Annotated in this window: 43 protein-coding genes (2 of these 43 running past the window's edge); 7 read left to right on the top strand and 36 right to left on the bottom strand. The window is 36.3% G+C overall.

Annotation, left to right across the window (positions count from 1 at the left end):
- The 7 genes from HBB17_RS01885 to HBB17_RS01855 form a co-directional block, all read right to left on the bottom strand.
- On the bottom strand, nucleotides 1-674 hold the 5' portion of the coding sequence (locus HBB17_RS01885; protein ID WP_167955267.1) for an FMN-binding protein. It extends 10 nt beyond the left edge of the window; the window shows 674 of its 684 coding nt (coding positions 1-674); it begins with the start codon at nucleotides 672-674; the stop codon falls past the left edge of the window.
- A 28-nt stretch (nucleotides 675-702) separates the two neighbouring features.
- Nucleotides 703-1,422, bottom strand: a complete 720-nt coding sequence (locus HBB17_RS01880; RefSeq protein WP_167955265.1) for a flavodoxin domain-containing protein — start codon at nucleotides 1,420-1,422, stop codon at nucleotides 703-705.
- Between the two features lie 34 nt (nucleotides 1,423-1,456).
- Entirely contained in the window at nucleotides 1,457-2,089 is a 633-nt protein-coding gene (locus HBB17_RS01875; RefSeq protein ID WP_167955263.1) for a TetR/AcrR family transcriptional regulator, read from the bottom strand.
- A 348-nt stretch (nucleotides 2,090-2,437) separates the two neighbouring features.
- Nucleotides 2,438-3,718: a phosphoribosylamine--glycine ligase gene (gene purD / locus HBB17_RS01870; protein ID WP_167955261.1), complete on the bottom strand. Its 1,281-nt coding sequence runs from the start codon at nucleotides 3,716-3,718 to the stop codon at nucleotides 2,438-2,440.
- Between the two features lie 163 nt (nucleotides 3,719-3,881).
- Nucleotides 3,882-4,508, bottom strand: coding sequence for a phosphoribosylglycinamide formyltransferase (gene purN / locus HBB17_RS01865; RefSeq protein WP_167955259.1), 627 nt, complete (start codon nucleotides 4,506-4,508; stop codon nucleotides 3,882-3,884).
- Between the two features lie 64 nt (nucleotides 4,509-4,572).
- Nucleotides 4,573-5,598 (bottom strand): phosphoribosylformylglycinamidine cyclo-ligase, encoded by a 1,026-nt coding sequence (purM, locus tag HBB17_RS01860; RefSeq protein ID WP_167955257.1) that lies wholly within the window; start codon nucleotides 5,596-5,598, stop codon nucleotides 4,573-4,575.
- A 271-nt stretch (nucleotides 5,599-5,869) separates the two neighbouring features.
- A complete protein-coding gene (locus HBB17_RS01855) occupies nucleotides 5,870-6,727 on the bottom strand; it encodes an AraC family transcriptional regulator (protein WP_167955255.1) in 858 nt (285 codons plus the stop codon).
- 362 nt (nucleotides 6,728-7,089) lie between these two features.
- Here HBB17_RS01855 and HBB17_RS01850 point away from each other — a divergent pair, with 362 nt between their 5' ends.
- Nucleotides 7,090-8,379: a glycoside hydrolase family 27 protein gene (locus tag HBB17_RS01850; RefSeq protein WP_167955253.1), complete on the top strand. Its 1,290-nt coding sequence runs from the start codon at nucleotides 7,090-7,092 to the stop codon at nucleotides 8,377-8,379.
- A gap of 376 nt (nucleotides 8,380-8,755) precedes the next feature.
- Nucleotides 8,756-9,496: a LytR/AlgR family response regulator transcription factor gene (locus HBB17_RS01845; protein WP_167955251.1), complete on the top strand. Its 741-nt coding sequence runs from the start codon at nucleotides 8,756-8,758 to the stop codon at nucleotides 9,494-9,496.
- Between the two features lie 62 nt (nucleotides 9,497-9,558).
- Here the strand turns inward: HBB17_RS01845 and HBB17_RS01840 are convergent, their stop codons facing one another.
- From HBB17_RS01840 to HBB17_RS01780, 13 genes are all read right to left on the bottom strand, one after another.
- Nucleotides 9,559-10,314: an alpha/beta hydrolase family protein gene (locus tag HBB17_RS01840; protein WP_167955249.1), complete on the bottom strand. Its 756-nt coding sequence runs from the start codon at nucleotides 10,312-10,314 to the stop codon at nucleotides 9,559-9,561.
- Nucleotides 10,315-10,464: 150 nt separating this feature from the next.
- Nucleotides 10,465-15,570: a DUF5057 domain-containing protein gene (locus HBB17_RS01835; RefSeq protein ID WP_167955247.1), complete on the bottom strand. Its 5,106-nt coding sequence runs from the start codon at nucleotides 15,568-15,570 to the stop codon at nucleotides 10,465-10,467.
- A gap of 42 nt (nucleotides 15,571-15,612) precedes the next feature.
- Nucleotides 15,613-16,239 (bottom strand): PilW family protein, encoded by a 627-nt coding sequence (locus tag HBB17_RS01830; protein WP_167955245.1) that lies wholly within the window; start codon nucleotides 16,237-16,239, stop codon nucleotides 15,613-15,615.
- A complete protein-coding gene (locus HBB17_RS01825; RefSeq protein WP_167955243.1) occupies nucleotides 16,239-16,733 on the bottom strand; it encodes a pilus assembly FimT family protein in 495 nt (164 codons plus the stop codon). Before HBB17_RS01825 ends, HBB17_RS01830 begins: the two co-directional genes overlap by 1 nt.
- Before the next feature lie 12 nt (nucleotides 16,734-16,745).
- The gene (locus tag HBB17_RS01820) at nucleotides 16,746-18,956 is read right to left on the bottom strand and encodes a hypothetical protein (protein WP_167955242.1); all 2,211 of its coding nucleotides are present in this window, start codon (nucleotides 18,954-18,956) and stop codon (nucleotides 16,746-16,748) included.
- Complete coding sequence (locus HBB17_RS01815; RefSeq protein ID WP_167955240.1) at nucleotides 18,956-20,071, bottom strand: type IV pilus modification PilV family protein; 1,116 nt, start codon at nucleotides 20,069-20,071, stop codon at nucleotides 18,956-18,958. The genes HBB17_RS01820 and HBB17_RS01815 overlap by 1 nt, the downstream gene beginning before the upstream one ends.
- A gap of 88 nt (nucleotides 20,072-20,159) precedes the next feature.
- Complete coding sequence (locus HBB17_RS01810) at nucleotides 20,160-20,939, bottom strand: hypothetical protein (protein ID WP_167955238.1); 780 nt, start codon at nucleotides 20,937-20,939, stop codon at nucleotides 20,160-20,162.
- Nucleotides 20,940-20,959: 20 nt separating this feature from the next.
- Nucleotides 20,960-22,600 carry a pilus assembly protein PilM gene (gene pilM / locus HBB17_RS01805; RefSeq protein WP_167955236.1) on the bottom strand — a complete coding sequence of 547 codons (1,641 nt, stop codon included), beginning with the start codon at nucleotides 22,598-22,600 and terminating at the stop codon, nucleotides 20,960-20,962.
- Nucleotides 22,601-22,680: 80 nt separating this feature from the next.
- Complete coding sequence (locus HBB17_RS01800; protein ID WP_167955234.1) at nucleotides 22,681-23,373, bottom strand: prepilin peptidase; 693 nt, start codon at nucleotides 23,371-23,373, stop codon at nucleotides 22,681-22,683.
- 33 nt (nucleotides 23,374-23,406) lie between these two features.
- Nucleotides 23,407-23,919 carry a prepilin-type N-terminal cleavage/methylation domain-containing protein gene (locus HBB17_RS01795; protein ID WP_238483651.1) on the bottom strand — a complete coding sequence of 171 codons (513 nt, stop codon included), beginning with the start codon at nucleotides 23,917-23,919 and terminating at the stop codon, nucleotides 23,407-23,409.
- A 73-nt stretch (nucleotides 23,920-23,992) separates the two neighbouring features.
- Nucleotides 23,993-25,207, bottom strand: coding sequence for a type II secretion system F family protein (locus HBB17_RS01790; RefSeq protein WP_167955232.1), 1,215 nt, complete (start codon nucleotides 25,205-25,207; stop codon nucleotides 23,993-23,995).
- A 30-nt stretch (nucleotides 25,208-25,237) separates the two neighbouring features.
- On the bottom strand, nucleotides 25,238-26,293 hold the full coding sequence (locus HBB17_RS01785; protein ID WP_167955230.1) for a type IV pilus twitching motility protein PilT: 1,056 nt from the start codon (nucleotides 26,291-26,293) through the stop codon (nucleotides 25,238-25,240).
- Between the two features lie 156 nt (nucleotides 26,294-26,449).
- On the bottom strand, nucleotides 26,450-28,150 hold the full coding sequence (locus HBB17_RS01780) for a GspE/PulE family protein (protein WP_167955228.1): 1,701 nt from the start codon (nucleotides 28,148-28,150) through the stop codon (nucleotides 26,450-26,452).
- A 484-nt stretch (nucleotides 28,151-28,634) separates the two neighbouring features.
- Here HBB17_RS01780 and HBB17_RS01775 point away from each other — a divergent pair, with 484 nt between their 5' ends.
- The gene (locus HBB17_RS01775; protein WP_167955226.1) at nucleotides 28,635-29,816 is read left to right on the top strand and encodes a restriction endonuclease FokI recognition domain-containing protein; all 1,182 of its coding nucleotides are present in this window, start codon (nucleotides 28,635-28,637) and stop codon (nucleotides 29,814-29,816) included.
- 197 nt (nucleotides 29,817-30,013) lie between these two features.
- Here the strand turns inward: HBB17_RS01775 and purE are convergent, their stop codons facing one another.
- Together purE and HBB17_RS01765 are read right to left on the bottom strand one after the other, a co-directional pair.
- Nucleotides 30,014-30,523 carry a 5-(carboxyamino)imidazole ribonucleotide mutase gene (gene purE / locus HBB17_RS01770; protein WP_167955224.1) on the bottom strand — a complete coding sequence of 170 codons (510 nt, stop codon included), beginning with the start codon at nucleotides 30,521-30,523 and terminating at the stop codon, nucleotides 30,014-30,016.
- 85 nt (nucleotides 30,524-30,608) lie between these two features.
- Nucleotides 30,609-31,739: a 5-(carboxyamino)imidazole ribonucleotide synthase gene (locus HBB17_RS01765; protein ID WP_167955222.1), complete on the bottom strand. Its 1,131-nt coding sequence runs from the start codon at nucleotides 31,737-31,739 to the stop codon at nucleotides 30,609-30,611.
- 269 nt (nucleotides 31,740-32,008) lie between these two features.
- Here HBB17_RS01765 and HBB17_RS01760 point away from each other — a divergent pair, with 269 nt between their 5' ends.
- The gene (locus tag HBB17_RS01760) at nucleotides 32,009-33,805 is read left to right on the top strand and encodes a sensor histidine kinase (RefSeq protein ID WP_167955220.1); all 1,797 of its coding nucleotides are present in this window, start codon (nucleotides 32,009-32,011) and stop codon (nucleotides 33,803-33,805) included.
- Nucleotide 33,806: 1 nt separating this feature from the next.
- Complete coding sequence (locus tag HBB17_RS01755; RefSeq protein ID WP_167955218.1) at nucleotides 33,807-35,390, top strand: response regulator transcription factor; 1,584 nt, start codon at nucleotides 33,807-33,809, stop codon at nucleotides 35,388-35,390.
- Between the two features lie 139 nt (nucleotides 35,391-35,529).
- On the opposite strand, the gene HBB17_RS01750 is transcribed toward HBB17_RS01755, so the two are convergent.
- The 5 genes from HBB17_RS01750 to HBB17_RS01730 form a co-directional block, all read right to left on the bottom strand.
- Entirely contained in the window at nucleotides 35,530-36,996 is a 1,467-nt protein-coding gene (locus HBB17_RS01750) for an alpha-L-fucosidase (protein ID WP_167955217.1), read from the bottom strand.
- A 138-nt stretch (nucleotides 36,997-37,134) separates the two neighbouring features.
- The gene (locus HBB17_RS01745) at nucleotides 37,135-39,366 is read right to left on the bottom strand and encodes a methyl-accepting chemotaxis protein (RefSeq protein ID WP_167955215.1); all 2,232 of its coding nucleotides are present in this window, start codon (nucleotides 39,364-39,366) and stop codon (nucleotides 37,135-37,137) included.
- Nucleotides 39,367-39,828: 462 nt separating this feature from the next.
- The gene (locus HBB17_RS01740; RefSeq protein WP_167955214.1) at nucleotides 39,829-41,646 is read right to left on the bottom strand and encodes an extracellular solute-binding protein; all 1,818 of its coding nucleotides are present in this window, start codon (nucleotides 41,644-41,646) and stop codon (nucleotides 39,829-39,831) included.
- Nucleotides 41,647-41,768: 122 nt separating this feature from the next.
- Entirely contained in the window at nucleotides 41,769-42,695 is a 927-nt protein-coding gene (locus HBB17_RS01735) for a carbohydrate ABC transporter permease (protein WP_167955212.1), read from the bottom strand.
- 18 nt (nucleotides 42,696-42,713) lie between these two features.
- Nucleotides 42,714-43,670 (bottom strand): ABC transporter permease, encoded by a 957-nt coding sequence (locus HBB17_RS01730; protein ID WP_167955210.1) that lies wholly within the window; start codon nucleotides 43,668-43,670, stop codon nucleotides 42,714-42,716.
- A gap of 451 nt (nucleotides 43,671-44,121) precedes the next feature.
- Here HBB17_RS01730 and HBB17_RS01725 point away from each other — a divergent pair, with 451 nt between their 5' ends.
- Nucleotides 44,122-44,799, top strand: a complete 678-nt coding sequence (locus HBB17_RS01725; protein ID WP_167955208.1) for a YesL family protein — start codon at nucleotides 44,122-44,124, stop codon at nucleotides 44,797-44,799.
- 111 nt (nucleotides 44,800-44,910) lie between these two features.
- On the opposite strand, the gene HBB17_RS01720 is transcribed toward HBB17_RS01725, so the two are convergent.
- The 6 genes from HBB17_RS01720 to aspS all read right to left on the bottom strand — a co-directional run bounded on the left by HBB17_RS01720 (nucleotide 44,911) and on the right by aspS (nucleotide 52,601).
- On the bottom strand, nucleotides 44,911-46,941 hold the full coding sequence (locus HBB17_RS01720; protein WP_167955206.1) for an aminopeptidase: 2,031 nt from the start codon (nucleotides 46,939-46,941) through the stop codon (nucleotides 44,911-44,913).
- A gap of 80 nt (nucleotides 46,942-47,021) precedes the next feature.
- A complete protein-coding gene (locus HBB17_RS01715; RefSeq protein WP_167955204.1) occupies nucleotides 47,022-47,606 on the bottom strand; it encodes an HD domain-containing protein in 585 nt (194 codons plus the stop codon).
- A gap of 226 nt (nucleotides 47,607-47,832) precedes the next feature.
- Nucleotides 47,833-49,263 carry an Asp-tRNA(Asn)/Glu-tRNA(Gln) amidotransferase subunit GatB gene (gene gatB, locus HBB17_RS01710; RefSeq protein ID WP_167955202.1) on the bottom strand — a complete coding sequence of 477 codons (1,431 nt, stop codon included), beginning with the start codon at nucleotides 49,261-49,263 and terminating at the stop codon, nucleotides 47,833-47,835.
- Between the two features lie 14 nt (nucleotides 49,264-49,277).
- Nucleotides 49,278-50,738 (bottom strand): Asp-tRNA(Asn)/Glu-tRNA(Gln) amidotransferase subunit GatA, encoded by a 1,461-nt coding sequence (gene gatA / locus HBB17_RS01705; RefSeq protein ID WP_238483650.1) that lies wholly within the window; start codon nucleotides 50,736-50,738, stop codon nucleotides 49,278-49,280.
- A gap of 16 nt (nucleotides 50,739-50,754) precedes the next feature.
- Nucleotides 50,755-51,042 carry an Asp-tRNA(Asn)/Glu-tRNA(Gln) amidotransferase subunit GatC gene (gene gatC / locus HBB17_RS01700; protein ID WP_167955198.1) on the bottom strand — a complete coding sequence of 96 codons (288 nt, stop codon included), beginning with the start codon at nucleotides 51,040-51,042 and terminating at the stop codon, nucleotides 50,755-50,757.
- A gap of 155 nt (nucleotides 51,043-51,197) precedes the next feature.
- The gene (aspS, locus tag HBB17_RS01695) at nucleotides 51,198-52,601 is read right to left on the bottom strand and encodes an aspartate--tRNA(Asn) ligase (protein WP_167955196.1); all 1,404 of its coding nucleotides are present in this window, start codon (nucleotides 52,599-52,601) and stop codon (nucleotides 51,198-51,200) included.
- A gap of 947 nt (nucleotides 52,602-53,548) precedes the next feature.
- Between aspS and HBB17_RS01690 the strand changes: the two genes are divergently transcribed.
- Entirely contained in the window at nucleotides 53,549-54,430 is an 882-nt protein-coding gene (locus HBB17_RS01690) for a PhzF family phenazine biosynthesis protein (protein WP_167955194.1), read from the top strand.
- Between the two features lie 121 nt (nucleotides 54,431-54,551).
- On the opposite strand, the gene HBB17_RS01685 is transcribed toward HBB17_RS01690, so the two are convergent.
- The 3 genes from HBB17_RS01685 to HBB17_RS01675 form a co-directional block, all read right to left on the bottom strand.
- Entirely contained in the window at nucleotides 54,552-55,112 is a 561-nt protein-coding gene (locus HBB17_RS01685; protein WP_167955192.1) for a GNAT family N-acetyltransferase, read from the bottom strand.
- A gap of 275 nt (nucleotides 55,113-55,387) precedes the next feature.
- Nucleotides 55,388-56,602: an LL-diaminopimelate aminotransferase gene (locus HBB17_RS01680; protein ID WP_167955190.1), complete on the bottom strand. Its 1,215-nt coding sequence runs from the start codon at nucleotides 56,600-56,602 to the stop codon at nucleotides 55,388-55,390.
- 130 nt (nucleotides 56,603-56,732) lie between these two features.
- Nucleotides 56,733-57,671 carry the 3' portion of a methyl-accepting chemotaxis protein gene (locus HBB17_RS01675; RefSeq protein WP_167955188.1) on the bottom strand. It continues 840 nt past the right edge of the window, so 939 of the gene's 1,779 nt are visible here — the last part of the coding sequence; the start codon falls outside the window, past its right edge; it ends in the stop codon at nucleotides 56,733-56,735.

Here is a 57,671-nt window from a genome sequence, read left to right as displayed (position 1 = left end):
AAATCCTCATGCTGTAATGCATTGCATACTGCTTTTTGTATTACTCTACTGGAATTGGTTGCACCACTAATGGTATCTACCGCAATCTTTTGCTGTTGCATGATTTCTCCCGTGATTGCCTCCGCTTTTGCTCCTCTTTCATTTCGGTGCTCCAAAAGCTGTAGATTCGTAATTTTCCCTGCTACTATCGTAACCTCCACTTTGGCATAGATATAGCCTGCATCATAACTTCCTACATAGGTCCCATCTGCTATATTCGTTACATCAATTTCTGGTATAGAAATCTCATCAATGGATTTCTTGTATGCCTGAAAATCTACAAAATACACAACAATATGTATACACAATAAGCCAAGCAATACGCAAACTCCTACTTGATGAAATAGCAACCACCGTTTACCTAACTGTTTTCTTCGAACATAAAATAATCCGATAAGAATTCCAACGACTAACATAGCGATTCCACCAATATATAAGATCAATGGTCTTGTATAAAACACACGGAATGTCAACACTAGATGGAGTAGTGTTACACCACCTGCGATATATGCCACTGGCTTATGAATCCGATATAGTGCCCGATCAAGTTTCTTCCACCCTAATCGTTTTGCAAAGAATTTCATACACAAGATAGCAAGTAACAGAAGTAAAACATAACCCGTAATAATTCCCATAATATAATCCTCCTATTCGATCTTCTTGTTACTGCGGTAAACTTGTCCGTTTTGCATGAATTTTAGCAATTCGAATCAATTCTCTACGCGTATGCTTGACCGCAATGGCACCTTCTGTACACTGTTCCATACACAGTTTGCAATGAATACAGTCTTCCTCTTTCACAATAATACATTTTTCTTCCTCTACCCGAAGCACATGCATTGGACAAACTGCAGCACATCTTCCACATCCAATACAGGTTTCGCTTTCTATTCCAACATGTCTACCATCTGGGATATGTACCGTTTTCTTATATTGAGGAAATCGTTTATGTATAAACTTTTCAGCTCTTCTCAAATCTGCTTCATTTGGTTTTCCCTTGTTTCCTCCATGATACAGATTATATGGGCCTGTACAATCATACCCTCTGCAAGAGTATTCGCCAACCACCGATACGCCATTCTTTTTTAATATTGTTTTCAATGGTTCGTGGTATTTTCCTTGGATTGGTGCTCCATGGGTAGAGAAGATAAATGCAGCCTGTTGCGGTTGCAACGTTTTCGCAATCTCCATAATTGCAGGATGATGGGATGTAAAATAGATTCCAGAACCTAAACCTACACATGCATAGCTGGACAAATCCATCTTTTTTGCACGCTCACAGCTGATTACCTCACAATGCAACACTCTCCCCATAGCATCTGCGATTTTTTTCGTATTTCCATGATACATGGACTGACATATAATAATAACCTCTTTATTCATCTTATGACTCCTTCCTATTAACTTGATCTGCAGACTATCTGTCTATTGTTTTGTACAAGGTGTCAAATACTGTTTGCAAATATTCATCTTTTGTAAGTGACATTTTCATTGCAATATATTCTTTCTTCTCTTCCGCCATTATGATATTCTGACACAAAGAAGCCCACATTATGAATACCGTTGGAGGTATGGGAAGATCCTGGCGAATAACTCCTTCATCCATTCCTTCCTGTAAAAATGTTTCTATCACATGGTTCACTTCTTCTCCCACTGTATAGATTTCTCCCAATACAGGTTCTTCTTCCATGGCTTGCGCGCTCACTTCAATCTTTGCTAGTAAGCCTTTAAAAAACAGCGGGCTCTTTTCATGAAGTTGAATCAATACCTTACACAATCCATCGTATCGATCTTTTGCACGATTCTTTTCTTGCATCACCGTTGTCAAACCATCTCGTAAAGTAGTCATATATTCCAATATAATATGATGGTAAATCTCTTCTTTACTCTTAAAATATACATAGATTGTTGATTTACTATAATCCGCTGTCTTCGCTATATCCGCCATTGTGGTCTGGACAATTCCTTTTTCCGTAAATAATTGTTTTGCAGTTTCTATGATATTGTTTTTGTTATAGCGAATTCGATCTAGTTGTCGTTTTTCTCCCATCTCTAACTCCCTTTCCTCCCTATACTATATGTTGACTATATCATTCATGAACAATAGAATAGGACAATCTTACACGTTTGTAGACTATTATTTCGTTTTTTATACTATCGTTATTAAAATCGTACCACTAGTTCGATTTTATGTCAAGAAAAAATCCCATATCGTTTTCTATGATACAAGAGGTAATACATTACCTCTTAACACTACGTATTGCAATGCACTTTGTTGTGCTCTCACAATATGAGTCAGTCATAATTGAAAACCTATATGGGATCATCTTTTTTGTATAAATTCATTATCAATATGAACTCATTATAAACAAGATACTCTTCCGTCTAAATAATGGGGTTACTTCTGTTGAACATCATCAATGGCTTTTCCAATATCATTTCTCATGTACTTATTAGAAAAATTAATCCATTCTGTTGCTTTATAAGCATTCGCTCGGGCTTCCTTTAGAGTAGCTCCTTTTGCTGTTACGCCTAGAACACGCCCTCCATTGGTTACGATGCCATCTTCTGTTGCTTTTGTTCCTGCATGAAAAACATAATACCCATCTTTTCCTTCAAAATTCTCAAATCCTGTGATTTGAATTCCTTTTTCATACTTCTCAGGATATCCTGCAGAAGCTAAGACAACACATACAGCTGCATTGTCTTCAAATTGAAGGTCAATGTCTTCTAATTTACCATCAATACATGCATTCATTACTTCCACAATATCATTTTTCATACGTGGTAGCACAACCTGTGCTTCTGGGTCACCGAAACGCGCGTTATATTCCAATACTTTCGGACCATCTTGTGTAAGCATTAATCCAAAGAACAAAATCCCTGTAAAGTCTCTGCCTTCTGCTTTCATCGCATCCATCGTAGCTTGGTAGATATATTGGTTGCAGAAATCATCTACTTCTTTTGTATAGAATGGACTTGGGGAGAAAGTTCCCATTCCACCTGTATTCAATCCTTTGTCCCCATCCTTCGCACGTTTATGATCTTGTGCACTTGTCATTGTCTTAATATGCGTTCCATCACAATAGGATAGAACAGAAACTTCTCTACCTGTCATGAATTCTTCAACCACTAAACAGTTACCAGCGCTACCAAATTGTTTATCTAACATAATAGTTTTTACACCAGCTTTGGCTTCTTCCAATGTATTACAGATCAATACCCCTTTTCCAAGAGCCAAACCATCTGCTTTTAGTACGATTGGATATTTACTTGTTTCTAGATAAGCAAGTGCCTTCTCTGGAGAATCAAATGTCTCATAAGCTGCAGTTGGTATATGATATTTCTTCATCAAATCTTTTGAAAATGCTTTTGATCCTTCAATAATCGCTGCATTCTTTCTTGGTCCAAATACACGTAGTCCTCTTTCTTCGAAACGATCAACAATGCCTGCTACTAGAGGATCATCCATACCGATAATCGTAAGATCAATCGCATTTTCTTCTGCGAAATCTACTAATTTGTCTAATTCCATTGCACCAATATTCACACACTCTGCTACCGCAGCAATTCCCGCATTACCTGGTGCACAATATATCTTATCCACATGTTTGCTTTTTGCAACTGAAGTTGCAATTGCATGCTCTCTTCCGCCACTACCAACAATAAGAACCTTCATTGTTCTTCCACCTTTCCTATATCAACCTAGTATAACCAATTTAACTTCGTACAACGAAAACTTCACGTGTGAAGCCAAGCGAGCGCGCGTTTTTTCATGAAAACAGCAATTACCTACCCGTTCAGAGCAATCAAACGCGAAGCTTGTATAAATGATATTAATTTCAATTTCTTATAAGAGCATGACCATTGGATACTTCCACTTTCTTATTCGCGATTAGATTAATCGCTTGAGGAAGGATGTTCCATTCTGCCTGTTCCATTACTCTCTTTTGTAAAACCTCAGGCGTATCTTCCTGCTTAATCTCTACTGCCTTTTGCAAAAGGATTGGTCCACTATCCACGCCTGTATCTACAAAATGTACGGTAGCTCCTGTAACTTTCACACCACGATCAAGCACCGCTTCATGAACTCGTAAACCATACATACCTGGTCCGCAAAATGCAGGAATCAAAGACGGATGAATGTTAATGATTCGATTAGGATATGCGTTTACAAGAATTTCTGGTAAGATAACCAGATAACCTGCTAAAACTACAAGATCCACATCATAAGACTGAATACGCTCTACCAGTGTCTGGTTAAACATCTCTCTCGTCTCAAAATCCTTTGGAGAGATACACTCTGCTGGGATTCCATGATTCTTCGCTCTTGTAAGTGCATACGCATCTTTCTTATTACTAATCACTACTGCAATACTCGTATTCGTGATTGTCTTGTTCTCAATCTTATCTATTATTGCCTGAAGGTTTGTTCCACCTCCAGAAACTAACACTGCAATCTTCATCAAAAGAAACCTGCTCCCTTCCAAATTAGGCGACTTGATGCGAAGCACAAGCCGCCTACCATTCTTCTTATTCTACTGTGATTCCTTTATCGCCCTTTTTCACTTCACCAACAACATATGCTTTTTCTCCTGCTGCTTCAATCTGACGAATTGCAACGTCAACTTGATCTTTATTAACAGCGATCATCATTCCTAATCCCATATTGTAGGTATTGTACATCATCTGTTCTGTAATATCTCCATCTGTTGCTAACATATTGAAGATTGGAGGGATTGGATAACTATTCTTCTTAACAAATGCATGAATTCCTTCTGGAAGCATTCTTGGGATATTCTCATAGAAACCACCACCAGTAATATGACTACATGCTTTCACCGTTACTCCACCTTCTTTTAAGGAGCGTAATGCTTTCACATAAATCTTCGTAGGTGTTAATAAGGTTTCTCCAAGTGTTGCACCAAGAGACTCATAATATGTATCTAGTGCTTCTCGATTCATATTGAAAACTTTTCGAACTAAGGAATAACCGTTACTATGAATACCGGATGAAGCAATACCAATCAATACATCACCCTCTGTTAAATCTTTTCCTGTGATCAGATTCTTCTTATCAACAATACCAACTGCAAAACCTGCAAGATCATATTCATCTACAGGATAAAATCCAGGCATCTCTGCTGTTTCTCCACCAATCAAAGCTGCACCTGATTGTACGCAACCGTTCGCAACACCACTTACAATCGTTGCAATCTTTTCTGGATCGTTCTTTCCACATGCTATATAATCAAGGAAGAACAATGGTTCACCACCTGCACATGCAATATCATTTACACACATTGCAACACAGTCAATACCGATTGTATCATGTTTATCAAGAATAAAAGCAAGTTTTAATTTAGTTCCAACACCATCTGTTCCTGATACTAAAGTTGGCTCTTCCATACCTTTAAACCCAGCAAGAGAGAATGCTCCTGAGAATCCACCGATATTCGTAAGAACTTCGCTTCTCATTGTTTGTCCAATATGTTTTTTCATTAATTCAACTGCTTTATATCCTGCTTCAATATCAACGCCAGCGTTCTTGTAATCCATGTTACGTTCCTCCTGTTAATTCAAACATATAATGATTAAAGCGTCAAAAAGTAATTTGCCGCTCTAGATACTACGTATTGCTACTCACGATGTGCTTTTACAATACGAAAATCGTCGAGTTGTATCTCTTTCATTATCTTACCACATTTTTCGTGCTTTGTCTTACTTTGCACTGTATTAATTTCTTATGTTACTTATTAGACGGGTTAATAATATTTGCTTTATCTATAAGTAAAACTACTTTTCTTTTTTAATACTTATGGTATTGTTGTCAGAACTCTATGCTCTTTCCTCCATGAAGCAAGCGGTATGCGGAAGGTGTCAGCCCAAACGATCTTCGAAATACTTTCGTATAGTAATTACCATTAGAAAAACCACACTGTATTGCTATTTCTTCAATCAACAACGTACTTGTAACTAATAAGTTCAATGAGTGTTTCAGGCGAATATCCTGCAGATACTGCATAGGGGTAATTCCCTTTTGTAGATGAAATTGTCTAGTTAGATGAGACAATGACACCCCTAGTTCAATGCACATATCCGATAGATTTTTTTGTGTGGAAAAATTCTGTTCCAACCATACCACTGCCTGTTCCACACAACCAATCTTCTTTCCATACGAGGGAGATTCCAAATCCTGAAGTAATAATGTTAGAAATTGGTATAGGAATACACTATTATTATATAAACCATACTGCTTTCCATTTTGGACATTTGTATACTCTCTTAAGAAACACTGAATGGAATCTGCGTTTTGATCAATCGTCAATATATTCCCAAACGTATTCTCCATGTATGTACAATACTGTTTTGCTATCTCCCCATTAAAATGAATATAAAAAAATGTCCAACCATGTTCCTCTTCCTTCTTATAATAATACTTACTACCATGTGGAAAAGGAATCAAGAACGCTTTCCCAGGGGTTAATGAAACAACACGATCTTCCTGTTCAAAAAAGCCTTTTCCTTCTAACGTATATTGAAACAAAAACCCATCATAATCTTGTCTTCTTTCATTATCATATGCATAAGACTCATCTTCACGTTTCTCAACTCCAAAATCATAGACATGGAGTTGTTTTGTAACAAAGGTATCCCAATCAGCAAAATTAAAGTTCCGATATATCAAAATATTACCCCCTTACACAGTAATAATCCTCTTTCCATACCAAGTTTACTATAAGTATACTATATTATACAAGGTTCCCAAAGTTATGTTTTTCATGCTTGCATGAAAAAGCATAACCTTGGGAACCGCAAAACATGAGAAAGTAGCCCGATTAGGGTGGATTTCGAATGGATTCCTATTGCGAGAGCTCTTTATGCGGAGCAATAGGTTGTATTATGCTTCTAACCAAAGTTAAGTTTTTCATGCTTGCATGAAATAACATAACCTTGGGAACCGCAAGACATGAGAAAGTAGCCCGATTAGGGCGGATTTCTGAGCAATAGGTTGTATTAGGTTATCAATTAATAGAAAGAGGGAAGATAATGGATAAGAATATGTTTGCCCCAACCCCACCAATGGGTTGGAACAGTTATGACTACTATGACACCACTGTCACTGAAGAAGATATTAAGAAGAATGCGGATTTTATGGCCACTTATATGAAAGCGTATGGCTGGGAATATGTTGTTGTGGATATTGAATGGTATGCTTACCATACAGGCAGTTTGCGTGATCAATATCAATATATCCCATTTGAACAGATTGAAATGGATGAATACTCCAGATTATATCCTTGTCCAGATCGATTTCCATCCTCTGTTAGTGGAGCTGGATTTAAACCATTAGCGGACTATATTCACAACCTTGGTCTAAAATTCGGAATCCATATTATGCGAGGTATTCCTCGTATTGCTGCACATAATCACACAAAGATAAAAGGAACTTCTGTTACAGCAAATCAGGTTGCAGATCCAAGCTCCATCTGTTCTTGGAATCCTGATATGTACGGTATTGTTCCTAATCGTCCAGGTTCACAAGAATACTATGATTCTCTATTTGAATTATACGCAAGCTGGGGTGTTGATTTTGTAAAATGTGATGATATCTGCCGCATGGATGCTACATCTGCAAAGGAAGAAATTATCATGCTCCAAAAAGCAATTCAGTCATGTAATCGTCCCATTGTACTTAGCCTTTCTCCTGGGCCAGCAAAAGTAGAGGAAGCATGGCATTATGAAACCTATGCTAATATGTGGAGAATTACTGATGATTTCTGGGATAACTGGTCTCTCCTCCTTAACATGTTCGAACGTTGTGAACATTGGCAAAACCATGTCTCTACAGGCTGCTACCCTGACTGTGATATGATACCTGTTGGATATTTGGGGAAAGGTTTTGGAGAAGAGCGACAGACCAATTTTACAAAAGAAGAGCAAATGACTATGATTTCCCTATGGTCAATCTTTCGTTCTCCAATGATGCTTGGTGCAGAGCTGACCAAATTAGACCCATGGACACTTGCATTACTTACGAACAAGGACGTTCTTCATCTTCTAACCAATAGTCAACATGCCAGACAACTTGTCCGTGATCAACAGAAGGTAGTTTGGACATCACAAGATTTGAATGGAACTACAAGTTATCTTGCTGTATTTAATTTAGAAGAAGCAAGGGAGCTTACCATCGAATTCAATTGGTTACCAGCATATATCCATTCTACTTCGAAAATCACTGAGCTTTGGACACAAGAAACAAAAGAATACAAGGATTTTTCATTACAAGTATCCATTCCAGCCCATGGAGTAAAATTATATCGTATAGAATCAGCTTAGCACTAGAGCTCCCCGACACTTGTACATAGAACAAAAAAAGACTAAACAGTATAATCTGTTTAGTCTTTTTTCAGATTCTGTACTGCATTAGCCGGGGTTGCAAGATACAGAATCTTATTCTCCCAGAGTTAGATTCTTTTTTTCGTCCGTCCATATCTACAAGAATAACTCTTATCATTAATAATGCCACAAAAAACTACAAAAAAATACGCAACCCATGAAATGCATTATTTTGCCTATAAAATGCATATTCCATTGCAATACCCATATAATTTGCTATAATTATGCTAGGGATAAATGGTTATACCTTTCATATTGATATGAATATATAACTTCTTGACCTGTAAAACAACTTTTTTATACAGGGGGAGACACCATGATTAACATAGCAATTTGTGATGATGATATCATTCAATTACGCATTCTAGAAAAAATGCTCACCACACTAAGCTTCTCTGATGAGCAAATTCAAGTTAAAAGTTTCAACTCCGGCGATTCCTTAATTAATGAGATAGAACGCGGAATTACATATGAAATCTATCTTCTAGATATGATTATGCCTTTTGTTTCTGGATTAGAAATTGCTCGTACCATTCGTAAACAGGATTCCACTGCCCAGATTCTATTTCTTACCAGCTCACGAGACTATGCCATTGATTCCTATGAAGTCAATGCCGCCTCTTATCTGTTGAAACCATTCTCTAAAGATCTTCTTGATCATGAGATAAAAAAAGCAATTCTGAATTGTAAACCTCAAGAGGATTCCTATATTCTTATTCGACAAAAAGGAACCCTTCAAAAAGTATTCCTTACAAATATAGTTTACGCTGAGGTTCGCCTTGATAAGCTTTACTTTTTCCTGCGAAATGGAGAATGTATGATTACAACTGGAACAATGTATGAGTTGGAGAATATTCTACGCGACAAAGAGTCCTTTTTCAAAGTACACCGTTCTTTTATTGTTAATATGGAATATATCAAACGGCTTAACACTGCAAATATTGAGATGAACATATATTCTACAGTCATTCCACTTTCTAGAACGGTTCGTACCACATTTCGTGAAGATTACATTACCTATGTAACAAATAAGGCAAATGGTGTTCGTATATTATAACCAACAAAACAAGCAAAATTTTCACTACTATTGCAGAACATCTCTGCAAACATATATCATATCTACTGATTCTGCTGAACATAACTACAGATTTCTTCCATCAGACGTTTGTCATAATCCCGGGAGAAACCATGTCCCTCACCTGGGTAGATGGTCAACTCGCAATCTGGATACGCTTTCTGTGCTACCTGTGCATAAGACAACTTAACAATACCATCTGCATCACCATGGAAAATCTTCACATGCTTTTCGTACTTGCGAATATAAGAATATACATCAAAATCTGGCAAATCATCAACAAACTTTTGCCCTATGGTCATCCCCATAAAATCAATGGTTTCCCTAACTGGTTGCCCTTTGGCACCTTTCCAATCATCTGGTATGCAAAATGCCGGGAACATTAAGAACAGATTCTTGATCCGTTTACAATCATTCGCTGCTACTAATGCAGATATGAATCCTCCTTGACTGGCTCCCAAAAGATAGATCTGATTCCGATCAATTCCCTGTAAGGAAGAAATTTGGTCAATAACAGCTTTTAGGTCCGCTTGTTCAGTTTTAATGCTCATCTCCACCGGTGAACCACTACTTTTGGAAGCAACACTACCACCACAAAAATCAAAACAGTAACTGGCTATACCATGTTCTGCAAATTGTCTGCTAAACCATGCCATGGATTCATAGTTTGCATTATACCCATGACTACAGATAATCACCGGAAGTTCTCCTGTTGTATTCTTTGGTGTCATTAATTTTCCATAGATTGTTTTCTCATCATAGTAACAGAAAAGCTCTTTTTCATCATATTCATATTTCATCAATAACGCCTCCTTTCAATTATCATAAAACATTCCAAGAAAAATGAAAACATATTTCTGAAAAGCTTTATAATTTTGAAAAAAGACATATGTTCATGCAAGCATAAAACACACGTCTTTTTTCTTGAAAATCGATTCCCTTACAAAATCCTAATTCATATCAAACAAATTTCTGTTTACAAAATTAATGATCATGTCATTTTCTACTGCATTCTTTCCTTTTAAGGTTGATACATAGTAGATTCGAATCTTCAGTTTCATCTTCTTACTTCCTGGTGATAGTTGTGAGAAGAGATCAACTGGAACAGCAATGTGATACAATTTATCCATTTGCTCCTCATCTGATCCGATAGAGTCACTCGCTTCTACTTTAATCTTACCTTCCGTTAACGGTAGTACATACTCTGGGTCTTGCACAGTTGTTGTTTCAATATAACTGGTACAATCCACATCGTTTCCGTTATCTTCATTGACATAGTATTTCACAGATAAATCTGCATTCATATCAAGATTTGGATTCTTAACACGGTAGTAAACGTCTACATAATTCTTTCCATCTCGTTCTTCACCACTGACATTCGTATAAACCTTATCATTCATGCTACTATACTTCTTCACATCATAATCTACATAAAAGAACTGTTCTCCATCTTTTGTTGTACCAACATTTTCATTCGTTATATTAATACTTGGTTTGTCAGAAGCCGCTTTGTAAGCAGCAATCATTGTATTAATGAATAATTTTGCTTCCATTTCAGTAGGATTTGAAGCATGTCCCACACCAGAGTAGGTGATGTTTCCTTTATTATAGATATAATAGTTGTTTCGTACATCATTTGGTAAGATATTATATCGTAAATTTGCTGTTTCTGATCCATCTCCTGCTAACGCAAACCATACAACAACATCATCTCCCATATCAATCTGATAGTACTGGGAATGCGTAATGGATACTCTAAAATTATCAATAATCTTATATGGATAATTGGTAATCTGTCCTTCATTAATCTTTTGTATGGTTTGCGTTCTTGCCCAGTCAGAACAGCCATTGTTTCTATTCTTTAATTGATTAATCGGTGTATTAATTGGACTCGCATATTGGTTAAAAGTAGGATATTTATAATAATCGTTATCACTTGTCTTTAAAGCCATCTTCTGCAATAACTGTGTTGTAAATCCCTGTAGTTCTGTTAACTTTTCCGGAGCAGTCATGGTATTCTTATCCCAGAATTCTCCATAATCTACATCTTCACTATCTACCTTCGGTGTAATACCAAAACGGTCCATTCCACATAACAACCGATACTCTGGGTTATTATCTCCACCACAGGCAACGTCAGGTGATCCCGTATCTCCACCATAGATATTATATAGACGTGTACTAGAAGATACATTGGAGAATATTGTTGTATCATGGGTAAACAGGATACATTTCCCTTCATCAGCAAATTCTACAATCTTATCCACCGCCTTTTGACTGTTGATATAGGTCATACAATCTGCAAAACCAATGATGATCATATTGAAATCATCCAAATAGTTTTCATTCTGGTTAATCTTATTCACATAATCATAAGTAGTTATCGTTGTTACATCCAAAATAAAATCATTCAAGTTTGTTCCATATGTATAGTAATAATTTTTTGAATCCTGATAATCATTATCTCTCGAACGAAATTGTTCTTGTAGATTTAACGTACTTCCAGATGATTTATTAATCTGTAATATTTTAACTTTTTCCTTGTCCACTGATTTTTTCTCAATGGCAGTGTACCCATTTACTGAAGTTCGAATATAACCATTATCGATATCCTTATCCGTCGTATTCCGTATGATTTCTAATTTCCAAGGAATAACCCCTGCATAGCCATCCGGTAATTCCCTTGCTACGGTAAAGGTAGATGAATCTGTATCATTTCCTAATACTAATTGATCCGCTTCTACTTTCTTACTTCCCTTCTTTACAACAATATCTTTCATCAATTCATTATCTGTGAAGCGACCATCCGCATCAACATCGAGATATAATTTCACTGAATAGGTTAGGTTGGACGCCACAAGTGCCATCTTATCGGTTATGGTAAACTTATAATCTAATTCATACTTTCCCTTTGCATTCGGTGACAGATAGGTTGCATTTAATTGTATTTTCCCATATTGATATGTTTCATCACATGAATACTCCGTTGGGCAACTCACTAGATCCAAATGCAATTTTGGAATTGCCAAATACGTCTTAAAATAAGATGCTGCAACTTTCTCTTCTTCATTTGTTGCTACCCAAGTCTTACTAAAGATATTGGACTGTGCTACATTCGTTCTGCCCAAACAATACTCTGCGAATTTGTACATATAGGATACGCCATCTAGATACGTACGGTTTGGTTCCTTATTCCCGCTGTAGGTCTTATAGAAGCCATCTTCCAATAATACTGGATAATTTCCTTCCACGTAATTCACTAAATCATTATACTTCACCTTTGTTATATCATTACCGGAATATCTCTGATTACCAACTCCTGTTTCGACATACTTACCCTTACTAGTAGTCCAAAAAAATGTTTCATCTTTAAGGCCAAGTTTTTTGCCAGCATAGTTTTTATAGTAGTCCTGATCAAGCAAACCTAATAAGTCCGTACTACATTTGACTACATCACCAACATGACAATAGATTTTTCCATTCATTCTACTATCATTATATACCGTTTCTCCTTTTACCGTATTCATTCCTTCCGTACTTAAACCAATATAGATCATGTCATATACGGTATTCAAATCTTCGATTTTTCCATCGAATTCACTGGAATTCATACATACGATGTTAATATCATAATTCTTATAGTCATCCAAATCTGCATTAGAATCTTTCGGTACAAGATTAAAGTATCGTACCCAGCTCTCTACATCTTGTTCAATGATCTCTTTTAATTCAAAAGAATTACATGGTTGGATTTCAAGAATGGTAACTGAAGTTTTCTTAATTAACTCCCTCTTGTTTTCATAATTGAGGATATAACGGATGATATTATCTACCGTTAATGATTCACCATATGGAGCAACCCCATTCGCCACACGAACAATGTCTTCATTCTGTAGATCCTCTAATATATCAGAAAAGTTATCACGGTACGATTTCAACGAATAATTAGGATCTTCTGTAAAATTATTATTAAATAACACATTTTCAGAGCCACTGTACCCAAACACATTCTCATAAACACGAGGTTGCGTATTATTGCTTCCAATAATCTTCTTATACAGCATTCCAACGTTATTGCTTTCTCCGACTCTAGATAATAAGGAGGTATCATATACCATTGGTGCTCTTGGCAATGTTGTGTCTCCAACTGTTACATTTTTTGTGATTCGATTTGCAATTGCTTTCATTGTTGCATTGGTAAAATCATTATTCTTGAAGGTCAGTTTATCCTTGATGGAATCAAAATTCTTATATTTCGGTTCCTGTTCTTCTAAGGAATCTGTCTTATATGTTGTGGTCATTCGTTCATCAGCGGATAAAGCCATTCCTTCTTTCGAGAAGTTTTCATAGCTCCACATAAAGAATGGACTATGATTATAATTATCCGATACAAAGAACATATTGGCATGATTAATTATACTGTCTGAGCCTTTCTCAATGTAGTCCTCATTTAACTCATCTGGCGTCATTGTTACTACTTTTATCTTAAATTTCTCTGCCTGCTCTTCACTTAATCCCAAGATTGTTGTCTTGAAACGATCACTATTATCCAAGCCACCCTTAAAACAGAAGCTTCCTGTTTTCTTAATCAAAACATCTTTACAATATACTTTCGTTGCATTGTAATCCGTCACTGGGAAAGGATCCACATCATCTTCCACCCAGGTGTAATCACCATTTCCCTTGTCATACGTGAATATATCACCACGGTATGAGTCAAGATTTCTTAATTCCAGTACATAACCACCATTTGGAGCGGTTGTTTTAACATATCTGGTTTTACCGCTATAGTAACCACTTCCACTTTCTACTTTGTAACTCTGGTCAACATAATAGTATCTGTTATGCTCTTTTACTTTTTTACTCTCATCAATTGCAGTAAAGCCAACAACACTAGAACTTCCACCATCATAATTATAGTACACAAAATCGTTACTACTTCTTATATAATAGAGACTCATCAAACTAGAATCATCCATACTGATATCATTTAATTCTTCCAACTCATAACAACCGTTTTCATCTGGTTTAAATGTGATGTTATATCGACCTTCCTTATTCTGATTAAATGTATACTCACATTCCCCATTCTCATCAAGAACTTCATTACCAAGTTCATCTACTTTTTTATCGTAGAAACCTTCCAGTTCTGAAAGCATCACCACTTCATCTACGGAATAGTGTGCAACACTCTTATCACTTTGATCTGATATGATAAATTTTGCACAGATTTCAACTGCATCCATCTGGGCTTCACTGGTAATTGCTTCATACTGTGGAACCTGAACTTCACTATAGAGATTTTTCTTGTCTGTTTCTGTTCCATCATTCTGTTTCGCATTGTTTACAACGTATGCTTGTTCATTCTTATGATTTTTTGCATAATCATAAACAAAAGTAACCAGATATTCTCCTGTTGAATCTTGTACATACGTATCTACTTCTTTTTTATATTGTGCTCTTTCCTTATAACTACTAGATTCTACAGGTTCGAAACGATAATAGTTTCCAGAATCTTCTGTATAATTGATACTCAGATCATCACTAAATCGATAATCTCCATCTCCATTATTCTCAAAGGAATAATACCCTGATTCAAGGGAATTACTTTCATCAGAGGAGTCTACAGCAGTCCATGAACTTGGGTCTGCTGTAGATGGTATTGTTGATTTCTCAACATAGTTATATATATACGATGGAGCTAGAACACCACCAGAATATGGGTCTAAAACCTTCGTATACTGCGTTAATAAGTTTTCGAGAAATGCTTTTCTCTGTTTGTAGGTACCTAGTGTCTGTAAGTATTCCTTCCAGGAAACCGGTTCTTGACCAGACACACTATATCCAATTTCAGCCAATCCCTTATGTGGGACGATCTCAAGAATTGTAAACTGATTATCTTCTGAATTCTCCGTTAAGATTTCATTGATTCCATATGTAACTTCTTTTGCTGATACTTCCGTATTCCCTTTTTGCATAGGAGAATAATTATCAACTGAAACACTGAATGCTAATAGGAGAGCTAATAATAAACAAATTTTCTTCTTCTTTTTCATAACTAAACACCTCGCTCTTATGATTCGATCCAAACCCAACTCCTATTCATAACGTTCATCAGGATTTTTTACATTATCATTTCTTAAGGTTACATAACTTTCACAAGTATAGTTTTCTCCTTTTTTTGTAAATACCAATTTCATGCTGAGCATTCCATTGGAGGCCACCGAATTTAATTTAGTCGTATCAACATCGAATTCACTAACTCCCGCTGACATAAGATTTTCATCCTTTATTTTACTAATACATGAAATGACATGTGCTTGATTTCCATACTGTGCACTAGTTCTTGCTTCTTCCAATAGATAGAGCTTCTTACTAGCAGGGTCATATAAGATAACTTGTACATTATTGCTATTATAAATTACTAAAGCTCGATATGATTTTCCTGATACTACCAACTTTCGATTATCGGAAGAAGTTGGCATTCCAAATGCAACTGCTCCTCGTTCAGCGTTCATGACCATTTCCCGTATCTGATTGTAGGTAGTCTGTGATTCCATCTGCAGGTCAACTTCCGCACTTATCGTATTATAGAACTGCGTTCCTGACTGGAGGAATGAAAACGCGATAAGGGAAACAATTCCTGCTAAGGCCATTACGATAATCAATTCCACTAACGTAAGACCTTGATTATTAAGTTTTTTCACTGTTCTCTCTTCCTCCATTAGCGTATAAAATGCCTCCCTGTCACATTCGCAATAACGATCTGTTTCTGTCTACTATTTGAAACAAAACGGATCTGATCATATACTCGATCATTGCTATATTTTCCATTGCTTGCATTATAAGCAATTCGCACAAAATCGCTTCCTTCTAAGCATTTGAAGTCTTCCGAACCCTTAATGCGATATTGAATTTCTAAATCTTTTCTTCCTAGTTTATTCCCGTCAACTAACTCATTATACGGTGTATCATCTGCTGCAAATTGGTAATAATAATAGCTTCCTCTTTTGTAGATAAATAAAGAATATGCCTTATCTTTGCTCAATGTAACGATACGAAGTTTCTTCATTTCCCCATCAATGGTCTTTGATACCTGGTTTACATTGGATTTCATTAGACTAGAGAAACTCATCGTTACACCTAGCATTAGGATGCCTACAATGGCGAATACAATAAGTAATTCAATTACAGTAAATCCTTGATTTTCTTTTTTCATACTGTATCCTCTCTAATATCTCTTCCAATTTTGTATACTGATCAATTCATGTATGTTAATTTCTGTATCCTCACCACTACTAGTGTCTTGCATAGCATTTTGTAACTCTTTAAAATACTTGATTACTCCAGGATTTGATGGTTCGAGTAATTGATAAACGGTATATTTATCTGCTGTTAGCTTATGTCCTCCTAAGAATCGTATTCCTCCTTTGGAAATGATGGTTCCTGTAAAATCCATATCCACAATTACTTCACCCGTTGCTACAATAATTCCTTTTCCAGATAATCCATTAAATTCATTACTTACTCGGAATGCCGTTGTTGGGTTGTTCACAAATACCGCTTTCGTATCCCCATCGTACGCATATACTTCAGGGTCTGTTCCCGCTGCTTTGAATTGTGATTGATCAATATACTTATCAAATAATGAAGTATTGGCTGTTGCTTCACCCACTGAACCACTATTATATAAATTATAAATCATGGATTCATATTGATTTTTGTAGAGATTACAAGTTGCCTCTACACTTGCTGGATCTTCTGTATATACAAGATTGGCTTCCTTCTCATCTTTATCATACGAGGTAAGATTACCCACAATCGTATAGATATCTAGATTCTCATTCAAACGAATGCTATCGACATACAACTTTGTTCGTTCATCAATTCGATTTTTGTTCTGTTCACAATATTCTTTGAAGTATTCATTTGCTAACTTTTCTGAGCGGAATTCAAAATAATAGTACACCTGCTGTTGTCCTGCTTTATCAAATACAACAACTTTCTTATATCCTGGTGTTGTGGTAGTTAATTTCAAATATCGTAAAATACTACCGTTCTCTCTTTCTTCCGCTTCTTTTCCAGCATACATTGCTTGATAATTTGATAAATACGTCTTATAGGCATTCCCAGTATTTTGAAAATTTCGCTCCTCTTTCGGACGGAAATCAACTTCAATTTCATTCGCTCCTAAACCACTTTGTATCGTTAACGGATTACTTCCTCCACGAATATATTCTTCTGGTATAAGATAAGCAATTTGATTTCCCTTAACCGCCAGTGACTCACCTACTAATACTCCTCTATCTGTACCTGATACACCTACATCAATATAAGCACGCCCAGCTAACATTAACCGCGTTACATCAGATAAATCTAAAGTGGATTTTCTTCCATTAATAATCATAGCACTACTTTCCATCGGAAATTCTGTGCTATTACCAAATCCAAAATACTCTCCTTCAATCTGTACTTCATTATTCAGTTTTGCATCAAGTACCAGATCGTTCTTTACATAACATTTACCATTCTCAATCGTTAACGTTGTTTTTGCTTCTGTATCTGGATTCATCTCACTTGAAGTTTTAATTGTATCAGCCCAAACATGACAATAGGAATCTTGTCCAGCCATTTGAATGGTTGCCCCTGTATCTGCTGCAATCGTATTCCGTGTAACAACATTATCTGACTTAAAATCAATCTCACTATCATTTCCTTTGGACACAATTCCCTTACCTGCATAGACACTTCCTGTAATATCAACCTTCTGTGACTGGTCATTTGTCAAATAATCATCGGTGATAATGGAATAATCTCCTAATGTCAGGTAAAATCCCGGGTTTTGAAATTTCAAATTTGGTATATTAATTTCAAAGTCAAGTTGTGTCTTTGATACATAACCGTCTTTGGTTTTACACTCAATACGAAGATTTTTCAAGGTAATTTGGCTATAATTGACTTTATCAATGTAGACCCCAGCATTATTTCCTAATGACAATACAACGTTCTCTATTTTCCCATCACCCGTATTCGTTAGATATTTTTGCAAAACGTCTAATTTATAAGGCTTTATACTCGTATCAGAATCTACGTAAGTTTTTTCTGTATAAAATTCAAAAAGGATAGCAATAATTCTTCTTCCATATTCCTCTTCCAGAGCATCATTACTTATTTTCCCAAACTTTGGTAATACTTCTTCATATGCAATCCCTAGGGCATCACCCAATTCTCCTTCGATTCCCGCCTGAATTTCATCAACATATCGCTCCGCCTCATAAAACGTTTCTTTGGAACGACGATCCATTTGTTTCATCTGTACATTCATTACAGTTAACGTTAGTAGAATAACAACAAAAGAAGAGATCAAAAGCATGAGCAATAATACACTCGCTAATGTAAAACCTTTATTGTCCTTTTGCAAAGAAGAACTCGTTCTATTCATCACCATTCCTCCTTTGTTGTCATGAATTCTACCAATGGTTTTGTCCAATCACCCTTATTATAGATCTTAATTGTAATCTTATAGATTCGATTCGGTACATCACCCAATTTAGGTGCTAATGTGTTTGTATCTTCACCTGTATGTATATTCACAGTTCCCAAATACGTCTGACTCAGATTCGAATAAAAGGTTAAGCAGGATTTCCCATTTTTCTTATAATCCACGATTCCTCGAACTTGTTTTCCTAACTGCATCTTAAATGTAGCATCCAGAAGATATCCAGTAGCCGCCTTTGTCTCTCCACGTTTTACTATATAAACATTTGCAACTTTTTTTGCTTTATTGATTACATACAGATTATCTTGATGAAGCATATCGCTATAGTCTTGTTCAATGGAATCATAGAAGAAATATATGTTATTCAAATTTTCAATTTCTTTTGAGTACACTGCCAACTCTATTTTCTGATCATCCGGCAATAGTTTCGTACTATCACATGTGTATATAAAACTAGACTCTATAATCACCCGATTACTTTTTGTTCCAGGTAATATCTCAATCTTCATATTCTTCTGCATGATCGCACGTATCTCAGCCACATTTGCAAATGCGGTCATAGTTGGATTATCCGCTTTTGCTGCTTTACTATATTCCAAGAACGTTGCTGCTGCCGTATCGTCCTCACTTCCTTGTGTAATGATTGCATTGGAATTGCCATACACTTCTGATACAGTAGGAAATGAATGATCATTGATCAATTCGGAGCTAGTCCCATTCTTATAGCTAGCATCTGTTGGATCCATGATAATCTGAACATTGTACTTCTTTCCTTGTGACACGAATGACTCTAATCGGTAGTTAAGTACACTACCATTTGTACGATCTTCTGTAATCTCTGTCCAACTTTTTATCGTTTCCAGTGTTTCTGCTTTCACTCGTTCTGATATATTTTCCGCTACCATTGTCGCCTTCTGTTTCTGTTTTGCTCTCGCATTCATCTTTACAGAAAACAGGAAACTATTCAATAATGGAATCACAATTATAGCTAATACAGCAATACTGATCAGTAATTCAATTAACGTTACTCCTCTGTCGTCTTTCCTGAATTTATGCATTCTATTTTCTTCCACAATTTAATCCCCCGTCTTAGCTAAAATGATGCTTGTACTCGTTCGATACATTCAAGTGGGAAGTTGGATTTACCTATTTCTGGGTATTGAATATATTATCTTTTCCAACTGGATTTTGTGGAATACTTGTTCCTTCATATTCAACTCCAGTATTCTTAATATAGTAAACCTCCACTGTCACATCACTGCTTAAGTCACCCGTCTCATCATAATTTGTTCTAAGATTGGTAATATGTAACTTATACCCACCTTTTGTAATATGCTTAATAAGATCTTTAAAACCTTCATACGATGTTTTTGTCGTAATATCGAGTAAGATTTTATAGCCAATTGGATTTGTCCCAACACTACTCTCAGTTGCACTTTCTGTGATTTCCTGCCCCTGGCTTTCCTCTGTTTCTTGGTTTCCATTCAAATCCTGAGTTTCTTCTGTATCCTGAATCTCTTCTATATTCTTATTCTCCTGTGTTTCTTCAGCACTTATTATATCTTCTAATTCATCAATCGACATTACATCTGAAAATGTAGCATTATTAATTGAAACATCATAATCATCTTCTGCTTCCTTTATATACATAATTAAGTCTTCTGGTTGTACATCGGAAGGGAATTGGCTGATGATTGTTTCTATTTCCCCGTTCATTCGATCTGTTTCGTCCAAGTAAAATTGCTTTTTACTATTGAATTGCTCTAATTCAGCCAATTTCTCATTTAACCCATTCATATCTTCCTTAATTGTATCCATCTTCGTCTGATTATTGAGATATACACAATAGTAAGATAACAATAAGATCGCAATACCAATAAGTATAATATATACTCGATTACGTTTCACACTAAGAATTTTTTTCATAATGAAGGCTCTCCTTTTTCTTAATTCTCTCCTTCGATTTCTTGATTAACCTGCCCATAGAAACATTCTACTGTATATTTTATACTGGTTAATCCATTTTCATCAGTTTCCTCAATAAAACCAAAGTTTGTAACATTACAAAAACATTCACATTCTCGTAAAGAGTTTATCGTTTTCGCAATAATTTCTTTTCTATCCGTTTCAAGATTTAATACAACACTACTGTCTGTAACATCTAATGCTTCAATTCTTGCTTTCGTTGGCAATTTTTCTTCTAACGCTTTAATAACATCAACCAGTATGTCGTTATTACCAACAGTTTTACTATAGATATTGGTGTATTGGTTATATAAACTGGTTGTTGTATTATACTCTTTATAAATGTCAACAATCCCTTCTAGCTGTTGTATATTATTCTCTATTTCTTTCTTATCCTCTTTTAATCCGTTATAATCCATGTAGGATTTTACACTTAAGCCAGTGGAAACGATGATACAAACACCAAAAAACAAGGCTGTCATCTGCGCTGCAACTCGGTTCTCCTTCTTTTCCTCAACCTTTGCTTTTTCAATATTAGTAGAATTAATAATCGCACCTACACAAGCCAGATATCGTCCTAACAAGATGGTATCGATGGAATTATTAAACAAGGAGGAAGAAGCGATAAACTTATCATATTGGAGCACCTTTACACCAGTGTGTTTTTCTAGCAGATCATACAGATATTTCAGAGGTAATCCATCACTGGCTAGATAAATTGCTTTTACAGGATTCCCTTCATTTTTTGACGTGTAATAATCTAAGATTCTCATAATGTTATTGACGATGTTATGAACCACCTCATAGGTTTCCTGATAAGCAACATTTCCAGCTGTCACAGCAACCTCCTCTCCAATGACATTCACTTTATTCCCACCCTCATAAGAAACTAGATCCACATCTACCAAGTTCTTTCTTATAAGTTCCACTGCTGTTTCATAAGTTTTCACTTCCAAAACTGGATTGTTCATGACCGTATTGATAATGTTACTGCTTCCATACGGAATCGTTCTCTGTAAAACCATATGACCTTGATTAAGTATGGTAATATATCCATTGTTATCGTTGAGGTGTACAACCATACTGGTTTCTTTACTATCATTTTGTTTGAATAATTGGTAGGAACTGTTTCCTGCAAAGTCCATATTCAGAATTGTAAATCCTAATAATTCAGCAAGATCATAATAGGATTTCACAATTTCATTAGGAACAGCTACAACCAATAAACGAATTTTTTTATCTTTTCCTTCTTCTGTATCTAAAATACTATACGCGATCGTATATTCATCTATCTTAATTGGAAAATAATCACTTGCATTTGACTGTACCAATTGTTTTATTTGCTGCTTCTTTACCTGTGGTACAATTACCTCCCTGCTCGCAATCTTATTGGATGCGATTGTGAATACAACCTTCCGATTGGTTATCTTCTCTATACTTAATTTCTCTTTTATTAATTTACTTAATGCTACTTTTTCTCTTACATAGCCATCTTCCACCAAACCCATTGGTGTTTCAATTGTCATTTCATTATATATATGAATATTTTTTTGATTATAATTGGTCTCACATATTCGTACTAACTTTTCACCAATTTCAATTGCCAATACTTTGTTTCCCATAAACCCTCCTAGCGAAAAGAAGATTTTCTATCTTTTTTCTTCCTTTTCCTGCCTATTTTCTAACATGACGAGCCAAAAAATTACACTTGCAACGCATGTTGGAGATACCATTGAATGATCTGTTCCCCCCATAACATGGTTGTATATATTCCGATTGCCAAATAAGGTCCTAACGCTAATACATGATTTTCTTTTGTGATTTTCATTCGTAATATATGTATAATGGAACCAATAACACATGCAACGAAGAATGCAATAACAATTTTCGATGCTCCTAATACTAGACCTGCTGAAGCCATTAGTTTAATATCTCCACCACCAATTGCCGCTCCTCGGGATACCCAATATATTAGATAGAGCAACACACTAATGACAAAAAATCCAAACACATTATGAATACGATTCGGATAATCAATTACCAAATTCAAAACACCTGCAATAAAGATACTTTTGTTAAGGATAAATGGTATCTCAAAGGTATACCAGTCAATCACACTGATCATCAATAGGAATGTTGCAACCAAACAGTAGATCAAACTATCCAAACGATAACCAAATTGGTACACAATGAGAAGATAGGAAGCTCCATTCAACCCCTCGACGAGAGGGGTTGAAAAAAGTTTCCTTTTATGATATGTAGGATTGTTATCTTCTTCCACTTCTTCCTTTGCAGTGTTAAAGTATTTATTTACTATATTCTCACAACATTTTTTGACATATTTTCCAAATACAACTCCCATTACTAATACACTACAATATAATAATCCGTACATATCGTCACTTACTTTCTTTATTATTACTGTTGTTTATTTCGTATCTGCATTCTTTTCCCATTTAATTTCTTTTGTAGATCCATTAATTGTAAATGTTACACCAGATTTATATTCTTTTGATTTAAAACGAACTGTCTTATTCATATTCTCGTTTAACTCAAGATTAAACTCTGGTATTTGACCATCATCATTAGGATTATCAGTTTTAGTAGCACTAACTCTTGTTGATCCAGTAATACTACGGTCACCTGCACTAGTTACTGATGTAAAATCTCCACTATTAGTGAAATTAATTGTTACATCTACTGATCCAGTTGAATCCCATGCTGCTTCATCAGCTAATGCACTTTGAATAGATGACTTAATTGAATCAATTGTTTGAAGGTCGACGCTCTTTCTAGATTTTTCGATGTATCTCATAAATTGTGGCGCTACTACTACTGTTAAAATTGCCATAATGGCGATAACAACGATTAATTCAACTAATGAAAAACCTTTGTTATTTAATTTTTTTCTTTGCTCTTTCATTTCATTCATTTTTTTCATAATCTTCACCTTTCACTTTTTCATTTTATATTAATACCTGACATACTCCGGAATATGTCAGATTATTAACCGGTTACATATCTTCCATGCCACTGTACATAGATAACATTGGAGACATAACTGCTGCAATGATTACACAAACGATTGCTGCTAATACTAATATGATTATAGGTTCCATTGCGGCGGTAAGTGTTTGTGTTTGAAGTTCAACTTCTTCATCATAATAATCCGCAACTTTGTCCAGCATATGATCCACACCACCTGTTTCTTCTCCAATACGGATCATGTGATGTACCAATGGTGGGAACACTCCACTTGCTTTAATCGGCTCCGATAGGGGAACCCCCTTCTCAACTTCTTCTTTACTATGGATCAACGCTTGTTTTACTAGCAAGTTTGACATTGACTTCGCTGTAATATCAATTGCATTCACAAGCGGAATTCCTGAGGACATTAACGTACTTAATGTTCTTGCCAGACGTGCTGACGATGACTTAACAGTGAGAGCTCCCAGCAATGGTGCTCTTAATCCAATCTTTGCAAAGACAATCTTTCCTTGTTCACTGGTTCGATATAATTGAAAGATCGTAATTACTAAGGCAACTACACCAACGCAGATATACCATTTATGTATTAAAAAATTACTTGCATTCACGACTGCTACTGTAATTGCCGGCATCTTTGTTCCCATTTCATCAAACATATCTTGAAATTGTGGTATTACAAATACCAACATGATTATGATAACGATGGTTGCTACAATGGCGATGGCACAAGGATAAATCATTGCTTTTTTCATGATTCCTGATAATTTGGCACTCTTTTCAAAATGTGTCGCCATACGTTCAAAAGATGTTTCCAAACTACCAGAAGCCTCCCCCGCTTCTACCATATTAATCAACAAATCAGGGAACACATCACTGTGGCTTCGCATTGCTTCGGAAAGCGTTTCCCCTTTTTCAATCCCATTTTTCGTATCACTTATAGCTTGTTGTAATTTTTTATTCTTTGTCTGTTCACTTAACATTTCCAAAGCACTGGTTACTGTAACGCCAGCATTTAAAATACTTACAAACTGTCTACAGAATACGCTGAGATCTCTTGGTTTTACTCTCCCCGTTATACCAAAATTAATCTCTTTATCTAGAACTCCCTGCTCAGCTACTTTAATGGGAGTTAACCCCTCCATCTTTAGAAATTCCTGCGCTTTTTCCAATGAGGCTGCTTCAATACCGCCTTTTTTTCTTTTACCAGCTGCATTTACTGCCAAATACGTGTAATTTGACATGTTCTATCTCCTTTCATTCTCCTATCCTGACTACACCATTTTCTTAGCCAATACTGTAGGATCTTGAGCATATGCCAATGCATATTTCATATCAATCAGCTGTCTGTTATACAGCTCTAACAGAAAATCATCCATTAATACCATGCCATCTCGTCTAGAAGTCTGCATGATCGTGGCGATCTGGTTTCCTTTTCCTTCACGAATGAGATTCTGAATGGCAATACTATTAAACATTACTTCAAATGCTGCAACTCGACCACTCTTATCTTTCTTTGGTATTAATTGCTGTGATACCACACAACGTAGAACGCCTGATAACTGAACACGAATCTGTTGTTGTTGATGTGGTGGAAATACATCTATGATACGGTCGATGGTACTTACTGCTCCTATTGTATGCAAAGTTGAGAAAACCAAGTGACCGGTTTCAGCTGCTGTAATTGCAATTGAGATTGTATCAAAATCTCTCATCTCACCAACAAGTATTACATCTGGATCTTGTCGTAATGCAGCACGTAAAGCAGCTGCATAACTCATCGTATCACTACCAATCTCTCTCTGATTGATAATGGATTTGTTATGTTCATGCAAATACTCAATTGGATCCTCCAATGTGATAATGTGACGATTACTATTGGTATTGATCTCATTGATCAGTGCTGCTAATGTGGTTGATTTACCACTTCCTGTAGGTCCTGTAACAAGAACCAAACCTGATTTTTTTTCCGTAACATCAACAATGAATTTGGATAGTCCAAGTTCTTCTGGCATTGGAATCTTGTTATTGATCAAACGAATTGCTACTCCATATGTACCTTTTTGTCTGAAAGCATTTACACGAAAACGTCCAAGACCATTAACGGAGTACGAACAATCGATTTCCCCCAATTTTTCAAGTTCTTCCTTCTGTGAATCTGTTAATATATTCATAACCAACATCTCCGTTGTTTCTGGTGATAATACCCCATTCGTAATGCTGATTAAACTTCCATTCACCCTACACTTTGGTGGAATTCCTGCCGCTATATGAAGATCCGATGCTCTCATTTCAACAGCGATTTTTAACATATCTTGTATTAAAAACACTATTTTTACCTCCCGTTCGTTCTATAAGTCTATGATTTGATATGACCCTTTTCTTCCTGTACTATACGAACTGTTTTTTTATTTTCTTACCATCTGCTGATCTTTTTTCTTTTATCTTAACTTTTCTCTATTATCAACCTTACTAGTATTCATTCCTTAATCATCTTCATAAATTACTCTCTTCATTTCTTCAATGGAGGTAATTCCATCAATTACCTTTCTTGTTGCACTTATATATAACGTATCCATTCCATGATCCAGTGCACATTGTTCAATCTCTTCTGAACTCTTATTCTCAACAATGATTTCTTTTAACTCTGATGATATATTCATAATCTCATAGATACCGATTCTTCCACGATAACCGGTTTCACTACAATGTTGGCAACCACATGGACGATAAAGTGTTAACTTCTCCTCCTTGTCATAATGTAATAATTTCTTTTCCTCTGCACTCGCTTCATAAGGAATTCTACATTGAGTGCACAATCTTCGAACCAGTCTTTGTGCGATTACACCAACTACAGAATCTGCAATTAAATAACTCTCTACTCCCATGTCTACCAATCTTGTAATACTACTGGCTGCATTGTTGGTATGCAACGTACTTACAACCAAATGCCCTGTGATAGATGCTTTAACGGCAATCTGTGCAGTCTCACTATCTCGAATTTCACCGATCATGATGATATCTGGATCCTGTCTCAAGATGGAACGTAATGCTGAGGCGAATGTTAATCCTGCTTTAACATTGACATTAACCTGATTGACTCCGTCCAGATTTGCTTCAACCGGATCTTCTACTGTAACAATATTTACTTCTTCTCGATTCAGCTCTGTTAAAGCAGAACATAATGTTGTGGATTTACCACTTCCTGTTGGACCTGTAACAAGGATTATTCCATGGGTATGTGAAAGCATCTTATCAAATTGCTTTACTTCTTTTCCTGTAAATCCCAGTTCTCTTTTATCTTTCGCTACCCCCTGTTTTGGTGTCAAACGCATAACGATCTTCTCACCAAATACAGTAGGTAATGCAGATACACGAATATCAAATTCTTGTCGATCAACTACCTTCGATATTCTGCCATCTTGCGGTTTTCTTTTTTCTGATATATCCATATTGCTCATGATCTTAATACGTGTGATCAAAGCAGAAAGCATATTAACCTGGAAACTCATAACTTCTTTTAGAACTCCATCAATTCGATAACGCACTCGAATTTTTCTTTCCAACGCCTCAATATGAATATCACTCGCTCTTTGACGAACAGCTTGTTCAATGATTGAATTTGCTAATACAACAATTGGGGAATTTAATATATCACTGTTTTCAGTTAGTTCTTTTTCTTCAAAAACAGTTTTTTTCTCTTCTGTGTATTTCTTTACAACGGCTAATGTTTCTTTGTTTCCATAGTACTTGTCGATTGCTAATGAAATCTCCCGTAATGTTGATACTACTGGCTCAATTTGGCAGTTTGAGACAATAGATATGTCATCAATTGCAGTAAAATTCATTGGATCAACCATGGCTAGCCGTAAAATGTTTCCACTACTCTTACTAAAATCAAAAGGGATAACACTATACTTACGAAGGAGGGATTCATCAACTAAGTTGATAATCTTCTCATCGATCTCCACATCGGATAAGGTTACGATCTCAAGTCCCAATTGTCGATGTAATGCTCTGGCAATATCACGGTCTGTTGTATAGCCAAGATCAATAAGAACTTCTCCTATCTTTCCTCCTAGATTTTTCTGTTCCTGTAGTGCACTCTTTAACTGTTCCTCTGTTATTGCTTGATCCAATACAAGTAGATCACCAAGTCGTTTTTTCGTTCTATCAATTTTCTCCATCGCACTCTCCACTGTCTTTATGTATTAGTTAAGCAGTAAAAATCATCCTCAGTTTTATAAAATTTGGCGTTATTTTCTTTTTTGTGACGTATACATCTAAAAAATAACATCTATACATTTTATACAACATAAATTTTGATAATGCAATACATATTCTGACAAATAGTATATTTTTACTAGTTGTTCCCATCATCTAGGTATTTATGCTTACTCGCTACTTTTTCTGCCTTTTTCGACAAAAACTATTCCCATTAATGACCTTTATTTATGCTTATTCTTACAATATTATTAATTTTTTGCTTTTTTCCCTTTAAAAGAAAGAATAACTATGTTACACTAGCTTAGTATAAAATTACCATATAAAATTCGTATGTTTTCGTACTATATATAGCACTTCTCAATGCGTATAGTACATTTCATTACGTAGAGCGGCAAAGATTCTTTCTGACGCTCTAATCATTATGTTTATATAAAGAGGGGTATTATGAACACTTTATCATCAACAATTTCTGATATTCAACATGATTTTTCTTATTATGACAGTTTTAAACTTCGTTCCTTTGGCTGGATACAGAATCCAACTGATTTCAACAAGTTAAAGCAACTACTTAATATCTTTATCGAAGATAGTTACTTTTACAAAGAATTGATTACCAAAAAAATTCCGTGCGCGATTACAGACCAATGTGAACAGAATCGGTTACTCGATCTTCTATCTAGTTCCTGCTCAATGTATAAATATACCGATTTAGTGGGTACTGGTTCCTCCATTCGTTCACAAGCAAAATGTAACAGTATCATACAAGCAGCACTAAATGGGCGAAACAAGATTAATTATCTTGACAATTGGACCTCTGATAGTTTTTTACGTTGGGCCGTATCCCTTGGATATCTCAGATACCATTATGATACTGACACCTTATCCATTACAGATGCTGGAATACGTTTTGCAGAAAGCAGTCCTCAGTCTTCTCAGGAGTATAATTCCATAATGACAGGAATTATTTCTTATCCTCCAATTTCTCGTATTCTTTTTCTATTACAGGAACATGAACATCTTACCAAATATGAAATTGCAAAAGAACTTGGATTAGTTGGAGAAGCCAGTTTTTCTTCTCTTGATCAAGAGGAAGTCTTGGATTTGTTGGCACACGCGGAGCCTCATATGAAAAATAACATCAGACGAAATCGAGAAAGTACTAATGATAAATATGCCCGTATCCTATGTACTTGGCTCATGAATCTACATTTGGTCTATAAACGGAACAAATATTTTACCTTTCATGGGAATGATTATACCGAATACATCTCACATGCATACATACTAACTCCAAAAGGGACAGAACTCGCATATAGACAGTGGAATCAACCAGAACAAAAAAATGTTTGTTGGGAAATGTTTGCAACTCGTGGAGTTAAAAAACATAAGATTCGCAAGCGAAATGCGATGTCCATCTTACTAAAAGCGTTACAGAAAAGTCCAGAACCTCTGACTTATGATGACCTTTCAAAAATCCTTGCACGCTTTTCTTACATACTCTCTGAAGAAGAATTGAAATATTACTTAAAAGAATTAACCTGTTGTGGTTTTTTGATAAAAAATCAGGATGGTCATCTAATATTACAAGATAATATCTGTAATTTCACCATCCCGATTAATGCATAATTATTCTATTTCTTCTGCAATAATTCTAAAAAATATTCACTCATATAGATCAAATTCGATTCATGATTTAAGAATACAAAAAGTTTTCCAATAAAAAAAACAATTTTCATGAATTTCTTTTAATCTCATGAAAATTGTTTTCAAGCAACTGTTTAGAGCCTATCGAGGTAACACTTAGCGGTAACTCTGTACCGTTATTATTTCTGTAAATAAGCCTGATACTTAATGGTTTCCAATCGTTCCGCTTTATCTAGAACTGTATCATTAAGTCCTTCTGCATATGTCTTCAAACGTTCGCGCAATGAAAGATCTGTTGTAGCGAGAATCTTGGCTGCTAATAGTCCAGCATTTAATGCACCATTAATTGCTACTGTTGCTACTGGAATTCCTGGTGGCATCTGACAGATGGAATACAAACTGTCTACACCTCCTAAAGCTTTGGTCTGTACGGGAACTCCAATTACAGGAAGTACCGTCATCGCTGCAGTCATTCCTGGTAGATGTGCTGCTCCGCCAGCTCCTGCAATAATAACTTCTAATCCACGTTCTTCTGCTGTTTTTGCATACTCATATAATCGATCTGGAGTACGATGAGCAGACACAATCGTCAATTCATATGGTACCTTTAATTCATCTAAGATTTCTGCTGCTTTACTCATTACTGGAAGATCTGAATCACTCCCCATAATTATACCGATTTTGGCCATATGGCACCTCTTTTCTTTCATTCTGTTAAACTTATGATATATGGTTTAAAAGTTCATGTGCGAGCTTTTGAACTTGTAAAAACATTTACAGCAAACGAAGCTTACTATAAGCATATCGAACCGACTCTAACGCTTCTTCTATGGTTGGTGCCGTTGCCGTTATGTGCCCCATCTTACGACCAATTGCTACTTTCTCTTTCCCATATATATGAATCTTAACACCCGGTCTCTCATATGCTTCTTCTAATCCTTGTACATTAGCAACTCCATTACTTTGACCAATAATATTCTTCATGGCAGTTGGTCGGATCAAAGAAGAATCTCCCAATGGTTGTCCTAAAATTGCACGAATGTGATTTTCGTACTGGGATGTATAGCAACCCTCAATGGTATAATGTCCAGAATTATGTGGTCTTGGAGCTAATTCATTCACGAGAATATGTCCATCTTTCTTTACAAACAATTCAATACAAAGCATACCACAACAACCGAATACTTGTACTGTTTTTCTAGCAATATCCATTGCTTCTTTTGTACTGTCCTCGCTAATAACCGCAGGAACTGTCGTTTCATCTAAGATGCTATTCACATGGACATTCTCTGCCACTGGAAATACCTGAATATCTCCATTTGCACTTCTACATACAAGAATAGATACTTCCTTTTCAAATGGTACAAACTCTTCTACCATTAATGGTAATTTCCCTGCTCCTAACGCTTCAAACGCCTCTTGAACGTCAGACTCTTGTCGTATTACTGCATTTCCTTTTCCATCATAACCGCCTGTGCAGGTTTTCAATATTATTGGATATCCATATGTTTTTCCTGCTTCAAGAATCTCTTGTATGTTCCCTACTTTTACGTAATCAGGTACAGGAATATCATGTTTTCTTAACCAATCCTTCTGAACGAGCTTATTCTGAATATGAAGAAGAGTTTCACTAGAAGGATATACCTTATGCCCCTGCTGTTCCAACATCTGTAGCGCTTGGGCATTAATATGTTCAAATTCATAGGTTACCACATCAACCTTAGCTGCTAATTGTTTAATTGCTTCAACATCATCAAATCCTGCAACTATATGTTCATCTGCAATACTATCTGCGGGACAGTTTTTTGTTGGGTCCAAGATGACAAAATAGTAATCTAACCGTTTTGCATCAAGAATCATCATCTTCCCAAGCTGTCCACCACCAATTATACCTATCTTATGCATTGTTATCCCTATGCCTTTCTTAATTTTCCTACTGTGCTTATTGTACTATTGGTAGAAAAACCAGTCAATCCTTTTAGACACTCTCATAGTTTAGAAATACTTATGATATTTATAAGGTTATGGTAATTGCTGTTATGGATGAATCCGCCTATACCCTTTCCACTAAAATTGACAAAATATTCTCTTACCATTATAATAATTATGTATATAATTACGATAAAATTACATAATCAATTGATCATATTATTCATAAAATAAGGAGAATCGCCGTGCCACAACTCCATAAGATTAACAAAAAGAAATTCAACTTGAAGATTAAAAGCCAGTTGTATACCGTAAATCTACTGGGCATCTTAATCCCGGTTACTATTGTAGGCTGCTACTTGATTCTTAATACCCATTCCTTATTGATCAAGCATCATTATGCCCAAATCAACTCCGACAATATCCGTGTTCGCAGTATTATTCTAGATATGACTACTTCACTAAAAAATATAGCAGACGAAGTTTTTGCTGACCAGGAGTTACAACAAATCTTAGCTACAACCTATACCTCAGATGCAGAATCTGATGCCGCACTACGTAACTATAACAAATTTAAGAAATACATTAATAAGAATTCCGAGATTTCCAGCATTACACTTTACACTGCCAATGAAACCATACACGATTATGTGAACTTTAAACGAATTACCGCCGATACCCAACGACAGGATTGGTTTAAGGAATCCTCCAATACCGCCCGTTATCTGTGGCATACACAGACGATCAAAGATACAAAAGGCAACGAACAGAATGAGTTGAGTTTTTCCTACCGTATACCTGTTACCAAACGTGGTGATTATGCAATACTAGTAATCAATGTAAGTAACAATTTTCTTAAATCAAGAATTAACAACAACTCACTAAAGACCATTCTAGCCGTTAATCAAGATTGCATCTTTTTTGGAAACCAAAATCTTAATGAAAACCTTGCTATTCCTATTGATTATGATGCAAAGTACTTTAAGTATTCTGGAAGTGCTGTATACCAAGGAAAAGACTCACTACTAGAAATCTCTACCCTTGTTCCAATCCAAAGTCAGGATAAATTATACGTAGTAACCATTGATACCAAGGCATTAAAGGATACGCGGTCCATTATGCTCATCTGTATTGGTACTTTGCTTTTTAGTATCATTGTCCCTTTGGTTATCGTTATCTTTTACACCAACCACTTCTCCAATCGTATCAATACCTTACGTTCTGAAATGCATAAGGTGAGTAAAGGAGATTATAACATCATACATAGCCTTACTGGTAATGATGAATTAAGTGAAGTTTACATGGATCTTACTTCTATGATTACAAGTATAAAAGAAATGGACAAAGAGATTTATGAAGGAAAGATCAGCAAACAGCGTTTAGAAAACCACCAACAAAAGATGGAATTCGAAATGTTATCTAGCCAAATCAATCCACATTTTCTATACAATACATTGGAAACCATTCGAATGAAAGCTCTTTCCAACAAAGACCGAGATGTTGCAACTGCAGTTAAACTTCTGGGAAAATATATGCGCCACAACCTAGAAAGTACAGGTACTACCATAAGTCTTCGTACGGAATTAGAATATATAGAGATTTATCTCACGATTCAGAAGCTACGGTTTGGAGATCGAATCAATTTCTCTATCACTGTGGAACCTGATTTTAGCACAAGTAACTATTATATCCTATCCCTTTTAATCCAACCAATTGTTGAAAACTCTATTATTCATGGATTAGAAGAGATTGAAGAAAACGGACAGATCCATATTAATGTGTCAACAGATACCAAACGTGACATCGTGATTATAGCTGTGTCCGACAACGGAAATGGTCTTTCTGAAGAAGAACTTAGTGAACTCTTAACCAAGATACACTCAAGAGGAAAACGAAATTCCAGTATCGGACTCTACAACATTTATCAACGAATACAGTTATGTTATGGAAAAGAGTATGGGCTTAATATTGAAAGTGCCCCTGATCAAGGCACAACCGTGAGTATTATATTACCTTTACATTACACGTGGGAGGATTTATAACATGCTTAAACTTTTTATAGCTGATGATGAAGATATTGTTAGAGAAGGATTGAAGAATATTCTCGATTGGGAAGAACTTGGATTCAAACTCTGCGGAGAAGGCACGAATGGAATTAACACATTAGAAGGTATACTAGCCAATAATCCTGATCTTGTTTTACTTGATATACGTATGCCAAAGATGCATGGAACGGAACTTGCTCGTCGTGCTAGAGAAGAAGGATTTACTGGACGAATCATCATATTAAGTGGTTATTCAGACTTTAAGTATGCACAGGATGCCATTCGTTGCGGTGTCAATTATTATTTGACAAAGCCAGTAGATGAGGACGAATTGCTAGATGCTGTGAAATCCATTCAAGAGGCAATTCGAACCGATCAAGAGCGATCATCCAATATGGAAACGTATCGTGAAAAAGCCAAAGACAGTATCTTGCGCGATATTATACAAGATGATAAACAACATAATGCACCAAAAACCTCCGATTCAATATCTAATTCCCTTAATCTAGAGGATCTTAATCTAGTTGCGGATAGTTATCGTGCGTTGATCTTAGATGGCTATTATCCACAAGATACGGAATACTATACTACATTCTGCAAATTGCTTCGTGTATCATCAATTAAGAGCCGAAATGTAGAACGAGTAAATATTGCGGACAAAGAAGTTGTGATCATCAAAGGAGAAATGCTTTTAAAACAATTTCAAGCTGTTCTTGATGAGATGGAACTCAATCCAAAATCCGATTCTTTCTCCAATCTGTTCATTGCGGCAGGAAGAGTTATTAACAATATTAATGATGTTTATTTTTCCTATCATGATGCACTTACCTTACTGAATCGACGGTTTTTCTGTGAGAAACATCAACATATGCTACTTCCTGATCAATTACCAAATGCAGATCAGTTAACCTATGCCATTACAGAAGAAGACTCCAAACATTACTGCAATCTTTTTTACCAGTACATTCAAACGTATAATAGAAAAGGCATCGAGAGTTCTCTTGATGAATTAAAGAATAATCTCTTTTACTGCAAGGAATCCATTGATTCCATTCAATCCTTCTTAACTGGCATCTTTTTGCATCTTAAACATCTGGTAGAGCAAAATTATAGCGATAAGGAACTCCATTTAAATAGTAACTCTGAGATTATTGATTTCATCCATCATTCTCGTTACCTATATGAGATAATACAATATTTTAATGAGCAATTTGACCAGATCATAAAAGCAATTGGGAATTCTTCTAGTGACAGCGTAATAGATGATATCCTATACTACATTCGATACAATTATAAGAACAACTTGAAATTAGATACACTTGCCCCTATGTTCGGATACAACAGTTCTTATTTGGGAAAGGTATTCAGCAAGAAAGTCGGTTCAAATTTTAACTCTTATGTTGACCAGATTCGTATTGCCCAGGCTAAAGAAATGTTGCTGCAAGATAATCTTAAAGTATACGAAATTAGTAAAAATGTAGGTTACAAAAACGTAGATTATTTTCATAAAAAATTCAAAAAATATGTTGGCATTAGTCCTGCAGAGTATCGGAACAAACATAATATTCAAGATATCGACTAACCATTCCATCCAGTTTGTAATAGAATGGTTCGCCCGATACAAAAACAAAAAAACAATTTTCATGAATAAAAATTCACTGAAAATTGTTTTTTTGTTCTAAGTGTTTCAATCACTTAATGGTATTGTACCCTGTATTCATCTAATCTAATGTAATCTTCATAACAATTGGATTCTCACTTGTAACGTTCTGTGTCTTAATATGTAATCCCTCTTTATCTACTGACCATTCTGGTATTTCATCAAATCCCAATACTTCTACATTACGAATGATACCATGGAATTCTGGTTTGTTCTGATCCTTTGCTTCTGCTAAAGAACGAATCAAAGTCGCCCCATCTAGTGGATAATTTAAGAAAGTTGCATAGATCGCACCACCATTAACTGTAAAACGAATATCTTCTTTCGTATACTCGGATGCTTTGGAGTCCTGGAATTGTCCTTCCACTTCTTTTGTTGGACCTTCTCCTGCTTTTCTCCAAACTTTACTATTATAGATTGCTTCTCCATTTACTTTCAACCAAGCTCCTACTTCACGTAAGATCTTTGCATCTCCCTCAGGAATCGTTCCATCTGCTTTTGGTCCGATATTTAGAAGCATATTACCATTCTTACTTACAACGTCAACTAGGTCCAGAATAATCTCACGAGAACTCTTATAATCATTTTCTTCTGTATAGCACCATGTATTTCTTGCTACTGCAGTATCTGTCTGCCAGTAATACGGTTTCTGATCAGCGAATTTTCCACGTTCAATCTCTACAATTGCACTACCAAACATAAAGGCATCATGTTTGTATGTAATGGCTACTTCTTCGCCCCATTCTTCTCCACGGTTGTAGTAATACGCTGCTAGCTTTCTTAAATATGGCTTAAATGCCTCATGTTGAATCCACCAGTCAAAATACAATACTTTTGGTTTATAATTGTCAATAATCTCGCAGGTACGAATCAACCAATCATCTAAGAATTCTTTTGAAGGGTATGGGTTACTATAGAGATCCTGGTGATCTGGTTCTGACATTGCAGGCCAATAGAAATCTCCTCGCTTCATAGGATCTTTAATATCACTATCAAATTCTTTTCCATGTCCCATGAAAAACCAGTGTTCCGCACGATGAGAAGAGGTACAGAATACAAGGTCTTCTTTTTCAAATGCAGCTTTTAATTCGCCTAGAACATCTCTCTTAGGTCCCATCTCATATGCATTATAATGAGAAATGGAACTTTTATACATTTGAAATCCATCATGATGTTCTGCTACTGGAAAGATATATTTGGCTCCTGCTTCTTTAAATGTCTTTGCCCACTCCTCTGGATTGAACTTTTCTGCTTTAAACATTGGTATAAAATCCTTGTAACCAAATTGATTCTGCGGACCATAGGTCTTTATATGATGTTCATAAGCAGGCGTTCCCTCTATGTACATATTTCTTGAATACCACTCATTTGAATTAGCAGGTACACTATAGACTCCCCAATGAATGAATATACCAAATTTCGCTTTTTTGAACCAGGAAGGAACATCAAAATCTAACAACGAATCCCAGGTCTCTTTGTATTTTCCTTTTGCTATGACATCATCAATCTTCTTTAATTGTTCTTCCATATTTCCTTTTCCCCATACCTTTCTTACTTATTATCTAAAAACGACGGTGCTAATTTGAATCTCGTTCATATTGGCACCGTCGTCCCACTTCTACAATAAGGCAGTGTTTACTCCAAACGTGTGTTAATACGATTTTCCCTAGTCAACCGTAAACTGTTTAACTGCTTCAACCAATTCTTTTGCATTTCGATCTAATGCTTTCGCTGCCTCATCTAATTTATCAACTTGCTGCAATTGTTCTTTCGAAGTATCATTAACTGCAGTAGACGCTGCTGCATTCTCTTCTGAAACAGCAGATATACTTTCAATTGCTAAAAGTGTACTTGCTCTTGCACTTTCAATTTCCGCAATATTCGAAGAGATTACTTTAATGTTATCCACTAGTTTTTCAACTCTACTATTGATATCACCAAATGTTTTCTCTGTATCATCTACGGCAACTTTCTGTTGTTTCATTCCATCCCCAGCTACTCGTACATGCTGTACGGTTGTTTGAACACTTGCCTGTATCTCATTAATAATATTATGAATCTGTGCTACTGAATTGGCAGATTGATCTGCTAACTTACGAATCTCATCTGCTACAACAGCAAAGCCTCTTCCAGCTTCTCCTGCTCTTGCTGCTTCAATGGAAGCATTCAATGACAATAGATTCGTCTGTTCCGCAATATCATTAATTACTGACACAATATTACCAATGGCAACGGACTTCTGCTCCAACGTAACGATTTCTTCTACAACCTGATTGATTACCGTATTCGTAGCATCTGTCTTTGCCTCTAATTCCTGCATCATCTCTTTTCCTGATAATACAGCCCCTCTCGTATCTTGTGCGATATTCTCCATCTCCGTGGTATTCTGACTTACATTTTCAATCTTCTTCGAAAGCTTATCCATCTGTTGTAAGCAATTTTCCGAATCAGTCGCCTGTTGATTAACCCCTTGTTCGATTTCATCAATTGCCGCAGAAATCTCACGCGTTGCTTCTGTAAATGTATTGGCTGTATCCGTAACTTGCATAGAGGAATCAGATACCGTTGTACTTAGATTCTTTGTCTTATAGATTAACGATTTCATACTTTCTGTCATATCTTGTATGTTCTTCGCTAAAATCATAAACTCATCTCTTCGTCTTGTACGGAATTTAACCGTTAGATCACCTGCAGCAACTTTCTTTAAATTCTGAATAGTATGTGCAATTTCCTTACTGATTCCTAACGTAATAAACATTCCTAAGGAAATAGCAACAACGCAGGTAATAAGAACGATAATAAAAGTAATCTGCTTAATGTCATCTGCTTGTGCTGTAATAACACTCTTTGGCATTAATGCACAGATTGTTGCACCTGTTTCTCCTATTGCAGAATACATGTATAAGTAGTCCTCACCTTTGTATGTTACGTATTCACTTCCTGTTCTCTCCGTTTCCCCATTCTGTCCTAATAGAAAATCCTCTCCTGAAAATACTGTTTCTGTAATGCTTTCATCTTCATGAATCTCTCTTCCATCTTCTGTTACAATTGCAACATAGGAATCTTTACCAAAATCTAAGTTTGATAATATTTTATTCACGGTTTCTGCATTTACATCAATAACAATTGCTGCATTGGATGTAGCAAATTTTCTCATATAACGAATTGCGTAATTACTCGTATTCGTATTAAATAATGTATCGATATCATCACAATACCCAAACCAACCACTTTTTTGACTGGTTCCCATAATAGCCTGTCCTTCTTTAGAATTAATGAATGTACTATAACTATCCTTTGCTTTAATTCCAGAAGAAGAAATTGGATCTACCACATCCGAAACGATATGAACATCTTTGAGGAATTCATCAGATACTTTCTTTGAATGCATTTCATTAAACAAAGTTGTGTATGTACTTTGTAATTCGCTTTTATCTACACTTGTATAGTTTAAGAAATATTTTGTCGTGCTATCTTCGAATTCAAACTGGATTGCAGTCGATTCAACAGTATTTAGACCAAATTCTATATACTGTGTAGTCAAATCTAATGTTTGTTTACTTGCTCTCTCATAATTTGAGATAATACCACTTGACGCTTTATTATATGAGATAATACCAAGAATGATTACAAATACTACAGGAACGAGGAATCCAATCGTAAGTTTCACCCCAAGCCTAGAATTCTTTTTCATATCCTTTGTCTCTTGCTTATATTGTCTTGCTTCTTTCCTAATACGTTCCGCTTCCTTCTTTGCCTCCTTTTTTGCTTTTTTTGTTTCTGTAATTACTTTTTTACTTACCTCTTGTAGATCTCTCATTTGTAACTCCCGGTTTTCGGCGCTCTTTTGTTGTTTCTTGTTTTTGCTAAACACATTCATTGCTTTCTTACCTTTCATTTTTCGACCTCCTTAGAAGGATTCGATTATACTCCTCTCCCTTACTTTATGTTGTACCACTTATCTTCCCCTTGTATCTCCTTATATACACTTTATTATATCCTCTGTACATTTTCAACTTAATTCAAAAGAATTCTTGCAGTTTTTTGCACTATTTCCATTTATACAACAATTTTTATCAATTACATATATTTTGAGCCAGCTTCAGTGACATCTACTTTATGTGCGAATGCGCATCCCACGGAGGGTTTTATAATAGGAAAGTCGGCGGACTATTCTAGTATAGAAAAAAGGCAATTCAACCTATACATCATAGAATGGATACACTGCAAAAAGTTACAAAAGTTATAAAAGAAAACCTAGGTGATCCATTCACAGTTTATATAGCAATATGCTATTATATCGTGAAACGATCACCTAGGAATTTACAAATAAATAGTTATCCTAAATTACCAGCTCTTATTATTGTCTAGCAGCATTACGTAATTCAGTTTGCTTTTGTGCACATTCTTTATCAAAAGCTAAAACGTCATCATATCCAAGACCTTTAACAGTATCTTGCATGTTCTTTAATAAGCTGTAGAATTCATCTTCATCTTTCGCAAATACCATCTTCCAAGAGTTTTCGATGATGATTGCTTTACATTGGCTACGTAATGTAGTGATTTCAGATTCTTCTGCTGGAGAAACGAAATCAGTACCAGGTGCAACAAGAATTTGATCATTGTTCTTTAAGTATTCAACTGTAGATAAAGCACCTGTCTTTTCTTGCCAATCTGTATCAAGTGGAGTTGAATTTAACTCAATTACAGATTCCCATAATGTATAGTTATAAGGACATCCTGTATCAGGGTTATTATCAGATGCTAAAACTGTTTGGAAGTTAAGTTGTGAAACACCATCTTTCCAAGAACCGCCGCCCCATTCATCAGGAACTGTTCCATCACCATTTAATAAAGATTCTTTACCAAAATCAGTTAATTCTGGTCTACCATTTACCATATCCCAAGTTAAACCTTGTGGTCCACAAGTACTTGCTGTTTGAGCACATGAGTACATAACACCTTCTGGTGAATATAACCAATCAATGAAATCCATCATTCTTTGTGGATCTTGTGCTTTAGAACCAATACCAATTACATATTTTGCAGATCCGTTTGGAGTACAACCATATGAGAACACTTTTTCATCTTTAACTGGAACGAACATGAATCCAGTACCAGCTTGTTTATGTTCAACAGTGTTGTAAGCTGCTTGACCTAACCAAGGCCATGGAGAGTATAATACAGCGCCGTCTTGATATTTTGCATACATTGTATCATAGTTTTGTGTTGTAGATTCTGGGTCAACAAGTCCCATTTGGTTTGCATCAAAATACCATTTTAAAACTCTGATGTATTGTGAATCATCATCAATGATACTTTGGTCATCTGTACCATCTGCTTTAGAGAATAGGAAACCTAATTCATCGTAACCATAGATTGTAGCAGGTTGTTTACCCATACACATCATGTTACCATCCCAATCTTTGAATAAGGAAATTGCATATGTTTGTTTTCCTGAATCAGAAGTTGGATGAGCATCTTGCATTTGTTTCATAATAGGTAATAAGTCTTCTAGTGTATTCACTTCTGGATATCCTAATTCTTTGTAATAATCCCAACGAAGGTATGTACCGAAGGTTAATTCAAGACCTTCTGAAGGATTTGTTGCAGGTTGAGAAGAAACTGCTGAAGGAATACCGTATAATTTACCATCTTTGGAAAGTCCTTTTGCTACTTCAAGTGCGCCTGTATATTGAGATACATATTTTGTATTTGCGACCATATCTGTCATATCATATAACAAACCTGCTTCTGCAGAATCTGCTAATCTACCATTTTCAGAACCGATCATTACTAAATCACCTAAGTTACCAGCTGCAGAACGTGTCTGGAATAATGTATCTCCACCACCAGCTACGTTTGGTGCAATAATGTTAAGTTCCATGTTGAATTTGTCTTTTACTACTTTTGCAAACCAACCTGATTGAATTCCTTGGTAGTTTGCTTGAGAAGCGAATACATCTACAGTAATAAACTTGTCATAAGTTTTTGCTGCAGCATCATCTGTAGCAGTATCCCCTGTGCTATCATCTGTTGCTTCTGCTGTTGCATCAGTTGTTGTTTCTGTTGCATTATTATCTTTGTTGTCTTTCTTTTTTCCACAACCAGTCATCGTTGTACCTAGCATAGCTACAACTAATGCAAGTGACAAAACTCTTGCTACTTTTTTCTTCATACCTATATCCTCCTTTTATTGATTGCCTAAGAACTAGACAATATATATTCAAAGGTAAGCAAATGTCTGATGATCTCAAGAGATAAGCAAACATTTTCTTATCCATGAATGCGTAAGTAACATTAACCCTTTACAGAACCAATCATAATACCTTTTACAAAGTATCTTTGGAACATTGGGTAGATACATAAGATTGGGAATACAACGATAACGGAAACCGTCATACGTACGGAAGTTGATGTTTGCTGTGTTGCAAGGGCCATCATGTTCTGTGTAGTACCCAAACTGTTCTTAATCAATGTTGCAAGTGAACTTGCTTGATTAATATAGGAATATAGTAGATATTGTAATGTCCATAACCCTTGATCTGTTACATAGATCAAAGTATCTTGGAAGGAGTTCCAATGTCCTACCGCAGAGAAGATTGCAATTGTTGCTAAGATTGGTGTTGATGTAGGAAGAATAACTTTTAAAAATACTTTTACAATTCCTGCACCATCAATTTCTGCTGCTTCTTGTAATGATCTTGGTATTGATTCAATATAAGTCTTAACAAGAATGATATTAAATGGCTGTACAATACCTGGAATTATGTATACCCAGAATGTATTTGTTAAATGTAAATTCATCATTGTCAAATACATTGGGATTAACCCCGCATTAAAATACATTGTAATTACAATAAATCTGTACCAAAACTTTCTAGCCCACATTTTTTCCTGGGTAAACATAAAACCAAGGAAAGCAGAAGCTAATACGGTTGCTGCTGTACCGATAACAACTCTACCAATTGATACGAATACAGCTGTAGAAAGTCCTCTTAATTTGATAACTTGAATGTAATTTTCAAAGTGAACCTTCTGAGGTAAGAAATTAATAAAACCATTGGCTGACAAATCATTGGCGCTAATCGTATTGATGATCAAATAGTAGAAAGGATATGCACAAATGATTGTTAATATAAGGAAGACCGCATAGTTTATAATACTAAATGTTACGTCTCCTTTTGTTAATTTTTTCTTTTTCTTTATTGCTACTTTTGTTGACATAATTGCTCTCCTTTCCTACTACATAATTGATTCGCCACGAGTTCTCTTAGATACAAAGTTTACTACGCAGAACAGAATTACACTAATCAAACTCTTTAGCATACCGATTGCTGTTGCTAAGGAAAGACCATTTGAGCCCAAACCTAATTTATATACATATAAGTCAAGTACTTGAATATGTTCCATATTGAATGAGTTGCTGAATACGAAGTATTGATCCAAACCATTTGTAAGGAAGTTCGCAATTGACATCATTAATAATACAAAGAATGTTGGCATTAATGATGGTAATGTGATATGTCTCATTAATCGAAATCTTCCAGCACCATCTACTCTTGCTGCTTCATATAACTCTTGGTCAGTACCTGCAATTGCTGCCAAATACATAATGGATCCCCAACCTAGACCTTTCCACGTTGACCAGAATAGCATCCATAGCCATGTGTGGGCATCACTATCTAGGAATTTAACTACATTCGTTGTTATTCCTGCATTTTGAAGCATTGTATTAACCATACCTGTGTCTGAGAATAATGCGAATGCTACAGAATAAACCAAAACCCAACTGATGAAGTTCGGTAATGTTGTAAGTGTCTGTACTAAAGTTTTGAACCATTTGCATTTGATCTCATTTAAAAATATTGCAAAGATTACTGGTAAGAATGATGTTAGGATTGTTAATCCACTCATTGCAAATGTATTTCTTAACACTTTCAGTAATTGCGTAATTTGCATCTTATTACCGAATAGGTACTTAAACCACTTCCAACCTACATAATCACATTGTGATAATTTTAGCGGTGCTCGGTAATCGTAAAAAGCATATCTCCACCCATTCAATGGATAATATGAAAATAAAAATACTAAAATTAAAAATGGTAAAACCAAAAGGAATAATTTTGCTCCTACCGGTATTGTGAATTTTTTCTTTTGCCCGACTGCAACTGCCGTACTGGACTTTCCTATATTTCCCATGTCCATGCCTCCCTATAATATCGTAATCACATCAGTAATTATGATTAACTTGTAACTAGATAGTATCATTTCATTGTGCATTTTGATACTATCAGAATTCAAGATGCACTATATTAAAAATTAGACTTCTTACTTTTTTATCTAATATTACAAATGAAACCGATTAAGTAATCCAATTATTCGTATAATATCCATATAAACCTTCAATTTCTCCCACCTACTACACAATTGTGCATTGCAATAAAATAATTCGTACATCGGTAAGAAGCAAAAGGTCATTTCACTAATTTTTACTGTACAAATAAGACATATCTTTTAGTTGTAAATTCGAATAACTTCTATTACTATTAATCTAGAACTTATATTATAGGCTTCTTGATACTTTTTTTAGTAATGCAGTTCTTCATACTATAAATTCAACACACTTGTGTATAAACTAGGAGGTACGACTATGAAATTCAATGTGAATAGTCCATTTTTTCAATTTATGAACACGTTAGCTGAATACATCTTACTTAATTTTCTATGGCTGATCTGTTGTTTACCCATCGTGACCATAGGAGCATCAACTACCGCTCTGTATTATGTAACGATGCAGACTGCACGTGAAGAACACGGGTACATAGCCAGAAATTTCTTTCGTTCGTTCAAAGAAAATTTCAAACAATCCACAATCATCTGGCTGATCATGTTATTCCTTGGTGCTGTCTTAACATTCAATGTATCATTTTGGTTTACCATGAAATCAACCATTGGTAATATACTTGGGACACTTATTTCTATTGCATTACTTCTCTTTGTATTTACTTTGTTTTATGTATTTCCTATATTAGCGCGATTTGAAAACACAGTGAAACAAACAATGAAGAATGCATTGTTTATCTCTTTACAAAATTTAAAACAGACCATCCTCATTACAATTACTAATGTTTTAATGGTTGTCCTCGCTTATGTATTACCGATATTTTCAATCTTCTTAATTCTTTTTGGTTTTGCTTTCATTGCATACATAAATTCGTTCCAATTCGTGAAAGTGTTCAAGTATTATGAACCTGATGAAGAAACAGAAGGTGATTCAACAGAAGAGTTTCTAGATTCCTCTATTTATACAGACCAGGAAATGAAATAATAAAAAGTAGCAATAACAACCTTGTTTATAATAATTATTATAAATCTGATCGGTTGTTATTGCTACTATTTTTATGCAATATTACGAAACTTATTTTCGTAACACTTCGATTTATTCATCAAATGGACGGTTTAATTCCTCTGTTCCTTCTAATACAAAGCGACCATTTTCAATTAATACAATCTTTTGGCCATCTTTCGTATATACAGCAATTTCACCTAGTTCATCATATGGAATGGTTATGTCCGTATGGCAGTTAAAGTACGCTAAAGCAAGATCCGTCTTACGTAAGATGGAGCATTCGTTGTCTTTTGCAATAATTTCTTTCCCGTCTGGATTTCTTGTAACCATCTCTTCACTCATACTATAGCAAGTATCTCCCATTGCAAAATGTGGTCCTGTCTTTTCGGCAATTAGGATTGGAAGTTTGTCCTGTATGTTATATTTTCTTCCCATCATATACGCTGTGGTATTGGTACCGATCGCAAACTCACCCATTGGTAAGGTTTCATGGTTAAACAGAAGATTTTCTTTGATGAACTTTTTATTCTCTTCTTCCGAATCAAAATTCTTACATGTATACTCTGCAATCTTTCCATCTTTCATGGTTAATTCTAAATCAATGTATTTGTAATCATTTAGATAAACTTCGCTCACATGAAGGATTCCGTTCGTACCTGTTAACTTAGGTGAGGTAAATACTTCTCCAACTGGTATATTTACATCAGCCAAACAGTTTTCGAATCCTGTCTGTGTCTTCTTATCTGGTATTTCATGAAGTTGTACATTCAGATCTGTCTTATTCACTCCAGAACCCTGGATATGAACATATTCTCCTGAATCTAACGTATCGATTAGTTTTTGTTGAATCTCTTTGTATAGATTGTAATCCAATGTATTAACTTTCACTGTTTCCTCGAAGATTTCTTCAAATTGTTCTCCGATGTCTGGTACTGGATATGCAATGATGGTAAAACTGTATTCATCGCCCTTAATATATTCATTCATTAACAAACGAGAATCCCTACTGAATTCTACATCTAACTTCTGCTGCTTGTCATTCAATTTATTACACTCCGGTTTGCTTACTGGGGTAAATGGTTTCTCACCAAATGTCTCTATTACAGCAGGACCTGCGAATAAAGAAGCTTGTTCTTTGAAAGCATCATATCCTTTTCGCAGATGTGCCAGACGTTTTTCAATATATCCTTTATCAAAATACAACGCATAATCAAAACGATGGTCATAATCATATTGTTTATTGAACTTATTGGATCCACTTCGACGGATGGTTGGTTTTAAGCCCATCTTCTCGAATTGTTTAATTGCTGCTCGAACCATTCTTTCAAAACCAATCTCATAACGAACATTTACAATGCCCTTCTTAGACAGATCAATTCCTGCAAGTCCAAAACCAATACGGTATCCTTCTGTATACGTAGATGCCATGGCATCAATCTTTTCCTGGCTTAAGCCATTTAAGAACTCTGCTGTTTTTAATTCTGTATCCGTAATTCTGTCTCCATATTGATACAGGTAGCGCAGATCACTCAGATCAGAATTCATAACAATATCAACTAGGAATGATAGTTCTGGATCCAATAATTCTCTTGTACGATGATAGCAAACCTCTTCACTATAATCCGTTGCTGTATAGTAAAGAGCGGATTTGATTTCTTTGTAAGTCGTCTCATCCTCTTCTTCAAAAAGATTATAGATTTCAATAAACAGTTCCATATTTACAGTTAAATCAAATAAACGATATTCAAATGCACCAGCTAAACTGGCACGTAATCTGGCATAAATGCAAGTCAATACTTTTCCGTAATCTTCCCCTAATATTTCACAGGCATATGCTGGATTCGCATAACTGCTTTCATAGTTTTCACCAGACAAGTCCTCATATAGATCTTTATTCCACGCTTGTAATTCTACTAATGATTTTTTTTCATAACTTCCATCCTCAATGGCATGGAATACATCGACCATTTTTAGAATGTATTGTGACACTTTATGAAAGTATGTCACAAAAGGTTCCTTAACCGTATGTTCTTCTGGAATTGAACGAATTCTCTCCACTGCTAGATCAAACCGTTCTCTCATTGCTTCATTTTCTTCTTTTAATTTTACACGATAATCCATATGTTACTCCTTTTCTACCTTTCATTTCTAAACTTAGCAAATCAGAATCTTCTCGCTCAAAACATGTATTGCAAAGTTTGTTATTTTTTAATATTACCAATCTCTACATTTTTATCAATCAAACGCTTCGCATACTTCCATAATGCTTCCGAACCTTCTGCTGTATGTTCATTTCGCTTTTGGATCTTATCAATATGTACCTCATGCTCTCTCCATGCTCGTCCTTCTGTGTGGTCATTGAGTGTGATTGGCTGTACTTTGTCTACTGTCAGTGCAAACTTAGCCTCTGGTGTTTTTCCCTCTTCAAACTCCTCCCAGAGAGAACGAAGATAGATTCCCTGATCTTCTGGTAATATTGCAAAGATTCGATCTGCAGCTGCAACCTCACGTGCTCGCTTTGTAAGATTTCCCGCATCATCATATGCATACGTGTCTCCCGCATCGATTTCCACAATATCATGGATCAATACCATAAGCATGGTTTTTGCAACATCAATCTTCTCATTGGCATGTTCACTTAATAATGCTACCATTAACGCAAGACTCCAAGAATGTTCTGCATCGTCTTCCAATCGTTTTCCACTGGATATATAGGTTTGCCTTGTAATCTCTTTCAGCTTATCCACTTCCATTAGAAAATTCATCTGTTTCTCTAACCGTTCCATGATACTCATCCTCCTTACAATGCTTTTATTATACTCGTTTTCTTCAAGTTGTTCAAGAAAGGACGTGAATTAACATACATCCCTATGCAATGTAAGAAGCAAAAAAACAATTTTCACAACTGTATCCTTTAATTGGAACACGTCGTGTCCTTCTTTTACACACAGTTTATGAAAATTGTTTTTCTTATCTTCAATATTACTTATCGTTTTACACGTTCCTTTATTGTTACTGCAACAATTCCATCACAATCTGATTGATCATTCCAGGGTCTGCTTTTCCCTTCATGGCTTTCATTGTCTGCCCTACTAAGAAGCCCATCGCTTTTGTCTTTCCGTTATGGTAATCCTCTACGGATTGTGGATTTGCTGCGACAATCTCTTCAATTGTTTTACGAAGTGCGCCTTCATCATTTACCATAAGTAATCCTTTTTCCTTCACATAGGATTCTGGATCAATATTATCGGTAAAGACAACTTCAAAAACTTCTTTGGCAACCGTACGGTTTATGGAACCAGCCTCGATTAATGCAATTAATTTTGCGAGGTTTTCTGGCGAAAATGCAATATTCTCTGGTTCCATCTCATGTTCTTTTAACAATCGCATGGTTTCTACCATTAACCAGTTGGATACTTCTTTTGGTTTCTTACAGATTGCTACCGTCGCTTCGAATAAATCTGCAACGTTCTTCGAACTAGTAATCAAAGCAGCATCATATTCTGGAATATCGTATTCTTTCTCATAACGAGCCATCTTCTCATCCCGAAGTTCCGGTTGTCTCTGTCTTACTTCCTCAAGCCAGGCATCACTGATTTCAATTGGTACAAGGTCAGGTTCTGGGAAGTAGCGATAATCTTGTGCATCTTCCTTGGATCGCATAGCAAAACTGGTATCTTTGTTATCATCCCAACGTCTTGTCTCCTGAACAATCTTCTTTCCGTATTCAATTACTTCAATCTGACGTTTTCTTTCTCCTTCAATGGCTCTTGCTATTGCCTTGAAGGAGTTTAGGTTCTTCATCTCTGTTCTTGTACCGAACTCCGAAGCACCCATCTCACGAACAGAAAGGTTGACATCGGCACGAAGAGAACCTTCCTGCATCTTACAATCGGAAACCCCAAGGTATTGAAGAATTAATTTTAATTTCTCCAGATATGCAATGACTTCCTCCGCAGAACGCATGTCAGGGTCACTCACAATTTCAATCAAAGGAACGCCACAACGGTTATAATCCACTAAAGTGCAGTCATCCCATTCATCATGGACTAATTTTCCTGCATCCTCTTCCATATGGATTTCATGAATTCCAATCACTTTCTTCACACCATTTACGTCAATTTCAATCCCACCATCTCTACAGATTGGCAGATAAAGTTGGGATACCTGGTATGCCTTTGGTAAATCTGGGTAGAAATAATTCTTTCGATCGAATTTGCAATTCTGGGTAATGGTGCAATTTGTTGCAAGACCTGCTGCAACTGCAAACTCTACTACTTTTTTATTTAAAACTGGGAGTGTACCTGGCATTCCTGTACATACGGGACAACAATGTGTATTGGGAGCACCACCAAATTCTGTTGTACATCCGCAGAAGATTTTTGTTTTTGTCGCTAATTCAACGTGAACCTCTAAACCAATAACTGTTTCATATGCTTTCATGTGGTTTCTCCTTTCTACACAGTGTCGTTTTGTTCAAATGTATAGGCAACCTGGATAATATCTTTATCACCGAATGGCTTTCCAATCAATTGAAGTCCAATTGGAAGTCCTTTGGAATCTTTACCACAAGGTAAACTAATCGCTGGTAAACCTGCTAGATTTACCGATACGGTATAGATATCACCAAGATACATCTTCAATGGATCTGCTAGATTCTCTCCAATCTTCAATGCCGTTGTTGGCGCTGTTGGTCCAAGAATTACATCGTATTTCTCAAATGCACGGTCAAATCCTTCTTTGATCAAGGCTTTCACACGTAATGCTTTGTTATAGTAGGCATCGTAATACCCGGAACTTAAAACAAAGGCACCGATCATCATTCTTCTCTTTACTTCCTGTCCAAAACCTTCACTTCTCGTCTTCTTATATAATTCCTGTAAACTTTCAAAGTCAGGGGTACGATAACCGTACTTCACACCATCATATCGTGAAAGGTTGGAACTAGCTTCCGCTGAAGCAAGTACATAGTATGCTGGAATTGCAAGATCGACGATATCTAGGTCGAATTCTTCGACGATTGCACCTTGCTCCTCTAATACCTTCGCTGCTCTTAGGATTGCTGTCTTCACTTCTTCCTCTAACCCTTTTCCTAGGTATCCTTTTGGTATACCAATTTTTTTTCCTTTCACATCATTTACAAGGGCACTGGTATAGGAATAAGATTCTGTTGGTACGGAAGTAGAATCCTTCGCATCATGACCTGCAATAACTTCCAATACACTGGCACAATCCGCTACTGTATTACCAATTGGCCCAATCTGATCAAGAGAAGACGCATATGCAATCAGACCGTATCGTGAAACGGTACCATACGTTGGTTTGATTCCTGTTACCCCACAAAAGGAACTAGGCTGACGAATGGAACCCCCCGTATCCGAACCAAGTGCCACAACCGCCTCACCAGCTGCAACGGCAGCCGCTGCACCACCACTGGAACCCCCAGGGACATATTCTACCCCATGTGGATTCTTCGTAATTCCAAAATACGAGGTTTCGGTCGTACTTCCCATGGCAAACTCATCCATGTTCACCTTACCAAGAATAACAGCGCCTGCTGCTTCCAAACGGTCTATTACTTCTGCATTATAAGGTGGTCGAAAATTCTCAAGCATCTTAGAAGCACATGTAGTACGTTGTCCTTTCGTACAGATATTATCTTTGATGGCGATTGGCACCCCTGCCAATGGGGAATCGGCGTACTGTCCTGCGTCGATCTCCGCCTGTACTTCTCTTGCCCTCTTTAATGCTTCCTCTTCCCAAACAGTAATATAGCAATGATACGTTGCATCTTCTTTTTTAATCACCTCTAGTTGCTGTCTTACAACATCTTCTACTTTAACTTTCCCTGCTTTGATCTTCGCACTTAATGCAAGGGCAGTCATTGGCGTTCCTTCTTGTAATTTACTTTCTGTCATAACCATGCTCTCCCTTCTATTCCACAGTCTTTGGAACGATAAAACATCCTTCCTTTTGTACCGGTGCGTTGCAAAGCAGATTCTCACGATCTGCTCCATTGGTGACAACATCCTCACGGAATACATTCTTCATAGGAAATGCATGTGACATTGGTTCCACATTACTTGTATCGATTTCATTCATGGTATCCATATAGCTGATTATATTCTCTAAATCTGTTTTTGCACGGTCTTTCTCTTCTTCCGAGAGATCTAATTTGGCCAGTGCTGCAACATAGGTAATGGTTTCATCTGTTATCTTCATATTAACTCTCCATTTCTGCCAAACAGAAACATGCTTTCTGTGCTGTTTTCTATATTGACTACTACGATCGACCTTGCTGATGCATGAGTTAAAAAGTCATTTCACGCGTTGCATAGCAACGGATCAATTCATGCATCACCAAGGTCACTCAATAACTAAGGCTCCAAACGAGTAACGTCTCTTGGGAATAACGTTGTTTCACGAACATTTACCTCATCAAGCAACCGCATGGTCAATCGTTCCAAACCAATACCAAGACCACCATGAGGCGGCATACCATATTTGAAAATCATGAGATAATTTGCAAAATCTTCTGGATCCATGCCACGTGCTTCCATCTTAGCTACCAAAGAATCATACTCATGAATTCTCTGTCCACCTGTTGTAATCTCCATTCCTTTGAAGAGAAGGTCAAAGCTTAAAGTGAATTTTGGATCCGTTGGATCATCCATTGCATAAAAAGGCCGTTTTTTCGAAGGGTAATGGGTTACGAATACAAGGTCGCTGCCATATTCTTCGAGAAAATATTTTCCAATTAAGATTTCTTCCTCTGGTTCTAGATCATAAGGATTCTTGATCTTACGATCGTATTTCTCTGAAACAAGACGTTTTGCTTCATCAAAGCGAACCGCTGGAATTTTAGAAGCATCTGGTAATTTCACATCAAGAAGATCAAGTTCTTTGCTGTATGTTTCCTTCAAAAATTGAAATGTATAGGCTAACATGGCCTGCTCCATCTCCATAATCTCTTCAAATCCACGAATATACCCCATCTCAAAATCCAAACCGGTATATTCATTCAGATGTCTTGTTGTATTATGTTTCTCTGCACGGAATACCGGTCCCACTTCAAACACACGGTCATACACCCCTACCATCGTCTGTTTGTAAAATTGAGGGCTTTGTGCCAAAAACGCTTTCTTTCCGAAATACTCTAATTTGAATACATTCGCACCACCTTCGGCATTTCCTGCTACGATCTTAGGTGTACGAACTTCTGTAAACTCTTGTGAAAACATAAAATCACGAAAACCACGAACGAGTCCTTCTTGTATCTTAAAGATTGCTCTCTCTCTGATATTACGAAGGGAAATTGGTCGTAACGTTAACTTTGTTTCAAGCGAAGTCTTCAACTTCCATTTGCTAATCGGAATCGGTAACATCGTATCATAAGATGGCATGGATAATACGGTGATCTTGTTCAGTCGAATCTCGAATCCATGAGGTGCTCTCTCTTCTTTTGCAACCATTCCTTGTACTTCAATCGTCGCTCCCTCTTTCAAGGTCTTCAAATCAAATGAAGTCTGTTCCTTGTTGAACACACATTGGATCACACCCTCTTGTTTTCGTAAAACTAGGAATGCAAAATCACCCATGTCTCGAATGGTATGAACGGCACCATCTACGGATACCACTTTGCCCTCCATGGCACATTTGCCTAGTGCCTGGCTGTCTACTGTCGTGTCACTTACAACACGGTTACCTGCAACATCATCACCATAGATGATGTCATAAATGCTTACTGTTTCCTTTTCTTTGATTCCTGAAATAAATTCCATAGAAATCCCTCCTTAAATATTAGTCAAATTGATGTAATATCTAAGCTCTTTGACTGAAATCTGAAATGCAATCCATAAGGAGTACACCAGAACGATCTCAGCATATTCTCTTCCATACGGCCACGCCCTTCTTTCAATGGATCTACCAGCCTTCCTAAGATGGCTCATATATTCGACCACCTAGATAGAAAAATGCTAGTAGGTCAATAGAAAGGTTCACGAAAAAAGGGTATAAAAAAAGCCCCTGGAATTGAATATATTCCGGGACGGGATAAGCTATTTTCCCGCGGTACCACCCGCATTGAGAAATGTGTTGATTTCTCCGCTTAAACACTTAACGCGTGCAACGTGCAAACCTACTTTTCTTTGTGATCCAATGGAAGAACCGATTTCCTATTCCTTCTCTCGGCAAATACTTGTTCAGTTCACCAGCTCCAGAGTGTTCCTTGATTCACTTAGCATCCGAATAGTGCTCTCAGTCGGTGACACTATATTCCTGTTTTTCAATGCATTCGGTGGATCGCAGTCTCTTTCATTGCTTTTACAATTTCTATTGTTGCTAATCTTAGCACAGGCATTTTACAAAAGCAAGGGATTTTTTTAAAAGTTAATTATCCTAAGTTCGTATATTCATTTCCGTATGCTATTGTTTCGGATCGCTTCGTTTAATTTCGTTTGTTGCTATAGACATAAAGGTTGTTATCTCATATATACCTAAAAGCTTTGTCTTATGTCTTACCTACAATGCTCTCTTGCAAACCATTCCTACCCAGTTTATAATAGCTTTACTAAATGCATATTTGTTTTTCTCCGCTTCTCAGTTGGTACCGTATGCACCAAGAAAGGGTAATGTAACAATCTTAGCAATTCTTAATGATAATAAAAGTAAAAGGTATTTATCGGGCAACTCGTTAAACTATACTCTTAGAAAGGACATGGTAATCATCATGGCAACGTATCTATATAAAAAAATCAATGCATTTACAACAACCACCGGGAAAGGAAATCCCGCTGCTTGCCTCTATCTTAGTCATAATCAGGTACTATCCTCGCAGCAAATGCAAGACATCGCAGCTGACCACAAAGGATTTGTTTCAGAGGTTGTATTCTGTACGGAAGAAGACATTGGATCCTATCATCTACGATATTACTCATCGGAATGTGAGATTGCATTCTGTGGACACGGGACAATTGCCTGTATGTATGAACTTCTTCGCTCCTCTGAAACATTATGTTCCCTTCCCACATTAACTTTTCGTACCAACAAGGAAACACTAACAGTATATAACTCTCTTGCAGAAGAGAATGCTGTCTTCATAGCAGCTCCAACTCCTACTGTTTATGATGTTTCTGTTACAGCAGACTCTGTATGCTCGGCTTTAGGACTATCAAAAGAGTCTTTGGATACCCAACCTCCACTTGCTCTTATCGATGCTGGACTTCGTACCTTGATTGTTCCCATCTGCTCGTTACAGGCAACCCTTTCCTTACAACCAGATAGACCCTCTCTACAGCAATATTGTCTTACCAACAACATTGATATTATACTGGTTTATACGAAAGAAACCAGCAGTGAATCCCACTATGCACGTACGAGGGTTTTTGCACCCAAATTCGGCTATTTGGAAGATCCAGCTACTGGTTCTGGTAATTCTGCATTTGGTTACTACTTGTTACAACAAGGTCTTTGGGATGGTTCTGTAATCCGTTTAGAGCAGAATGGCCATAAGACATCTTATAATGAAATCCTGTTGAAGAAGCAAGGAGAACGTGTCTTATTCGGTGGATGTTGTACCACGATTATTGATGGTCATTACTTGGTTAACTGACGAATTCCTATTACTTAACTCAAACTTCGCAGTTCAATTGCTGACCTGAAGGGTTATCCTAAGGCATTTTCAGTAATTAATATGATCCGTTTCACAAATGCTTCGATTTGATACCTTAAACTTAATTGCCTAACAATTCATGAATGGATCGTAGTTCTTGTGGTTTCCCCTTACAAGAACGAAGATCTTTTTCATAGTATTTCAGATCGCACCATTTTCCTAACTTATATGCGGTCTTTGGAAGACAGCCAATTTCTTGAAAGCCTCGTTTTTTATGAAATTGTTCACTTTTTTCATTAGGGGAGTCAATCAAAGCATATACTTTATAGATTCCTTGCTTATAGAGATATTCCATCATCTGATCGTAAAGCAAACCGGCGATTCCATTTCCATGATGAGTCCCCTCTACATAAATTGAAATCTCTGCCCCCCACATAAATGCAGCACGTTCATGATGCTTCGATGCATAGGCATACCCCACAATCCGCCCTTCTTCTTCATAAACAAGATAAGGAAAGAAGGAAAGGATCTCCTGCATTCGTGTACGGAATTCTTCAACCGTTGGAACCTCATATTCGTAAGTGATGGTTGTTTGTCTGATGTATGGTGCGTATACGGCAAGGATTGCTGCTGCATCATCAACCGTAGCAAAGCGAATCTTGTCTTTTCCTGTATATTCCACTACTTTATCCTCCTATATTATTTTACCTTTATAAAAATTGATCTTTTGTCAACCTATTCTACCACGATGACTTGTACTTGAAAAGTAGCGAACATACTTTGAGAAGAAGCGATACAACCAGCGCAAAAAAACTCTCCCAAGATACGTAAGTAAACGATAGATATCGTTCCTCTTGTATCCTCAGGAGAGTTCTCATATGAATCAATCTGTATGAAATAATTAAGCTATGTTTGAAGGACTTCAAATTAAATGTGGGCTTTTTCCAGCCCAATCTATTACAGTCTCTTCATTCTATTCAAAGCTTCTACTGTATTCTCATAAGAACCAAAAGCTGTGAGTCGGAAGTATCCTTCTCCACTTGGTCCAAATCCAGAACCTGGTGTACCTACAACATTTGCTTCATGTAATAATTGATCAAAGAAATCCCAAGATGTCATTTGATTTGGTGTTTTTAACCAGATATATGGGGCATTCACACCACCAGATACGGAATATCCCATCTTACTTAATTCTTCACGAATCAATCTTGCATTGTTCATGTAATAAGCAATCTGTTCTTTCGTCTGTTTCTTACCTTCTTCTGTATAAACAGCCGCTCCTGCAGCTTGAATAATATAAGGAGCTCCATTGAATTTGGTTCCATGACGTCTTGCCCATAAGCTATTCAATGTAACATCCCCAGATTTTAGCTCTTTTGGAATAACCGTAAAGCCAAGTCTTGTTCCAGTAAATCCTGCATTCTTTGAAAAACTTCTTAATTCAATAGCACATGCTTTAGCTCCATCACATTCGTAGATGGTGTGAGGTACATCTTCCTCTGAGATATACGCTTCATATGCCGCATCATAAATAATTACAGCACCTACTTTTAATGCATAATCCACCCATTTTTGTAGTTCTTTTTTGTTGATCGTAGAACCTGTAGGGTTATTAGGGAAACATAGGTAGATAATATCTGGTTCCTCTTTTGGTAATTCAGGTGCAAAATTCGTCTCTGCCGTACAAGGCATATAGATTACATTACTCCATTTTGCCTGATCTTGTAGATATTCACCTGTTCTGCCTGCCATTGCATTGGTATCCACATATACAGGGTATACAGGGTCACATACAGCAATCTTATTGTCAACAGCGAAGATATCTCCAATGTTACCAGAATCACTCTTTGCTCCATCACTAATGAAGATTTCGTCCATTGCAATCTTAACACCACGTGTTTCGTAATCGTTCTTAATGATTGCCTCTCTTAAGAACTCGTATCCAAGATCTGGTGCATATCCTTTAAATGTTTCTTTTTGTGACATTTCATCTACTGCTGCATGCATACGATTGATTACTGCTGGTGCTAATGGTAATGTAACATCACCAATTCCCAAACTGATGATTTCTTTTTCTGGATTTTCTGCTTTATATGTTCTTACTTTTTTTCCAATTGTGGAAAACAAATAACTACCAGGTAATTTTAAATAATTCTCATTAATTTTAAACATGATGTTACCTCCTACAAACTGTACTATCCATTTATTTTCTGTTATTTTACTCTAAAAAACTTATTAATGCAATGTGATTTCAGTAAATGAATAGATACAATTCGTATTTCGCATAACCAGAGGTATCCGTCTATAATTTGAATTTACCAATTTCGCTTTGTAAACGTAGACTACTTTCCTTCGTAATATTAACCTGATTTCTCAATTCTACCGATTCATTCGTAACCTCCATTATCTTCGAGGCAATATCACTTGTTCCCACTGCTCCCTGATCAGCTGCTTGGGAAACTTCATTGATTGCATGGATAACATTCTCAATGGAATCCTTTAGTTCTTTTGCAGTCGTACTAAAATTGTTGAATAGGCTATTTACTGCATTGGCATCTTTGTTATACTCATCAGCTACATTACCGAATCTATTGTAATCCATTGTCACTTTTGTTGATACAAAATCTAATAATTTTGTTGCGCTCTCCGATAGATTTTCTACAGCAAAAGTAACTTCTTCTGTTACTTCCTGGATTCTTGCAACCGTATTCTTAGATTGTTCCGCAAGATTCCGAATCTCATCGGCTACAACAGAAAAACCTCGACCTGCTTCTCCCGCTCTTGCTGCTTCAATTGCTGCATTGAGCGCCAACAGATTCGTCTGACCTGTAATTGCCATGATGGATTCTGATAACAATTGAATTTCCTCCACAACCTTGACATTTTCTAATGCTTCCTGTAATTTCTGCCCTATAACATATCGCATATCGCTAGCTGTCTTTTGCGCTTCTTCCACTTCTTCCTTGGTGGAGTTTGCTTTTTTGTAAATCTCACTGGCTAATTTAGAGCCTTCTATTGATTTATTTGCAATTATATTTGTAGCTGAATCAATGGCATTTGATGCATGGATCATTTCTTGCGATGCCGCTGATGTTTCTTCCATACCGGCTGCCAGTTCTTCTGTAGTAGCTGATACGTCTTCCAAATTACTATTCAACTGGTTAACGCCCTCATTCACTTGTTCTACCACTTCAAGAATTCGGTCCGCTTCTATATTGGTTTGCTGAATTAATTGATGAAC

The sequence above is a fragment of the Anaerosporobacter faecicola genome (assembly GCF_012070565.1).
Taxonomy (GTDB): domain Bacteria; phylum Bacillota; class Clostridia; order Lachnospirales; family Lachnospiraceae; genus Anaerosporobacter; species Anaerosporobacter faecicola.
The sequence above is the reverse complement of the archived record's forward strand: the minus strand, read 5'-3'. Positions and strand labels throughout refer to the sequence as shown.

Bases quoted from the DNA above. Each gene is read 5' to 3' on its own strand.
- HBB17_RS01880 (WP_167955265.1), bottom strand. From the start codon at position 1,422: ATGAATAAAGAGGTTATTATTATATGTCAGTCCATGTATCATGGAAAT.
- HBB17_RS01875 (WP_167955263.1), bottom strand. From the start codon at position 2,089: ATGGGAGAAAAACGACAACTAGATCGAATTCGCTATAACAAAAACAAT.
- purD (WP_167955261.1), bottom strand. From the start codon at position 3,718: ATGAAGGTTCTTATTGTTGGTAGTGGCGGAAGAGAGCATGCAATTGCA.
- purM (WP_167955257.1), bottom strand. From the start codon at position 5,598: ATGGATTACAAGAACGCTGGCGTTGATATTGAAGCAGGATATAAAGCA.
- HBB17_RS01850 (WP_167955253.1), top strand. From the start codon at position 7,090: ATGGATAAGAATATGTTTGCCCCAACCCCACCAATGGGTTGGAACAGT.
- HBB17_RS01845 (WP_167955251.1), top strand. From the start codon at position 8,756: ATGATTAACATAGCAATTTGTGATGATGATATCATTCAATTACGCATT.
- HBB17_RS01840 (WP_167955249.1), bottom strand. From the start codon at position 10,314: ATGAAATATGAATATGATGAAAAAGAGCTTTTCTGTTACTATGATGAG.
- HBB17_RS01835 (WP_167955247.1), bottom strand. From the start codon at position 15,570: ATGAAAAAGAAGAAGAAAATTTGTTTATTATTAGCTCTCCTATTAGCA.
- HBB17_RS01830 (WP_167955245.1), bottom strand. From the start codon at position 16,239: ATGGAGGAAGAGAGAACAGTGAAAAAACTTAATAATCAAGGTCTTACG.
- HBB17_RS01825 (WP_167955243.1), bottom strand. From the start codon at position 16,733: ATGAAAAAAGAAAATCAAGGATTTACTGTAATTGAATTACTTATTGTA.
- HBB17_RS01820 (WP_167955242.1), bottom strand. From the start codon at position 18,956: ATGAATAGAACGAGTTCTTCTTTGCAAAAGGACAATAAAGGTTTTACA.
- HBB17_RS01815 (WP_167955240.1), bottom strand. From the start codon at position 20,071: ATGCATAAATTCAGGAAAGACGACAGAGGAGTAACGTTAATTGAATTA.
- HBB17_RS01810 (WP_167955238.1), bottom strand. From the start codon at position 20,939: ATGAAAAAAATTCTTAGTGTGAAACGTAATCGAGTATATATTATACTT.
- pilM (WP_167955236.1), bottom strand. From the start codon at position 22,600: ATGGGAAACAAAGTATTGGCAATTGAAATTGGTGAAAAGTTAGTACGA.
- HBB17_RS01800 (WP_167955234.1), bottom strand. From the start codon at position 23,373: ATGTACGGATTATTATATTGTAGTGTATTAGTAATGGGAGTTGTATTT.
- HBB17_RS01795 (WP_238483651.1), bottom strand. From the start codon at position 23,919: ATGAAAAAAATGAATGAAATGAAAGAGCAAAGAAAAAAATTAAATAAC.
- HBB17_RS01790 (WP_167955232.1), bottom strand. From the start codon at position 25,207: ATGTCAAATTACACGTATTTGGCAGTAAATGCAGCTGGTAAAAGAAAA.
- HBB17_RS01780 (WP_167955228.1), bottom strand. From the start codon at position 28,150: ATGGAGAAAATTGATAGAACGAAAAAACGACTTGGTGATCTACTTGTA.
- HBB17_RS01775 (WP_167955226.1), top strand. From the start codon at position 28,635: ATGAACACTTTATCATCAACAATTTCTGATATTCAACATGATTTTTCT.
- purE (WP_167955224.1), bottom strand. From the start codon at position 30,523: ATGGCCAAAATCGGTATAATTATGGGGAGTGATTCAGATCTTCCAGTA.
- HBB17_RS01765 (WP_167955222.1), bottom strand. From the start codon at position 31,739: ATGCATAAGATAGGTATAATTGGTGGTGGACAGCTTGGGAAGATGATG.
- HBB17_RS01755 (WP_167955218.1), top strand. From the start codon at position 33,807: ATGCTTAAACTTTTTATAGCTGATGATGAAGATATTGTTAGAGAAGGA.
- HBB17_RS01750 (WP_167955217.1), bottom strand. From the start codon at position 36,996: ATGGAAGAACAATTAAAGAAGATTGATGATGTCATAGCAAAAGGAAAA.
- HBB17_RS01745 (WP_167955215.1), bottom strand. From the start codon at position 39,366: ATGAAAGGTAAGAAAGCAATGAATGTGTTTAGCAAAAACAAGAAACAA.
- HBB17_RS01740 (WP_167955214.1), bottom strand. From the start codon at position 41,646: ATGAAGAAAAAAGTAGCAAGAGTTTTGTCACTTGCATTAGTTGTAGCT.
- HBB17_RS01735 (WP_167955212.1), bottom strand. From the start codon at position 42,695: ATGTCAACAAAAGTAGCAATAAAGAAAAAGAAAAAATTAACAAAAGGA.
- HBB17_RS01730 (WP_167955210.1), bottom strand. From the start codon at position 43,670: ATGGGAAATATAGGAAAGTCCAGTACGGCAGTTGCAGTCGGGCAAAAG.
- HBB17_RS01725 (WP_167955208.1), top strand. From the start codon at position 44,122: ATGAAATTCAATGTGAATAGTCCATTTTTTCAATTTATGAACACGTTA.
- HBB17_RS01720 (WP_167955206.1), bottom strand. From the start codon at position 46,941: ATGGATTATCGTGTAAAATTAAAAGAAGAAAATGAAGCAATGAGAGAA.
- HBB17_RS01715 (WP_167955204.1), bottom strand. From the start codon at position 47,606: ATGGAACGGTTAGAGAAACAGATGAATTTTCTAATGGAAGTGGATAAG.
- gatB (WP_167955202.1), bottom strand. From the start codon at position 49,263: ATGAAAGCATATGAAACAGTTATTGGTTTAGAGGTTCACGTTGAATTA.
- gatA (WP_238483650.1), bottom strand. From the start codon at position 50,738: ATGACAGAAAGTAAATTACAAGAAGGAACGCCAATGACTGCCCTTGCA.
- gatC (WP_167955198.1), bottom strand. From the start codon at position 51,042: ATGAAGATAACAGATGAAACCATTACCTATGTTGCAGCACTGGCCAAA.
- aspS (WP_167955196.1), bottom strand. From the start codon at position 52,601: ATGGAATTTATTTCAGGAATCAAAGAAAAGGAAACAGTAAGCATTTAT.
- HBB17_RS01690 (WP_167955194.1), top strand. From the start codon at position 53,549: ATGGCAACGTATCTATATAAAAAAATCAATGCATTTACAACAACCACC.
- HBB17_RS01680 (WP_167955190.1), bottom strand. From the start codon at position 56,602: ATGTTTAAAATTAATGAGAATTATTTAAAATTACCTGGTAGTTATTTG.